This window comes from Deltaproteobacteria bacterium, from assembly GCA_017302835.1.
GTDB lineage: Bacteria > Bdellovibrionota > Bdellovibrionia > Bdellovibrionales > Bdellovibrionaceae > UBA2316.
Window position 1 is genome coordinate 288,357 of record JAFLCC010000001.1, and the last position, 57,671, is coordinate 346,027.

Sequence of the window (57,671 nt, forward strand, 5' to 3'; positions counted from 1 at the left end):
AAAAGAAATTAAAGCGATGGTATTAATTTCTCCAGCCTTTAATATTATGCCATGGGCAACAGAAACCTTAGCTTCTCCATTAGGTAATATAATTAATAAACTGGCCAATGATGAGTACAGAACCTGGGAGCCAAAGAATCCTGATATTAAAAAATATTGGGACACAAAGTATCACAGAGATGCTATCCCAGAACTAATGAGGGCGATCTATTATGTGGATTCTCATAATTTTGTTCAAATAAAAAATCCAACGTTGATGATCTACACAAAAGAGGACAAAATTATTTCACTTAAAGAAGTAGAGAAGAAATTTGCAGAAATTGGATCTCCACGAAAAAAATTAATTTTAATGCCTTCTCCATCCCATGTTTTGGCTGGAGAGTTTACTTCCCCTCAAACAACACAGCTTGTAATAGGGGAAATTAAAGAATGGCTAGAATATCAGGGTGTAAAATGATTGATGCGAAGACAATTAAATACATAGCAAAATTAAGTCGAATTGAGATGGATGATTCTCATGTTGAAAAGTATTCCAAGGATCTTTCGAATATTTTAGATTATTTTGCTCAAATATCAAAAATAGATACACTAGGTGTTGAGCCAATGACAACCCCAGTGGAGTATGAAATCAGATGGCGTGAAGATCATGTTGTTAAAGAGTACTCGCCAGAAGAGATGTTAAAAAATGCTCCCGAAAAATCAGGGAATTTATTCAAAGTTCCCCCGGTGGTGTGAGGAATATATGGAAGCAGTAACTAAATCCCTCAAACAACAAGTCGAAGCCATTAAAAGAAAAGAACTTTCTTGCGAAGAATTGGTAAATAGTTATTTAAAAAGAATTCAAAAAATAAATCCGTTGTTGAATGCTTTCATTACGTTGAACGAAAAAGTATTAGAAGAGGCCAAGGAATTAGACCAACAAATTGCTAAGTCCTATAGTGCAAAAACAAGTAATGATTTAACTGCGAATAAACTTTTAGGAATTCCATTTGGGATAAAAGACATGTTTTGTACCAAAGGAATAAAAACAACCGCAGCTTCAAAAATGCTAGAAGAATTTATTCCGCCCTATGAGTCTACAGTGACAAAAAGAATTAAAGAGCATGGGGGCTTGGTGTTAGGTAAACTTAATTTAGATGAGTATGCCATGGGAAGCTCAAACGAGACTTCGTATTTTGGTGTTTGTAAAAACCCTTGGGATTTATCTCGTGTTCCTGGGGGCTCTAGCGGTGGATCTGCCGCAGCTCAGGCTGCCATGTTGGCTGCAGCTACGATGGGAACAGATACTGGTGGCTCCATTCGCCAACCTGCAAATTTTTGCAATGTGGTAGGAGTCAAACCAACCTATGGCAGGATCAGTCGATATGGAATTGTGGCCTATGCTTCTAGTTTGGATCAGGCTGGACCTATAGTACGTACGGTTGAAGATGCCGCTTTGATTTTAGAAGTAATTTGTGGCCAGGATAGCAACGATTCAACAACTTCTTCTCGTAAGGTAGAGAATTTTTCAGAAAATTTAGCTCAAGATTTAAAGGGAATTAAAATAGGGATCATCAAAGAATTTATTGAAGATAAAATTGACAAAGACGTTCAGCGCATTTTTCAGGAAGCCATTGAAAACGCAAAAAAAATAGGTGCAGAGATTGTTGAGGTCTCAATTCCCATGATTGAACATTCTATTCCTATATATTATTTAATTGCCGCTAGCGAAGCGTCTTCAAATTTAGCCCGGTACGATGGAGTTAAATATGGACACAGAGCTAATTTCAAAAACTTATCAGCAGTTGATTTGGAGCAATTCTATTCACAAACAAGAGCTGAGGGATTTGGTTCTGAGGTACAAAGACGGATCATGTTGGGAACTTATTGTTTGTCATCCGGCTACTTTGATGCCTATTACAATAAAGCTTGCCAAGTGAGACGGTTGCTAAAAAATGAATTTACTGAGCAATTTAAAAAGTGCGATGTCCTTCTTTCTCCGGTGACAACATCTCCGGCATTTAAAATTGGTGAAAGAATTGAAGATCCTTTAACAATGTATTTAAATGATATTTTCACCGTGTCCACTAATTTAGCCGGACTTCCAGGGATGAGTCTCCCCTATGGTTTTTCTAAGGAAAATTTACCCATCGGAATTCAGTTAATGGCAGCGCCCTTTGCAGAACAAAAAATGTTGAGCATTGCCCATGCCCTTGAGCTAACAACAACAGCTTCAAAAAAGAAGCTCATTTTATAAGTGGAGTTATATGGAAGCGCCGATATATCGTGGTTTTTACGCAACGATTGGTATTGAAATTCATGTTCAGTTAAACACGGAAAGTAAAATATTTTGTGGGGATTCTACGGGGTTTAATTCAGGAGACAATGAAAATGTTTCTCCCGTCAGTGCGGGCATGCCAGGAACCCTTCCTGTTTTAAATAAAAAGGTAGTTGAGTTTTCAATCAAAACCGGTTTGGCACTTAACTGTGAGATCAGAAGAAAGTCCATCTTTGCTCGAAAAAATTATTTTTATCCGGATCTTCCAAAGGGTTATCAAATTTCACAGTATGAAGAGCCTATTTGTGAACATGGTCACGTGACGATCAAGCTAGAGGATAAATATAAAAAAATTTCAATCACGAGAGCCCATATGGAAGAAGATGCGGGAAAGTCGATTCATAGTGGAGAGTGGACCCTGCTTAATTACAACAGAGCGGGTGTTCCGTTACTAGAAATAGTTTCTGGACCAGAAATGAGTTCTGCCAAAGAGGCTGTTGAGTACGCAAAAACGATACGTCAAATTGTTCGTTATCTTGATGTTTGTGATGGCAACTTGGAAGAAGGCTCCTTGCGTTGTGATTGCAATGTGAGCGTGAGAAAAGTAGGAGAAGATAAATTAGGTACCAAGGTCGAACTTAAAAACATTAACTCTTTTAGATTTGTTGAAAAAGCGATTGATTATGAAATTGAAAGACAAATTGATTTAATTGAAAGGGGCGACAAAATTATTCAAGAGACGAGACTCTATGATCCGGATAAAAATCGAACTTTTGCCATGAGAACTAAAGAAAATGCTCAAGACTATAGATATTTCCCTGATCCTGATTTGCTTCCTGTTATATTAACCGAAGAGATGATTTCAGAAATTAAAAAAACCTTGCCCGAGTTGCCCCAAGCTAAAGTTCAAAGATGGCAAAACGAACATCATTTGCCCGAATACGATGCCACCGTGCTTACTGCGGAAAAAGAAATTGCAGAGTACTATGAACAAACGGCAAAAATCTGTGGAAATTACAAAGCGGCCTCGAATTGGATCATGACAGAAATTATGGGAGAAATTCACTCAAAGCCAAGCAGTCTTCAGAATTTTCCAGTCACCCCTGCCCGATTGGGAAAGCTTATTTTAATGATAGACAGTCAGGCGATCTCTGGAAAAATTGCGAAGCAAGTTTTTTTCGAAATGCTCACGTCTCGCTTGGATCCTGAGGCCATAGTTAAAGAAAAAGGATGGCAACAAATTTCAGATGTTAATTCCGTTGAAAAAATTATCGACGAAGTCTTGGCAGCCAATGTAAAATCAGTTGAGGAATATAAAAAAGGAAAAATAAAACTATTTGGATTTTTTGTTGGAACAGTTATGAAAATTTCCAAAGGTCAGGCAAATCCAGATTTAGTGAATGAACTATTAAAGAAAAAATTGGATTAACATGAGAATAGCGGCGTTAGACTTAGGGTCAAACTCCTTTCTTTGTTTGCTTTGCGAAGCAAACCAGAACGGAGTGATTGAAATTCATAAAGATTTAATCGAAATAGTTCGCATAGGTCAGGATTTGAATAAGACAAAACGCATTAGTAAGGAGGCCTTGGAAAGAGCGAGGCAGTGCTTGACCCAATTTAAATCTGAAATTGAAATTTATAAACCAGAAAAAATAATTGCCTATGCCACTTCTGCAGCGAGAGACGCAGAAAACAAAGAAGATTTTTTTGCAATTGGAAAATCATTAGGCATTTCCATTGAAGTCATCTCTGGAGAAAAAGAAGCTGCAACCACCTACAAAGGTGTTTTTTGGGGAAATCCAAGTCTTTCTAACAATGACGACGGACATGAAAAACAGAGCGCCATGGAAGATCCAACAAATCTTTTAATTGATATAGGAGGTGGCTCCACAGAAATTATTTGCGGAAAAGGATGTGTGTTCACAGAGTCGATGAGTCTAAACATAGGTGCCGTTCGAATGACTGAAAAATGGATCACACACTACCCTATTTCCGATGGCGAAAAAAAGCAGCTTAAGGAAGACATCGTTTTAAATTTATCAAATAAATTAGACAAGATAAAAGCTCTTAAACCAAGGTTTGTTTATGCTGTTGCGGGAACCCCAACCACATTAGCTGCCGCCCATATGGGAGGAGCTTTCTTAAAAGAAAAAATTGAAGGGTTCAGTTTTACGATAAAAGAACTAGAAGACTGGGAATATAAATTAAGTTCAGCAAGCCTTGTCGAAATAATCAACATATTAAAAATACCCAAGGGGCGTGCTGACATTATTTACTCTGGAGTTGTTATTTTGAAAACAATTCTAGAAACAGTGGGAGCTGCGCAGGTATTAGTTTCCACAAAAGGGGTTAGGTATGGCATTGTCGCAAACGCCTTTCCTTAGAGCTGCTGTTTATTTTTCCATCCATTTTTTGTTTTCTTTTTTCTTGTTCACCACAAGTTATGCAAAAGATAAAGATAAGAATTTGGATGAGGTAAAGATCCTCTTTAATAAAGGAACCTTAAAAATAAACAAAAAAGAATTAAAAATTGAAATTGCTGAAACTCCTTCTCAGCATGCCTATGGATTGATGAATAGATCTTCTTTGCCAGAAAACCAGGGAATGCTTTTTGTTTTTGAAGAAGAAGATTTCAGATCGTTTTGGATGAAGAATACTTTTATTGATTTGTCTATTGCTTACATTGATAAGAATAGAAAAATTATTGAAATTCTAGATATGAAAGCGGTTTCCAGCTCTTTGGATGTGAACTTACCATCCTATCCAAGTAGCGGGAAGGCGAAGTACGCCCTAGAAGTTAGTCAAGGTTGGTTTAAAAAAAATAATATCAAAGTCGGTAATTTCATTTCTGAGTATAAAATTTTGAAGTAAAAAGACATAGTCTTTGGTATGAGAAATCAGGTTTAAGTCTAGAGTTTTAATAGTTTTGCAAGTCTGGGGCTATAAAATAATTGATTGTCCAAGAAGATATGGTCTAATCAAATAGTAAGAATATATGAAACAGAAAGTTTCAGATCTACATCAAGGATGAATGCATGAAAAAACAATTTGTCATTTTTTTAGCAGCAATAACCCTAGTGCTAAGTCATTTAGCATGTACTTCTTCTAATACCGATGATGGCGGAGGTGAGCAAATCGCCGCCGAAGGTGGTGATGCATCACCAGAAGGTGTGAATGAAGGGCTTGGAACTGATGGAACAGAAAAACCTGGAGAGTTGGGTTCTCCACAAACAGTTGCAGAAGGTGGATTGGAAGACCCGAATCTGCAGCCTTCTGGAGATAGTTCTACAGCACAGGTGACGGATCCAAATGCGCCTCCAACAACAGATCCCTCGGCGGAGAACGCGACAAATTCAAATCCACCTCCTGTAGAGACTTTAGCAAATAACCCACAACCTGCTGAGCAGGCAAAACCAACAGAAACGCTTCCTGTAGCAATTACCGAGGCTCCAGCACCAGCTCCTGTAGAGGCCAAACCTGCTGTGGTAGTGGAATACAAGAAAATGGAAACGACTCCGTGGGTTGTCGGCGGAAAAATGATGAACTCAGTTTATTTTGCAAGGCCGAATGACACCCTCGAGTCGGTAGCTGAAAAAATTTATGGAGATAAAACAAAAGTTAAAGAATTAAAAAAAGCAAACAAGTCAGTTGCTAAAAGAAATCTAAGAGCTGGTGATAAAATATATTACAACTCTCCGACAAGGACCGAAGATTCTTCACAGATCATTACCTATTATGCGGATAAGGGAGTGCCTCCGCTTACCTACACAACCAAAGAAGGTGATAATTTAAGAAAAGTAGCAAAGGAACTTTTGGGATTCAAAGACGCCTGGAAGGAAGTTTGGGCATCAAATAGTTTTGAGTCCAATAGAAAATTGGATCCAGGAATTGAAATAAAATATTGGAAAGAAGAAGTCTCTGCTCCGGCTCCAACAACCTTGGCTGAAAACAATCCTGTAACTCCCCCTATGCCCACGAAAGATGTTCCCCCGCCTCCTACGGTAGCAGAAATGCCGCCGCCTCCTCCACCGCCAGCGGATATTCCTCCACCGCCTCCTAATATGGCAAGTAATGATTTTCCACCCCCTCCACCTCCGCCAGTAGATGTTCCACCTCCGCCCCCACCACCAGATATAGCAAATAATGATTTACCTCCTCCTCCACCGCCACAAAACCCAACTCCAGCTATTGGAAACAATAAACCAGCCTCTGCTTCTTCAGAAGGAGGACCTCATTTAGTCGCTGGAATGGATGAAGAAACCCTTTATATGGCCATCGGTGGAGCTGTGGTCTTATTAGCAGTAGCTGTATTTATTGTGAGAAGAAAAAATAAACAGCGTGAACAGTTTGAACAAGCAATGAATGAAACACAAGTGGGTTGATTAGCCCACTTTTTTAAAGATCTTATCAATTACATTTCGACGGTCTGATCGCTGTGATTCTACAAAATAAATGAGGTCATCAATAATCTGGACATCTCTGTTGTTAGTAGGATTGAATTTTAGCCCACAACCGGCAGAGTTTGACCAGATGACAGTTGCAGCTAGCTTTCTTTCGCGGCCAGCGACCTCAAGATAGATAACCACTTTTTCGTGAGGGCGAAAAGCCTCTTGGTCATGTTCTAAAAAAGCGCCCGTAAGGCTGATGTTTCGTAAATTTCCTTTTGAGTCTTCTCGAGAATAATTTTTCTTAAAAGACACGGGAAGCAAGAGTGGGGTTCTTGGTGAAGGGATATTTGAAGAGTCCACTAAATCTCCTTTGTTAAGGGGTCGTTTAATGAACTCGGAGTAAATGCATAAATACTTTACAATAAATTGAGATAAATTTGAGACAAAAATATTTTACCTAAATTTTTCTAGAATAAATGGATCTTTAGTTCTTTCTAAAATTAATTGGTAGTATTGGTGGTTTACTTGGATAGCCATTCATATCAAAATGAGATTTATTTATTCTTAATTAGGGACATAGAATAAAATTATTAATTAAAATGAAAATAGGGGCTAGATTTTAGTATTGACAAGCTAAGTATTTTGTTACAGACTTGATAACAAGTAAATCCAAAAGTCTGAGACAATCAATAAATTATATTACTTTCTTTAAAATCATTTATACCTAAATCATGAATTATAAAGAAAAATAATCGGCTTGTGTCTCGTCTTAATTTTTTCCAAAATCATATCAAGGAGTTTTTGTTTGTCTGATACAAAAAGCCAAGCTAACGAGCAAGCTAACGAGCAAGCTAACGAGTCTAAATCCGTAGAAATTACTAAAAAAAGAGGTCGCCCAAAGGCAGCAGAAGAAGTCAAGAAAGCCAAAACAGAGGCAGCAGAAACGGTCAAGGCGGCGTCGACTCCAGCTCAAGAATCGTCACCTCCACCCACACCGACGGCGGCGCCAGCGCCAGTGTCGGCAGCAGCACCAATGCAGTCATCAGCGCCAACACCAACGTCAGCACCGACGACAGCTCCAAAAGCCACTTCTGCTTCAGAGACATCGGCGCCTTCAGCAGCAGGAACAGGGGTTGAAGCGGCCCCAGCCACAGGGATTGCAACAGGAACAAGCGCAGAGGGATCTGTAGCCCCTTCAGCGCCAACAGCGGAGGCTCCAAAACGATCGGAGCATAAACCGGAAAGACATCATGAGGGTAAACCAAAATATGAAAATAAAGGCGGAGGTCACAACCCCTCTGGCGGTAATCCCAATAATCGAAATAGCTATTATAAAAACAATCATAAGCAACAGTATGACAATCGAAATAACAACAATCGCAATCGAAATGATCGATTTGATAGAAACGATCGCTTTGACCGTGGGGATAGAAATGACCGTGGCGAAAGAAGCGAGCTAAGGGAGCAATATTTACAACGACAACAGCAAAAAGCACAACAAGCCAGTGGAATCTATGATCCCGAGAATCCAGCTGGAATTATTCCACCAATGAATCAAGGAGAAGATTCTTCTTTGAAACAAAATCAAGGAGCTGAACAGCTGGATGTGGATGTATCTGGAATCAATTTAACTGAAGAGGAAAAAAGCTGGTTATCCTCAAAAGATTTGAAGACCAAAAACATTCAAGAGCTAACGGGTTTGGCAGTTAAATTAAAAATTGAAAATGCGGCGGGGCTCAGACGTCAGGACATGATTTTTGAAATCCTAAAAAGATCTGCAAAATTAGGGGTTGATATTTATGGATCAGGGGTATTAGAAATTTTGCCAGATGGTTATGGGTTCTTACGATCACCAGATTACAATTATCTTCCAGGGCCTGATGATATTTATGTTTCCCCCTCACAAATTAGAAGATTTGGTTTAAGGACTGGTGATACCGTAACGGGTACCGTGCGGCCGCCCAAAGAAGGCGAACGTTACTTTGCACTCCTTAAAGTGGATTCACTTAATTTTGAAAATACCGAAACAGGTAAAGACAAAATATTATTCGACAACCTGACTCCGCTTTATCCCAATGAAAGATTAAAGCTTGAACATGGTCCTGCGGAATACACAACCCGTGTTGTGGATCTTATGAGCCCTCTGGGTAAGGGACAAAGGGCCCTGATTGTGGCCCCCCCAAGAACTGGAAAAACAGTATTGTTGCAAAATATTGCGAATGCCATTACGGCCAATCACCCGGAAGTAAAATTAATCGTTTTGTTAATTGATGAGCGTCCTGAAGAAGTGACTGATATGCAAAGAACGGTCAAGGGCGAAGTTGTTTCTTCAACCTTTGATGAGCCACCAACAAGACATGTTCAGGTCGCTGAAATGGTTCTGGAGAAAGCTAAACGGCTTGTCGAACACAAACATGATGTAGTGATATTACTTGATTCGATCACTCGATTGGCCAGAGCCTATAATACTGTGGTGCCGCCATCGGGAAAAATTTTATCTGGTGGTGTGGATTCCAACGCTCTTCATAAACCAAAAAGATTTTTTGGTGCTGCTAGAAATATCGAAGAAGGAGGCTCACTCACAATTATTGCCACCGCCCTTATCGATACCGGATCCAGAATGGATGAAGTAATTTTCGAAGAATTTAAAGGAACTGGTAATTCTGAAATCATCTTAGATAGAAAATTGATGGAAAAACGAATGTTCCCTTGCATGGACATCAACAAATCTGGAACTAGAAAAGAAGATTTGCTTATCGACAAAGGGGATCTCACCAGATTATGGATTTTAAGAAAAGTCCTAGCCCCGATGAATCCCGTCGATGCCATGGAATTTTTGTTAGACAAAATTTCTCAAACCAAATCCAACGCTCAGTTTTTACAAAGCATGAGCGGCGGAGGTTAGACCACGAAGGGTTGAGTCAAGGTCCTGAAATAAAAAAACTATTTTGAAAAACCAATTTGATACCAACAGTATGGGGTTTGTGTTTGAGGTGGATCAAATCTTTGTGAATAAATAAATAAACCTGGTGGATACTTTGAATTATCTAAATAAACAGTGGGAATGATTTGAACTTCTGGGGAGTCAAACTCAGGATTTCGGCTATCAATCGTAAGGATCGACTTCTTTATTATTTTTAAAGAATTCTCATTAATTTCAGCAATTGAAATATTATCTCTTGGAAAATTTCCAATACTGTTTTGTTCAGATATTGGGCCAATCCAATATAATTTACCATTTTGTGCCCTTATTAAATTTGAAGCTGTAGAGGAGCTAAAAAAACAGGATCCATCATCATTGCAAAGAGGCTCTGGTTGACTCCAATTTTTTCCATAATCATTAGAAATAGAAATCCAACGTCTTGACGGCAATTGGTTATCATACTCATTAGATCCGCGACTTACCATAATTAGCGTACCTGGTTTATTTTTTAACTCTTGAACTGCCGGTTCCAAAATACCTCTAGTTGATTTTGATTCCGGCAAGAAAGCTCTATCACTCAAAGTCCATGATAAATCCGTCTGCTCTTTGTTCCAATTGCCGGTGATAATGGCACCTACAGAATAACTAGCTACAGGAAATCTTTGTTTTGTAGGTTCGTTTCTTGAATCTAATGGCCAATAGGAAACAGGGATGACTATTGATTGATTACTTAGTTCTATCAATGAAGAAACCCCGCTAGGCCAAATACCATTCTTTCCTGTTATTATTCCTGGAAATGGATTTTCTTCTGAAAAACCATTTTGAATTATGGGTTTAAATTTAGAAAAAGTTTCCCCTCCATCAGTGGAAATTCTGTACCAGATGCTTTGCGTATTCACACCAATTAAGGTTTCTTCTGAGCCCTTTTTCATAACATTGGCAATCTGAATTAGACGATTAATGTTAGATTTTTTAAATATCCATGCCGGTGAGGTAGAGGTGAATACTTCCATTTCTAAGCCACTAGAATTGGTTATAAATTTAGGATAAATAAAAGCATTTCCTGTTCCGCCTTTACCCGCATCCCAATCCTTTGGAATTGCTAATGGACGGGCTGAGGCAATAGCTGCTGAAGACTCGGAAGGATAATGAATTTCCTTATCAATTACTATTAAATTAGGACCAAGAGAGTTTGCCATAGCGTTATTTGAATCATTATCGAAGGCATTATTTGATTTTAAATTGTTACTTTCGTTAATGTGAAAGGAATTTTGCGAACAATTTTGAAAAAACGAAATAAAAGAAAAAGACAATAAAGATACTAAAAAAAATTTCAAATTTAAGAATTTAGACACCCAATGCTTCCTTCATCTTTAAGAAAAAATAATTAATAAGTCTCACAGCAAAAGTTAATATTAATAAAACGTAAAACCTACTCTTGAAGAAGAGTACTACAGTAATTTTACATCTAAACCTATAATAACTCCAAGAGTTGTCTCATCGGAGGATTTCTATCAATGGCACGCGTCTTGCTATGATAATTTCTTGATTGCGATTTTAAAGCCAACAGTATTAATAGAGAAACCGCGTATTGTTAAATTTATATGTCAAAAATTAATTCAATATGAAATTTTCTAATTTCGTCTATAGTCTCTCGTCTATATAAAATTTAACGAAAACAAGTTGTTTTTCAACGGTTTCGTACCAAAATGCATTGAGCCTAGGGAGTTCCCATGAAGATGAAAATAAATGCAAGTTCAAACCAAAACCCAAATCCAAACCAAAACCCAGAGAAAAAGATAAATCTAATGAGCTTTCTGGCTCTGGGTTTGATGATGATTTTGTTGGGTCCTCATAACGATAAAGCCAAGGCGCAAAATCAGACTGAATCAGAGAAACAAGCTTTGCGAATTAATCTTGTCGAGGCAACGGCGCCAGCCCCCAAAACATCACCGTCCCTGGGCAAGAAAAGTTTCAAGGGGGTTCCGGCGGCTAAGGATGCTAAAGAAACTCAGGATATTCAGGATGAAAATTTAATGGCGGCTATTATAGAGAAAATTTTAAACAATGTAAAAAGAATAGAAATTGAGAATGAATTTCATATAAGTTATCAGTCTAAAATGGTGGCAAATAAGCCTGTGCAGTTTTTAGATATCTATCAGTTAAATTTAGGGGCGATTATTCAATTTGATAAGGATCTAAAGTTCTTTTTATCTATGGAAAAAAATCTAGATGGTAATAGTTTGAAGCTCGTACCCTATCTTAGTTTAAACACTCAAAATTTGTATTTAGTTGGAAAATTAGAAGTAAATCCAAAAGGGAAATTTATAGTTAGAATTTGTAACAACTATAGCGAATCAAATGACTATTGTGATCCCAAAAGACTATCTATCATGCTGAGTAATCAAACGTTTAATACAATTAAAAAGCTAGAACTAGGAAAAATCACTTTGAATTTTAATAATCTTGCGGGAAGTAACGGTTATCAATTTGAGGGAGTTTGCGAATCTTTTGAGGAAAAATATGATAAAGAAACAGCCTCAAAAATCATGGCGGCAAAAGATTGTCGTTTTGGGGGGTATTATAGTTTTAATCCCGAGATTGGTTTCAAAATTGAGTACACGTATAAAAATATTAAAAAACAACAATGAAAATAATGAGTTTAAAACTTTTTGTTGCGACTGCCTTTTTGGGAATTATAGGTTTTGCGGAACCCCCACCAGCGGCTTATTCTAAAGAGCCTTGGTTGTATTCAGTTTTTAAAAATATGGTTGTTGATTTAGATTTAATGTTTAAGGAAATGGGATTGGAAATTTATTCTTGTCAGTTAATTCAAACCAACACAATGAATATCATTTCAAGTTATGCTTCTTTAACCAATTGTTTGGGTGACTCGATCAAAAATACATTTAAGACAAAGGACAGAACAAAAATTAAAGTATGGGTTTTAAATGAAAAAGGCGAATACTTGCCCCCTTTGAACCTGGAATGGAAAAACTCGCAAAAAGGTTGGTGGTCTTTAATTTACGAGTTTGCTTATTTAGCGAATGAAGATTTTTTTAAACATTTTTCTCATGATTCAAGAACGCAGGGTGCTCATGGCTCCCAAAAAGAAGGTCCTTGTAGAATAAATTCTTCAGACTTCTTAGAAAAAGATATGGGAAATATTGTAGGGGAATTGCAGATAACAACGGCAGAGCCATGGGCCCTGAGTGATTATTTTGATTTGTCAGGACTCAAAACAATTCCTGGATTGAAGAATGCCAGCAAGGCTGAAATCAAAGTCACCACCCCCGAATATATTAATGGTAAAAGAATTTATGAAGCTCGAATGACTATTCAGAACACCTACGAGGTGAGTCGCGAAAATAAATTTATTAATTTAAAAATTAGATCAGATTTTAATATCGTCTCGCAACGAGATTCTTGTGTGAACTATTTATTTTATTTTATAAATCAACAAAGGGGTTTGCCATGAATCAGAAAGCGAGATTGATGGATTTCAGGATGGTTAGTTTTATCAGCCTGATCTGCATGATTAGTGCAGTTTCTTTTCAAGCCTTTTCACTGGAGTATGGTTGCACCTTACAGCCCAACGAGCTTAATAATTTTGGAACGAAGTTGGTTCAATCTATTCAAGAGTCAAAACAATCCCTGCCTGATAATATAGAGATCAATACAGAAATTGAAGGAGTTTATAGTACAACTTCAGAAAGCAAAACCACAGCCTCTTTTGAGGGGTTTTTCAGGCCAGCGGAAAGTGATTTTTTATCGATTGTTCCAGAAATTCCTGTGCTGGGTTTTGATATTGATAAGGACCGAATTGTTGTTTATGCTTGCGCCCATATAGATATTGATCCTAAAAAATCTCATTTAACGATCTATTTTCTTCGGGGATATCACCTAGATCCGATTTCTTTTAGTAATTTTATTGGAAATGTATTATTTAGTCCGAGCATGGAAGTAAGACCTATCCCAGCAAGTATATTAGGAATCAGCAAAATCAAGAAATTCTTTTTGCAAATTTTTAGATTTATTCCTTTTTCAAGTTTTCCATTTGATGCACTTGGATTGGTCCAAACTTTTTTTGCAAAAATATTTGGAGATGTCACTGGGTTTGGAGTTGAAAGAGTTGAAGTGACCCAAGACTATGTCAAGGTATCATCGGGTGTCGATTTAAAATCACCAAGAGAGGCTTTGTATCGAAAAACCTTTAACTTGAAAAAACCAAGATTAGGACCTGGGATTGACAATCCATAGAAAAAACTGGAAAACCTTTTGTTATGAATCAAATTAAACACAAAATACTAATGATTTCAAAAGCTCTGCATTCAAGGAATTTACTTGCTGCGGCTGATGGGAACATTAGTTTTCGTCAGAGTGACGAAGAAATTTGGATCACTCCAACAGGACAAACCAAGGCCTTTATTTCTGAAGGCGAACTTGCAAAAATCAATATTAAAAATGAAGTTTTGTTTGGTAAACCATCGAGTGAAAGATTAATGCATCTTGAAATTTATAAAAAATGTCACCAAGCGAAGGCTGTGGTTCATGCTCATCCTCCAACAGCGATTGCCTGGTCATTGGCATTTCCAAAACTGAAAGAACTTCCGTATCATTCTTTGCCAGAGGCTATCTTGGCAGCTGGAATCATTCCGATCGTTGAGTATGCACGTCCAGGAACAGAAGCCATGGGAAAAAATCTAGGGCCCTATTTGCCGGAGCATCGACTTTTAATTCTGGCTCGTCACGGGGCTGTTTGTTGGGGTGAAGATTTGGATGAGGCCTATCGAGGGCTCGAGCGAGTGGAACATGTATGCCAAATATTAAAATCAGCCCACGAGCTAAGATTATCTCGGGAGGCAGAGCTTGATCAGGACACCGATCTTGAGTTGTCCAAAGATGAAATACTAGCCCTTTTTGAATTACGAAAAGAAATTGGACCCAAGATTTTATGAGTCAGTATTCAAATGACAGGCTAGAAACCATAGCTATCAAGTGGAACCCAACAGAAATGTGGGCCTTAGATCAAACTCAGTTGCCAGAAAAGGAAGTTTGGCTTGAGTTAAGGTCCTTAGAGGATTTCATAAAGGCGATAAAAAATTTGAGCATTCGAGGGGCACCTCTTATAGGAGTGACGGCGGCCTTATTTTTAGCTAAATTAGCAAAGGCCAATTTCGACAAAGATAGATTAGTTTCAGAGGCCCTTGAGATTCGCAAAGCACGACCTACCGCAGTTAATCTAATGGTTTGTATAGATCGCATGATTCAGGCCATTCATCATTCTGAAAGCGCTGATGATATTTTGAGAGAAGCTAAGAGTATTTTTTACGAGGACCAAGCCCTTTGTTTGCGAATTTCAGAAAATGGTTCCAAACTGATTCAAGATGGTGACGCCGTTGTCACACATTGTAACACCGGGGCCTTGGCGACGGCTGGTATGGGAACAGCTCTGGGCGTTTTAAAACAGGCATTTAAATCAGAAAACAAAAAGATTCATGTTTATGTTGATGAGACGAGGCCCCTTTTACAGGGTGGTCGCCTCACAGCCTGGGAGCTCGAGAAATTAGAAATTCCCTACACTCTCATTACGGATTCCATGGCCGGCTTTTTAATGAAGAATAAAAAAATTCAAAAAGCCATTGTGGGCTGTGATCGAATTGCTTTGAACGGGGATTTTGCTAATAAAATTGGAACTTATTCCCTAGCGGTCAATTGTTATTATCATCAAATTCCTTTTTATGTGGCGGGTCCTTATACGACCATCGATTTTAATTGTCTTACCGGGGATCAAATACCTATTGAGGAAAGACAGAGGGAAGAAATTTTAGGATTCAAACAAAATGAGCAGCAAATGATTTGGGCTCCCAGAAATGCAAAGGTCTATAATCCTTCATTTGATATCACCTCGGCCAAACTTGTTTCTGCATGGATTTTAGATTCAAATATTTACACACAAGATAATATTCACACCTTGGAGAAAACATGCTAGCGATAATTGGCGGATCTGGTTTTGAAAATTTTGAAGATTTTATTTCCTTAGAAAAACTAGAAAGAGAAACACCCTTCGGATTAGCTTCTTCGGGTCTTAAAAAGGTCAAAATTCAAGATGAAGAATGTCTTTTTCTTTCTCGGCATGGTGAACATCATGAACATTTACCTAGCGAAGTTAATTATGCAGCAAATATTTATGCCTTAAAAAAACAAGGTGCTAAGGCCATCGTTTCATTTTCTGCAGTGGGTAGTCTGAAAAAAGAATTTAAACCTGGCCATTTGGTCGTTCCCAATCAATACATTGACAGAACCAAAGCGCATCGAAGAGCTAGTTTTTTGGGAAACGGTTTGATTGGGCATGTATCACTAGCAAAACCAACTTGTGAAGTGATGAATAGAAAATTACAAGAATTACAAGCGACATTTAAATTTGAATCCCATTTTGGTGCTACTTATGTTTGTATAGAGGGGCCGTATTTTTCAACTCAAGCAGAATCAAAGTCCTATCAGCAAATAGGAGCTGATATTATAGGCATGACAAATTTTCCGGAGTATGCCTTGGCCCGTGAGGCAGGCTTGCCTTATTTACCCTGCTGTTGGGTAACTGATTTTGATTGTTGGGATGACAGCATTCCCCATGTCACGGTTCAAGAAGTAATTAAAGTGATGAAACAGAATAATTTAAAAGCCTTCGAAATTTTAAGAAAATTAGTGACTTTAAAAAGCAAACTGTGGGAAGGATCTAACTGTATCGATTCTGGTCTTAGAACGGGTTTATTTATGCCAGAAAAGCTAATTCCTCTTGATAAAAAAAATTGGCTATCTATCTTGAGAGATTAGAATTACAATCTTTAGTTAAGTTAAAATTGTAGTGTCTAAATATATTGTATCTAAGTTATTAGGAATTATAGGCATTATAGGAACTATAGAAATTATTAGGAATTATAGGAATACAGATGGATCTTAAAAAATACGATTTACCGGTGGCATTGTTTTTAATTTTAAATCCTCTTTTGGGATTTTCTTTATTTTTTGTTTATATTTTTTATTTTGATGTTCCCATGAGCCTTTGGATCTTATTTTTAATTTTTTGCGCGGCTACGAATTTAAGTATCACAGCTGGTTATCATCGATTATTTGCCCACAGAAGTTATGAAATTAATAACTTTGCAAAATTTTTATTATTACTGGTAGGATCTTCTGCGTTTCAAGGGTCAGCGTTAAAATGGTCATCAGACCACCGACGCCATCATCAATTTATCGATACAGAAAAAGATCCGTATTCTATCGAAAAGGGCTTTTGGCATGCTCACATGGGATGGTTATTCTATAAATCAACGGTTGATTTAAAAATTAAAGCTCCTGATTTGGAAAAGGATCTTTTAGTAATGAATCAACATCAGTACTATTTAATTTGGTCTATCTTATCGGGTTTTATTTTTCCTCTTTTTGTGGGAGCTTTATTGGGAGTGCCTTTCGCAGGGCTAATCATTTTGGGCTCTTTAAGGATTTTCTTTACACAGCAGAGCACTTTTTTTGTAAATTCGTTATGCCATACCTTAGGGAAACAAACCTATTCTAAAGAAATTTCGGCTCGGGATAGTTTTATTGTGGCGCTATTAACTCATGGTGAAGGCTATCATAATTTTCATCATCAATTTCAGTATGACTACAGAAATGGGATTCGGTGGTATCATTGGGATCCGACTAAATGGGTGATACTATCATTAAAGTGGACTGGGTTCGCCAAGAAACTTAAAATAATTCCGGCACAAGAAATTTTAAAGGCTAAACTAAATGCGGAAGCAAAATGGCTAGAAACCAAAGGGTTTTCCAGGGATAAAATTGAAAACTTAAAGATAAAAATTCTAGAAGCACAAACTCAGTTTGCACTCTTAAGACAAGAATATAAGAAAATGAAGATGAAATCTTCTGATAAAATCAATGATCTTAAGTTAACCTCCACCGAAAGGCTCAATGAGGTTAAGCTGCAAATTGCAGAACTTAAAATAAATATTCTTCGAGCCAAGGCTGATTTCAAATTTTCTATGAAACAGTGGAATGTCCAAGTTTCACTCTACAGGTAAGATATTGAGATCTTTTTGTCTTATTTTTCTTAGCTCCAGAGGGATGGATTCTAAGATCGATTCCCCTAGGGCTTCGATCAAAGGCATTTTATAGTGTTCTCTTCGATAAACAAGACCAATTTCTCTGGCCGGAATGGGTCTTTCAAAGGGCAAAGAGATCGTTCTGCTTCCTAGATTTTCATTAGCCAGACTTGGAATCAAGGTGTAGCCACCATAAGAATATATGAGGTTTTTGATTGTTTCTAAGCTGCCACTTTCAAATTTATATTTTCGATTTAATGAAGGATCTTTTTTAAGTGAGCAGATATCAAGAACTTGATTTCTAAGGCAATGGCCCTCTTCTAAAAGCCAAATGTCATTAAATTTTAAGGAAGAATATTTGATCTTTTTCAGCTCCGCAAGCTCGTGATCCTTTCGGCACAAAACATAAAAAGGCTCAAAAAATAAGGGATACTCAAAAATTCTTGAAATCTTTAAAGGTGTTGCTAACAGCCCAACATCAATGTCATCGGAATCAAGAGATTCAATAATTTTATGAGTTTGTAGTTCAAATATTTTTAAAGCCAGCTCGGGATATTTTTTTTCAAGAACGGGTAAAAGGCGAGGTAAAACATAAGGGGCAATCGTTGGAATAACTCCAATAACCAGCTCTCCTTGAATTTTATCAGAGATCGCAGTGTTAATAAGAGAATCTATTTTTTTTACCTCGGAAAGGATCAATTTAATTTGTTCAATTATTTTTTTTCCCGTCTCGGTAAGTAAAACAGGTTTTTTTGACCGATCAAAAATAATAATGCCTAGCGTATCTTCAAGCTTGTGAATTTGCATACTCAAGGTTGGTTGAGTCACATGACAGGATTCGGCAGCCTTGCCAAAATGACCAAGCTTATGAACAGCAAGGACATATTCTAATTGGGTTAAAGAAAAATTTAGATTTACTAACATAGCAGCCTATATATCATTTAAACCAAATAATAGATAAAATCTATCAAATAAAATATATTATCGATTTTACAAACTTGATCATCAGATCTATTATGGGCTTAGATGTGCGCTGTGGCGCAAAGCCTCAATAAACCATCAGGGGTTACGTGTGTATCTCCTGATTAAACCAAAGTAAAAAAGGAGACGTTTATGCAAACGCTAATAAATACAAAGGTGACTGACTTTAAAGTTCAGGCCTATCATAATGATAGTTTTAAGACGGTAACTCAAAATGAGTTGAATGGGAAATGGTCTATTTTCTTTTTCTATCCAGCAGATTTTACATTTGTATGCCCTACAGAATTAGGGGATATGGCTGATAAATATCCTGAATTTCAAAAAATGGGAGTTGAAGTTTATTCCGTAAGCACAGACACTCATTTCGTTCATAAAGCTTGGCATGATGCCTCTGAAACAATTAAGAAAATAAAGTATCCAATGCTTGCAGATCCTACGGGGCATTTGTCTAGAGCTTTTGGAGTTCATATTGAAGAAGCAGGGATGGCATATCGTGGGACATTCTTAGTTAATCCAGAAGGTCAGATTAAGTTAGCCGAAGTGAATGACAACGGTATAGGAAGAAATGCTGATGAATTATTAAGAAAAGTGCAAGCGGCTCAATTTATTGCCAAACATCCAAACGAAGTATGTCCGGCAAAATGGAAGCCAGGTGGCGAGACCCTAAAGCCCGGCTTGAATCTTGTTGGTAAAATTTAAGAAAAATAAATTATTTTGTGAAATGAAAAACTCAGCTGGGGGTTGCGATTTAAACCCCTACTGAGTTTTTCAAAAAAATTAAAGCAATTTATAGAAATTCAAGTAATTAATAGAAAATTAAGTAATAAAAAGAAATTGGAATTCCCAAAGGACAGGAGGATTGTATGCTTGATCAAGAAATAAAAGAGCAGCTAAAAAATGCTTTCGCTCAACTAGAAAATAATATTGATTTAGTCTATACTCCATCGTTGAACTCAGATCAAAGCACACTTTTAGAACTACTGAATGAAGTGGCAACAACAAGTAAAAAAATAAAAGTCATTAGCAGTTTACAGCCACTGACGGATGTTCCTCCTCAATTTAAAATTTATTATCAGGGGAAGGCTACGGGTGTTTCATTCAAGGGAATTCCGACAGGACATGAATTTACTTCTTTAATCGTGGCTATCTTGAACGCAGATGGTAAAGGTAAAATGCCAGATGCATCGATGATTCAAAGAATTAAGAACTTAAAAGGGCCGATTCATCTTCGAACCTATATCTCTCTAACGTGTGAGAATTGTCCCGACGTGGTTCAAGCCTTGAATCTAATGTCATTTTTGCATGTCGATTTTAAACATGAAATGATTGATGGCGCTTTTGTGCAAAGTGAAATAGAGCAATTGGGCATTCAAGGAGTCCCAAGCGTTTTTGTAGACTCTCAGTTTATTCATTCAGGGAAAATTCAATTTTTAGATTTACTTAAAAAATTAGAAGAAACTTTTGGTAGCGAAGTAAAGCAAAATATAAATCAAATTCAAGATTTGGGCTTATATGATGTTGTCGTCATTGGCGGAGGACCCGCAGGTGCTTCGGCTGCGATATACAGCGTGAGAAAGGGACTCAAGACGGCTTTAATTGCAGAAAAAATTGGTGGCCAAGTTCAAGATACCAAAGGAATTGAAAATTTAATTTCAGTTGTTTACACGGAAGGACCCCAGCTGGCCGCGCAGCTTCAACAGCATCTAAATCATTATCCGGTTCAAGTGTTAGAACATCGACGTGTTGAAAAACTAGATAAAGATACAAAGACGATTTATTTAGAGGGCGGAGAAAAAATAAAAGCTCAATCGATAATTATTACTACGGGGGCTAAGTGGCGTGAATTAGGTATTCCTGGAGAAAAAGAATATCTTGGAAGGGGTGTAGCCTATTGCCCTCATTGCGATGGTCCTTTTTACAAAGGAAAGAAAGTCGCTGTTATCGGGGGTGGAAACTCGGGGGTTGAGGCGGCAATAGATTTAGCTGGAATTGTGAAAGAAGTCGTATTGTTTGAATTTAATGATGTATTAAAATCAGATCAAATTTTAGTTGATAAGTTAAAATCGCTATCTAATGTTTCGATTGTTACCTCGGCTAAAACACAAAAGATTCACGGAGATGGGCAAAAAGTCCTAAGACTTGAGTACCAAGACCGGCTTACAGAAAAAGAGATTCAATGTGAGCTTGATGGGATCTTTGTTCAAATAGGATTATTACCCAACAGTCAATTTTTGAAAGATTCCGTCGAGCTAACAAAATTTGGGGAAATTATTGTGGATAACAAAGGAAGAACTTCAATACCCGGAATCTATGCGGCTGGGGATGTCACAACAGCGCCGTATAAACAAATCATTATTGCCATGGGTGATGGAGCCAAAGCGGCATTAGCAGCCTTTGAAGATCGAATGTTCCATTAAGGCCCTTGATCTCATCCCTTGAGACATGATAGCCTTTCTCAGAAAATTAAGAGGAGAGAATATGAAAAAAATTATTTTAATTGCAACAGGCTTGCTGTTTGTTCAATTGGCAGCTGCTGAAGATTTAAATTGTCAGATTTCTTTAAACACTAAACTTGTAGTCAATAAAAATATTAATTTGCCCATGACGAGATCTGTTTCCTTTGGAGAGGTAGAAGCTTTTCGTTTTAAAATCAATAATTTTGGAAATTCAAAATTTCAAATCGAAGTATTTGATGGAAATAATCCTTCTCGAGGCTACGCAGATGGAGTTTTAAGAAGCCCTTCAGACCAGATTAAGTGGTCTTTTTGGAGCAGAGAAATTCTATTAGAATCAGTTTGTACTTTATTAAAAAGGTAATTAAAGAAATTGCAAGATCCTATTTTAGATATAGCTCAAAATTTTTCCTTTGATTGGTACATTCTTATTCCAAGTATTTTATTTGGAATAATTGGAATGTATGTTTTTAAAAAAGGCCGAAGAATTGATAATAGAACGCAAATTATTATTGGCATAATTTTAATGATTTATCCTTATTTCGTTTCGGGATTGTGGCAAAATTGGCTCGTGGGATTTGCTTTTTGTGGAATTGCTTATCTAGAAAATAAAGGATTTTAGAAGATCCAAAAGGCCAAATGCCAAATGCCAAAGGATAGAAAATGAATAACTCATTTGGAGAGAACTTATGAATTCAATGGAAACACTCTTATCGGTACCTGTAGAGAAAAGGGACACTCCTTGGGAAATTGATTTTTTTAATATTTTTGTTAATTCTAAGTTAAATGTCCTTTCACCAGACCCTCAAGTTGGCCCTGATAATTGGCCTTATTTGATGACCGAGTGGACAACTGAATCAACGGAATCAGTTCAAAAAATAATTCATTGGCTGCACGATAAAGGAATCGGCTTGGTTGTCAATCCGACAAAGGATTATCCAGATTATGTTTTTTCCTACGGAATGATTTGGTCGTTTAAAGAAAGTGGATTTTTCTATAAAACAACAGATAATATTAAGAATGGGGTTCTGGAAATTAAGGAAAATTCAAATTGTTTTTATGGGGCCCCCAATGAGGAATATTTACCAAAGTATGCACGGCAAATTTTAAAGGATTTTTTTCGAGATCAAGGTTTATTGAATGTTAAAATACTCATGATTTCAACGGACAGTAAATTTTTTGATTTTGCTATTTCAATAGAAAGCCTAGGGAATCCACCCATCTCAGAACATGAAGGAATTGCCGAGGCCATCAGTTGGTTCTTGCCCCCTCACTATAGCATCTTACTCATCAGCCAAAACAACTTGCCACCATTTGTTGATTTATAAAAAGCAACCTATACTCTGCCGGTCTAAGGTTGAGTGTTCATATCTTCAAGGTCTACTTCGACTTCAAGTTCTTTCACAATTGGTTTCCAAATATAAACCTCTTTCACTTGCCCATGGTAACCCTTGTTCATGTAATCTATTAGCGTTGGATCTCCAGAAATAATAAAATTTCCATTTTTAAGTACGGTCAAATATCGATTCATCCCAATCATTTTATCTTGCAGTTTATGCGGAGTGAAGTCTCCAGTTCCATCTTTGGAGAGGATGTAAACTTTGGCCTGATTGTTATTTACAACTAAGTTTCCATTCGGAAGTTCACGCGCATTCCATACAAAGCCCCCTAGAAATATATTTTGTTGGTTGAGGTATTGATTTGTTTTTGGATCGAGTTCCCAAATACGAACATGACCATCATAGCCGGCGGTAGCTATGCGTCCATCTTTTAGAAGCTCAACGCTAGAAATCTTGCCGCTTCCAGGCGGGTTCTGAAATTTGTATTGGTACACATGAGTTTGCCGTTGCTGATCCCAGCGATAGTATTCGAGCCGGCCAGAGTAGTCCCCCGTCACGAAATCGTTGTTAGGAAAAACCGCAATGTCCATGATGCCAGCCGTACCTGGTTGAATGGCACCTTTGTGCTGTGTTGAGATGTAGGTGTATGTTCCTCCCTGGTTAGGTACCGACGATTCTGTAAATATAAGTAATTCCCCGTCATTGTCACCCAATATCGCGCGACCATTTGGTAACGCTTTTAGTGGCCCAACAAGAGTTCCTGGGAATACCACGGCTGTAGGCCGCACACTCGGATTCATTGGGATGAACATCATGGCATTTTTATTGTTGGTGGTTGTGTAGTATACAATTGTCCCACTGGTTAGTTCAGCGAAAGGCCCCTGAACAGAACCAGGAGTTTTTGATAAGTGACTGTAGTATTCGAATGAACCATTGGGTTTAGGTTTCAAGAATTCACTTTTACCATATCGAGTTTCTGCTAACAACCGTCCACTTTGCAATTCAAAAATTTGATCGGGATTTTGTTCAAAGAGATCTCCGATGTCGTGTACTGGTTCGTATAGCTCGGATTCGACTACTATTTTTTCAATGCGCTTTAGGGGAATTCTAGGTTTCGGTTTTTCTTCTTTCTCAATTTTAGGTTCTGGGCGATTTTGAATTTCTTTGATTTTTGCTTTTAAAATTCCATCAAATCCAGGGACTAGCTTTTTCAAGCTGCGCATTTCCACTTGAATGGATGGGTTCATAAAAATAGCAGTGATCGGCGTGCTGGTCGATTTCGCCATTTCGGCGATGCGTTCTGCTAAATTTTGGATCGCAGCTTCATTGGTTTGAGTCGCACCGAAGCGGTAGTAAGAGCGACAGCTATTCGCATGCACGACGTTTCCATTCCACAATAAGGTTGCGACAAGGATTATCGCTAGAGGCTTCATGGGTTCTCCTCGTCTAAAATTCCTACTTCTAATTTGCTTTTAGACCACTCAGTCGAAATAAAATTACTACTAGCGTATTGGGCGTTTACAATCACACGCGTGCCGTTTGAAAAACCATAGTATTTTGCAAAATGTTGGGCTCTAGTCGATGATGTGCTTTTATACTGGAGCTTGCCGTTGAAATCTTTATCTAAAAAGATAACACCTTGCTCGAAAGTGGAAATAGCGAAACCGGCATCTGGCGTAGGTGTTAGTTTAGATGCGGACCTAATTGTCTGCGCATGATGGCAAGAATCTATTTCAATGAATTCAAATAAATCAGGGGGTGTGAGGGGAGCTGGCGGTTTCTTTTTTAGGAACGAAAAAAGTCCACCACCATGGGACTCCTGAGGCTTCGGAGGAATTGGTTTGATTACAAATGTTTTTACTTCGCCTGTTCGATAAAGTGCGTAGATCATTCCGTGTCCATCTCTGTGCACATCGACTATTTCAGTGGTCGCAGAATCAGTAATATGACCGGCCTGCTCATACTGGTGAGTCTTTGTGTCGAAATGCCAATATTGAATAACGTTATCGTTATACATATTCAGCTTTTGTTTTTCATAGTTAGTTATTGTATGATGAGCGATAAAATCGCCATTGGGAATCGGATGAATGGAATTCAGATTTTCACGAGCATATGGGCTCCATTCACGTCGTTGAAAATTTTCAGTAATGGAATCTGTCAATGGTGAATAAATTCGAATTTTTCCATGCACCATCGATACAGCTACTAAACCATTAGCAAGGGCAGTTAGCTTAGATATATGGCTTTGACCCCTCATCGATTCTACCAAAGTATCGATATAAACTTTAGACTTAACAAATCGATTCCCACTTTGTACTACAATATACTGCTCATTTCCAGTTTCTACTTGCAGTATCACTCCGCCGTTGAATCCTGGTCTGACATCGGCAATTTCTTTTTCTTGAAATGGAAAGGGATTATATGCAGGGATTAGTCGACCATTGATATCGAAAGTAAAGAAAGCGGCCACGCGGTCTGGCATCCTAGAAAATACAAGGGATGGATTTACTTCAACAAAATCCGGATTCAAACGAGTCAGGTTCGAAATGTCATTTTCGACCTCAGCTCCCTCAACGAGGACTTTTCTTGGTTTAGGTTTGATTGGCGGATTAATTTGATCTTTCTTGACTTGTGTTTCATGGGGTGCTGGTCTATCAGCGGTTTTATTTATCGTGACAACAAAAGGTTTCTTGGCTTGTTCTATTCGCGTATTGATTAAGGATTTTACTTGGGCCGTGCTGATACCTTGCGAGTTCGCAGAAGATATAAGTTTTATGATTTTTACGTCACTCAAAATCTGCGATGTCGTTAATTTAACATTTGGATCAATTATTTCGATCTGCGCCGCAATGGCCTTTAGCATGGATTTGCCGCCACCATACACCTGGATGCATTCATTGGCATTGGCCATTAACGTCGATGAAGAAAGGTAAATGGAGCCAGCGGTTAAGAAAATTATAAATATTCGATTTTTCATGGCTTCACAATCCTTATTATTTTAGTCAGCTGACTGAATTCGACGACAGAAAGTTCACTGAGGTCATTGCCGCCAAGCTGTAGAAAGTTTTTTAGTAATTCAGTTACAAAACCTATTTTTATATCATCACCAATTGTTGAGTTTAATAGTACAGACTCAACTTCTAGTAACTCACTGATCAACATTGGATTGTTGGGGCTATCTTGTTTACGCTTCATCAAAGAAACTAAATGTGCTAAATCATTACCTGGAACGGACTCTTCCTTATCAGGAATACGCAGATTGTTGATTCGACTAATTATGCCGTGACCGAGGCTGCCTATACTTGGGTCAAAAACAAAAGCCTCAGGATCGAAATCGACTTTCTTTGCATCTTTCGCAAAGTTCTCCATCATCTCTGCCGTGATTTCCGTAACCATTGATTTTGAGTTTTTGGTGTTAGTATATTGAACAATTTCCTCTAGCGTTGAATTTCGTCCGCCAAGGGCTACCAAATTAAACATAGTTTTTACATAGCTAGGAAGAGCATTGATTTCGTTGATAGTTTCTTGTTTATTTACGGAAGCGCCCCCATCGGTGAGCAAAATCATATTGGCGCGATTTAGTTTTAAGCGTTGGCTAAAGTCAGTGCTGGATGGATTGGATGCTTTGATGCTATCTTTGATCATTTTAAAATGGGTATCGAAACAAGCCTGAATATTTGTGCCGTCATTAGCTACTGTAGGGCGGGATAAATAATTTAGGACTTCTCGTTTTGCTTCCGCGGCTGTGGTTACTTGAATACCAGCATGGACCTCATTACCAAACGGAAATATAATAACTTTGTGGGTGTGATTTCCAAAGGGATCTTTTTCAGACAATGCTTTGTCGACAATAGCAGCAATGGCACTGGCTTGAACTTCTGCCGGTCGACCGTGCATAGATCCGCTGATGTCGAAAAAGATGTTGGTATGTTTGCGTTCAATTGTACTTTGTGAGCCCGCCGTCGGATATTGCTGACGATATCCCATCATATATTGCTGATCTTTCAAAAGATTATCGAGCAACATCAAAACCGGGTCCGGATTATACTGAATATCCAGGATCCAGCGTTCAAATTTCGCGACATCTTCAGGACGCGCTAAAACGATATCTTCATTACGATTCTTCAGTGTGTACGCACGCAAAATAGATTTAGCATAACGTAGTTTATGCTCGCGTTCGGCATTTAATAAGAAATTGAAGTGTTTGCCCACCAGGGAAGCTTGCATAATATTATTTAAACCACCATTTCTTAACGCCGTTACGAAGGCTTTTTGATCGACAGATCCTGCTTCTTCAACTTTAGGAAATTGATCGCGGATAATTTCTTTGATGATTTCGCCAGGCAGACCCTTCAGTACGGACTGAGTCAGCGCTTGTTCTTTTGCGCTTGGGTGATTTAGTTTTGAAAAATCATGCATAATAGATACGAGTTCGTCGTGAAGGCGCTGCTCATTAACGGTTAATTCGCGCAAATTACCGATTTCAGAAATAAAATCTTTTACCGCCTTTAAATAGCGATAGGAAATTGTAGGATCTGAGTGAATTTGAGCTTTTGCTTCTGTCAGTAACTCAACTAAAGTTCCTTCTTTCATTCCGTACATTCGCGACGTTAATGTTTGTAAGTCTGATTTGGCTTTCTTGTTTTGCATCGTCAGGGCGTGGTGATTGATAAGGTAGCCGTCAAGAAGAGCCTCTAGCCCGTTCCATTTAATAAGTCGAACTACGGGCCCTAAAGTGTTTAGCAACATTTGACGCACAAGCAGTCCCAATGGTGTTTTATATCCTGGAGGGACTTTACTATATTTTGGTTTCGGCGGTGGTTTAGCCAGGTCTTTCGGTTTTTCTTTTTCTGGCATTTCTAGAAGATTTTGTGCTGCTTTCTTTTGGTCTTTTGGTGGCAGCGGCGGTTTCTGTTCTTTAGTTTGTTGTGTCTGCTGTTCTGGCGTTTCTTCGACTTCATTTTCTTCTTCAAGTTCTTCTTTGTTGTTTTTCTCTAGCTCAGGATTTTTTCGTGTGGGGGTAAAATCGTAAGAAACCCATTCGTCACCGATAAATACTTCGACCCAAGCATGGCGAGGTAGTGAGTAGTCTGCAACGTTATAATTCTGGCCATCGATATCTTTTTTGCCGGAGGTTCTTCGACCATCTACTATGCGCGTGGGAATTCCAAAAAAGTCTCGTAGCAACGTCGCACCGATTTGGGCGCCACCATCACAGTTGAACTCTTTCATAACTGCCATCTCTAGGATCGTGTCTGCTGGTTTTTGGCCGTTCTCTGAAAAGTATTTATAGGGGCCGTCGGTTGTGATCCAGCTTGATAATATTTCAGATATTGCAGCAATGTCGCCGCCACTATTGTCTTGCGCTTTTTTGACACCATCTAGAATGTGCGCGGGCCATTGATTTTGGCGTATTTTACTTTTCTTAGTTAGAATTGTTTTTTGAATCTCAGATAGGTGTTTACCCTTGCTTGTTTCAAGTTCTAAGATCATTTTTTCTGGCAGTGGTTTGCCGTTTAGGCTTTCGACCAGATACTCGCCCATCGCCGGCTGAAAGACGCGAAAATCCGTATAGGTTTTTACAACGGGCATGCTCCCATAAGCGACAGGAACGACCGCCGTACTAGCGGCCAGGGGGTTCACCAAGACACTTTGATGGCGCTTTCCTGGTAGGGGGGGGCTGGATGTCGTGTTAACTTCAGTCGTTCTTGCGGAAGGATCTTTTCTCCAACCATCATCATCGAAGGTATCAAAGATTTCTTCACGAACACGTTTTTCAGGAACTGGGGCCGTTGTTCCGAATAAATAACTGGAATGTGGTTTTTTCATTGCTTCGCTGATATCTTTGTTTTTTGCTTTGTACTCTTCATTACGCTTTTCCTTAAGGCCGTCTTGTTTTTCTTCAGGTGGCGGTGGTGATTTTTTCACAGAGCTCTGCTCTTGCAAGCTTTGCTTGCTTTCACCTTGTGGACGCTGAACTGTATTTTGCGGGCGATGGGGCGTTGCTTGCACAGGCTTTTGCTTTTTTCGAAATAAACCTTTGATGTAGTTTACGACTTTTTCGACTGCACTCATTGGTGGTGGTGGAGGAGGTGGTGGCGAGGCTTGGTAAAACAGTGGGCAAGACTCATCGGCCATAGCCGGCGTCAGGCTAGCTGTGCCGAAAATGAAAACAGATATCAATAGAAGTAGATTTTTAATCATGGTTTTCGTGTCCATAACCAGTAGTTTTTAATTCCGGCGGTGTAGAAGCCGCCGTGTTGCAAAGGTAAAATAAAAGCACCTGGTCCTTCGCCCCGTGCTACTGTCGGTATTCTTGTTGTTGCAGAGATTTTTCCGGAACTGTCAATTCGATATAGAGGAAGTGTTTCGTCGCCACGCATTGTGTTTACCAATATCTGTCCGTCAGCTAAAACTTCCAGACTTTTAATCCAAACATTACCTGCATTTTTAACATTTTCAGTAGCGATAAGTGATAAATTTCCGTTATCCCATTTCCAGGTTTTAACTAATCCTCGATATTCCGCGGTGACCAAAATCCCACCAGGCAGCATTTTCATACCGTTAATTCTGGGCACGAATGATCCAGTCATATAGCTCATTCGGTCAGGGTAAGTATACGTCCCAGTATCAAAAACTCGTCCAGGTTGGTAGGTACCATCAGATTGGCGTACCCAATGTTGAATCACTGAAAGCTGTATGTATGGATCTTGTGCTCCTTCCAGCAGCCGTGGACCTAATTCAAATGCGACTAGCAAGTCTCTATCAGGAAGAACAAGGAGTTCACTGACAGAAGATGTTATGTTTGGAGCTGGAGTACTTGGCGCATAATCATATTCTTTACTGATTGCGCCTGTAGTTCGGTCTAAAATAATAAATGGGCCTCCACTTTTATCTATCACAACAAAATGTTGAGTGGATATGGGAACAACTTCCGTTTGGTTACGATATTTGCGCAAATCGATATGGGTAAACGTATTGGGATCTAAATTATTTGGATTTAAAATTGTAAGCTGTTTATGTCCGCTGGAATCCAAAGTCATCACGGCCACCAAATCAGAATTCACTAGTTTTGGTTTTGAGACTGAGATAAATGTGGCGGATATTTTATCGATCTCGTTATATCGGATATCTCCCATGCCATCAAGAATGGGAGCCAGTCGTTTAATTTCTTGAGGTATATTGGGATTTCCTTCCGGCAGTGACAAAATATCGCCATCGGCAAGCTCCACCATATAATATCCAAGACTTTCGGAAAGTTCTTTTTTAGAAAACTCTCCCCTACGAAGTGGAATTTTTTGAGCGATATTGGATCGAGCTTCAAACTGATTTCCATAATCAACGGGGGGTTTGTTCTGCAAACTTAGGCGCTGAAAAGTTTCTTCCATACTTTCAGTACCAGGAATCGATTTCGCATTGCCATTAAGAAGATCTTTCAGCTTCTTCATAAAATTGGGATCCGCTCTCTTTCCAGCTATAATCATATTCGCAAAAAGCGGAGATTGGATCAGGGCAATCGCAGCGGCACGTGATCCGTTGGCTCCAGCTAAAATTGCTGCTGCGACACCGTGAACTGTAGAGAACTTACTGGTGTAGATTGCACCACAGGTATCGTTCGCTAAAACGGAAAGGTTTAGGCTCAAACTTAAAATTAAAATGTGTTTTAGATTCATAAATGCGCCTCGTTCATAGCGGGAGAAGCATGACTTGTACCAATCCAAATCTTATATATGCATAGATAAGAACTGTTTTGAAGGTATTGTATGTATCAAAAATATACAGTGTATTAACTTGTATCAAAATAAAACGCATGTGAAGAGCTGTATTGAAGTATATCTGAGTTGAGTGAGCATAGAACTTGCTTTAATCGTCTTCCGTGGTCTTTTTACCGGAGGATATGTGCGTCTTTTAAATATATTATTTTCGACGGTTCTTGCAATTCCGCTGGTTCAAGGTGGCGAGTATAAGTGCTATAAAGTCTATTCCAGAAAAAAAGTTACTATTATTAAGACAAAAATGCGCGTTGAAAAAAATGTGTTAGCAACGAAAACAAACGCTGCGTGGGAGATTTCACGTGCGGGAATCGCTGAACTAAACACAAAACTTTATTCTATGGAGAACCTACTTTATTATCTAGGTACTGGTTTGATCGCCAAAGAAAATATTTTGTCTGATGGTGGTGGCGGTGGCGGTAAGACATTCGCCATGCGAGAATTTTTTGAATCACAACTACGAGCTGTGAAAGGAGAAACTCAAGATGCCAGAAATCGTTGGAACGTTGATTTGGTTAAATTCATCGATGAAATGAATAGGATTATTGACGAAGAGAAAAGATACATAAAAGATGCCGACAAACGATTGTTTACGATCCAATTCCATCAGTTATTAAGTGAAACGTCTTTGCTGGGTGGACCCAATCCAATCAAGTTTGTAAAAGAAGGTATTTACGAAGTCGATTACAGTCGCGCCTTGATTGCCGAGAAAAATATGTTTGCGATCCTCGATGAAATCGAAAAAGCCCCACCCAGTTTGCAAATGACATTACTTTCAATCCTGAATGAGCGTCAGGCATTAGCTGGAAACAAAGTTGTTCAAACAATGTTAGAATCCATTGCCGGAACAACTAATAAAACATTAGGTCAAATGGTTTCACAAGCGGATCCTCATGAAATCGGTGGACGAATGGCCTACCTAGATCGCTTTGCGCTAAAGTTCCATTTGGTATACACGGGACATAGTGCAACTGATAATTATCTATTCGTCGAAAACTTAGAAGCCAATAGCAGCGAAAAACGATACACGATTATCGATTTGCGCGGCATTCGCCCGCTGGCCGACAATGTTGAAATTTCGAAAGAATTAATTTCTTCAGCGGTCGATGTTGTGACCGAAATGGATCTTGCGTACAGTCAGCATTTAAAAGAGTTGCAGTCGGCGATAGAAGATCCAGCCAAACAACCTTCTTTTTATCCTCCCTACTCGGGATCGAATCGTGCCAATTCTAAAGTTATTAAGATGTGGCAAGCCGCATTTATTATGCGCCAGTTAATTAACGGTGTTGCTTATGAATCGGTAAATTTAAAAATGTCAGCTAAAGATTTAGTAGATTTAGCTCCGGTTGTTTTACAAGGCGGACCCGATACTTTTCAGTCGGCCCATAGTATTAAGTTAGGATTTTTACAATATAAATATATTGGAGAATCTGAAGAGGGCTTACCGATACCAAAAAGTGAAAAGATCGTTGTAGCCAAATCTAACGTTGATGTAACTACGGCGGCCTTCAGGAATAAAGACATCTATGCAGAGAATTCAATTTCGACGGGTTACTATGACCCTTCGACAGAAATGTTTACTTATAAATCATTAAATCACGGGCAGATTCGAAAGGTTCATTTCGATGTCAAAAAAGGAAAACTAAATATACCAAATGAAGTCATCGCAGATGAGCTGGGTGTAGGGCTAGATCTAGATAATGTTTTTTTTGACGGAAATGAATCCCTTGCAAGACGATTAGCTGATCTAAATAGTCGACTTTCAAAGATTCATGTGAACGCGGTTCGCGGGGGCAAAGATAAGAATGAAACTGGATTTGTTCTTTCAGGAATCATCGAGGAATACTTAAAGCCAAATAGTCAGGCCGCGATTATAAAAGAAGCCAAAGAACAATTGGCAGAAATTAAAAAGTTCCATGAACGATTTCGCTCGATTATTAATCCTAAAATTAAAGAGCTAAGTACGGTTTCAATGTCTGAAGTTGATGTTTCTGTAGATATTAAGCAGGATAAAGAATTCTTTGATAGAGCCACCAAGTTATCGAGCGAATTAGAAGATGCTTTAGATCAGAAAAATTCAGATAAGGTTTTGGATATTGCGATTCAATCAGTTCGATTGGGTTTTGAAGAGATGACATTCTGGTTTAAAAACTCGGGCAGCACTGTCGCAGGGATGTTCAAAGGGATTTCCTCACGAAGAAACGTTATGCTTTTTGGTCCTCATGGATCAGCAAAAACAATGATGTCGCGAATGATATTAGAACGCGAACTCGAAGGCATTTCCGAGATGCAGATTGCAAAAGCCAATGCACTACTGGCTCATGTGTTACCTCATGGAGTTAAAGGCAAGGGTTCGGTATGGATTAAACAATTCCATCCCATGTCGACCGAAGGTGATATCGTAGGTCGTCTTGATTTGAAGGCCATGGAAGAAGGCCGTGGATATACATATAATCGAACGGGCAGCTTGGCCGCGAAAGACGTTTTTTTTGCCTTATTGGATGAATTTGAAAAAGCCCCCCCAGGAGTAAAAACGGCATTGTTGTCCTTGATGAATGAGCGCGAAGTTTTAGGTGGAGAGGAAAAAGAGGTATCAAATATTATTTCGATGGTGATCACGACGAATTCGACCCCGAGCGAATTCTTGATTAGCCAGGGTGATTTTTCGACGGGAGCACCGATCTTTGACCGTATTCAACAGAAAGCGTATGTTTTCAACAAAATGGACAAAGCGGATTTGAATTCATTTCTATCCCGATTGTATGCGGGTATCATGCCTCGCTTACACAGTCCTTTGATGTTGTCGCAGATTGGACTGTTGGAGAAATATTTCCGCATCGGTGATGCCGATAAAATGCTTCTTCATGAAATCAATGTCGAGTTTTTGAAGATCGTAAAAGATCGTTCAGAGGCAGAACGTGAACTCCATAACGGCCAGCGCGACCTGTACCCCACTTATTTTATGAATACGCATGGGGAAAGTCGTCGTACCTTAGGATCCACATTTTTGAAAGAATTGGGAATTACGGTGCAAATGAATCGAGTACTCAAGGGCGAGTCGACTCAAAGTTTTAAAGAACAATACGTGTTTGATCTTAAAGACATCGAATCATTTGCAGAAATGTATATGACAGCAAACTTCGCATTCGCAGTTAAAGCGCGCTACAATTCAGACGGTGTCCTTTATTTCGTGGTCGAGAAAAAAAGCACTTCTGGGATCGAAGATCGCATCAGCAACCGCGAAAAAGAAACTCTCTCTCACATGGAATGGGAAGCTACTCAAATGGCAAATATCATCAATGTCAAACTCAAAGCCTTGATGGCCAACAAAGAACGCATAGAAATCATGAAACAATTCCCAAAACGCTACCGAACCCTATTCCAAACCGAAGACCAAAGAAAAGCCTGGCTGGACAAACACTAGGAGGTGTTCAGCTTATCCAGCCAAAACCCCTACTGTGTGTCCTTTTCAAACTCTCCAGGGCCAGGAAGTAAGTCCATTAAACATTCACGCCAGTATTCAGGGGCATCATCAGAATAATCGAGGGCAATGTGAAAGCCCTTTTTTCCAATAAACTTTGTTCTTTTAATTTCGCCGCTAATTTCAATATTCATCGGTTCTAATTTAATATAGACGCGGTTCCCGACAAGGCAGTCGAGGTTCAAATTACTTCGAAGGGACTGGGGGATAAGATCTGTCCTTTGAACGATCAGGAGTAGACCTGTCGCAGAAGCCTCTACGATATCGCAATTTTTTGCGAGTTTTGCGAGATTATTTAAGGAAGCTAAGTAGGCCACTTTTATTGGCTCAACTTCTTTTCTTGGGGAAACCCGTTTGTTTTTCATTGCCAGTGAACTTTTATCTTTCTTCAGTTTTTTTGCTTTTTCCATCGCATCCTTTTCCTTTTTTTTCGCAGAGATTGATTTTCAAGCTTTCGGTGCAGGTATGCCTATCTTCTCGGAGGGTGACGGACGAAAGTTAAGTCGATTCTTAGTTTGAAAAAAAATATATAAGAGTAGACGATCTTGATTTGAAACCACTGTATAAAACTTAGTCGAATTAAAAACGTTTAAAAATTAGGAGTGATTCATTGGCGTTTCAAAATAGTAGCCAGGGACAGCTGGGTGAATTCCAACTTTACAGCTATTCCCGATAATGACATTTCATCTTGGGATAAAAAGCTCCATATGAAATTGAATTTGATAATGTTGAGAAAAATAATACGAAATTATTTAATAACAGAGATTTATTTATCATTTTGGATTCAGTTGCTATTGGGCCAGATTATTGATTTTCCCGAAGCCACATCCATCATTCTTTGGAGGGCAAGGCGTGCTTTTTTTTGCAGGCTCGGTTCTAATATGATTTCTGGCTTCAAAGTCTCCAATGCGGCTTTGATTTTTTCGAGGCTATTTAGTTTCATGTAAGGGCAATCATTGCAGGCACAGGAAGCATCTTCGACTGGCGCTTGAATGAGTTCGACATCGGTTCGGAGTTTTTTCATTTGATGAAAGATACCCGTTTCGGTGGCGACAATAAATTTTTTTGCTGGGTTTTTTTGAACCTCTTCAAGCAACCTCGAAGTGGAGCCAATGACAGAGGCAAATTGAAGAACATTCTCTTCGCACTCGGGATGAGCAATCACTACGGCATCAGGATGATTAAAGATCATTTCGTTTAAGCGTTTAGCATTAAACAAAACATGAACTTCACAGGAACCTGGCCATAATTCAAAACGACGATTTAATTTTTTCATTAAGTAACGTCCAAGATGTTGATCTGGACCAAATAAAATTTGGCGATCCTTGGGAATGGAAGAAATTATTTTCTCAGCATTTGAAGAAGTAATGATAACATCGGAAATAGATTTTACTTCTGCAGAAGAATTAATATAAGTGACGACAAGGGCTTTAGGGTGTTGCTGTTTCCACGCCAAATATTTTTCATAAGGCGAAGAGCTTACTAAAGAGCATCCTGCTTCTAAATCAGGAACTAAAACTCTTTTGTCGGGATTTAGGATCTTCACACTTTCTGCCATAAAGACGACGCCAGCGAGTAAAATCACTTCAGAATTAAGCTCCTGGCCTTTTTGAGCTAGAAAGTAACTATCACCAACAAAGTCAGCAATATCTTGAATATCACCATCTTCATAGTAGTGGGCCAAGATGGTAGCCTTTTTTATTTTTTTTAATTCAAGAATTTCAGAAGTGAGCGTGTGAACCTTATCGTAGATCATAAAACAAAATCCTTTTGTCCTTTTGGGGACAGGCTCTTTATAAGGAGGAGCCCCCTTTTAATACATTTATGATCGACTTAGAAGCACTTTTTAGAGATTCAAAGACTCCCCGGCCCTCATTGGCCGTGGCTTCAAATTCAGGAGCATTAAATGGATTGAGCGTGGCCCTAAGCTCTGGCAAAGAGGCGGCATTTGGAAGGTCCCTTTTGTTATATTGCATAATTAAAGGAATTTCTCTGATATTATAGCCTTGTTGTTCTAGATTAGTTTGCAAATTTTTAAGAGATTCTAAGTTCTCTTCCATGCGTTCGATCTGTGAGTCAGCCACAAAAACAACACCATCTAAGCCTTTCAGAATTAATTTTCGAGAGGCATCATATACCACTTGTCCTGGAACAGTGTACAAATGAAATCTGGTTTTAAATCCACGAATTTCGCCAATGTTCAAGGGCAGAAAATCAAAAAACAAAGTTCTTTCAATATCTGTACTCAAGGTGATGAGTTTGGATTTTTCATCCTCACTTGTTTGCCGATAGACCCATTGTAAATTCGTAGTTTTTCCACCCAAAGAAGGTCCATAGTAGACGACTTTACAATGAATTTCTTTAGCGTTGTAATTTATAAAAGACATTACAGCTCCACACGGTTTTCTAAGGCTCGATTCATAGTTCTATCATCTACGAAATCGATGTCTCCCCCGATTGGAACACCATGGGCGATTCGACTCAAGCGAATTCCACGATTCTGCAGTAATTTTGTAATGTATAGCACAGTAGTGTCACCCTCAAGATCGGCATCCAATGCCAGGATAATTTCTTTGATTGGAGTGCCGTTGAGCTCTGCTTTGTTGAGCCTTTGAACTAATTCTTTAATTTTTAAATGGTCTGGAGTGATTCCATCCAAAGGGGAAAGGGCTCCATGTAATACATGATAGCGACCACGAAAGCCCCCGGAGGACTCAATTCTCATGACGTCAGAGGGATCTTCAACCAAGCAAAACACATCATTTTGCCGGTGAACATCCGAACAAAATTTACAAATAGTTGAATCAGTGAAATTAAAGCATTCAGGGCAGTCATGGACCTCTGCACTGACTCGCCTTAAAGCTTCAGAAAGGGATTCTGAGTAATCTGCTTTAGACTTTAAAATATAGTAGGCCAAACGCTGGGCCGTTTTCGGCCCAATACCTGGGAGCTTAGTGAGCTCATGAACTAGTTTTTCTAAAGCGGGTATGCGTAACATTTAGAACAAACCTGGAATTCCCATACCACCGGTAATCTTTTCCATTTCCTTGGCCATTGTGTCTTTGGCCATCTTGAGGGCATCATTGGTTGCTGAGACAATCATGTCTTGTAACATTTCTGCATCCCCGGCCTTAAAAACATCGGGATTAATAGTCACAGCCAACATTTTGTGATCCCCATTGATTTTGATGGTCACGGCGCCACCACCAGAGGTTCCTGAGAACTCTTGTTTACCAATTTCTTCTTGGGTTTTCTTCATTTTTAATTGCATTTGATTGGCCTGTTTCATTAACTGAGCCATTCCTCCAGCCATACCTTTCATAAAAAATCCTTTCTTTTAAGAGATCTCTCGCTATGTACTTTTTAGGTACTTTAATAGGAAAGAGATCTAATTTTTCTCTGGTTTTAGATCCGTCACTGATTTGATGGACCCATTGAAAGCTTTTTGCGCAGCCATCACCTTTGGGTCATTCATAATTTTTTGTTTGATCTCTTCCTCGGCGAGTAATGATTTCTTAGTCATGATTGCCTGGGCTGTTTCTCCTTGAGGGGAGGACTGCAAGACCACTTCAAAAGCATATCCATTGCCCCAGTAGGAATCAATATATCCTTGTAATTTTTTTTTCGTAGCATTGTCGTTTAGCTGATCTTTCAAAAAAACTAAACTTTTAGGAATGCTCAATGATAATTTTTTGCCGACTTCAGAGTTGAAAATAACATTTTCTAACTTAGCGGAAAAAAGAGCGTCTTCAATGCGCAAGAGCTCAATAAAATGGGTCCATTTTTCCGCCGGAGTTTCTCCTGTAACTTTTCTGAGGACAGGTTTTGGAGGCTCTATTTTTAGAGGCTCTATTTTTGGAGCTGAAGTAGTCAAGGATGGAAAGGATGGAGGGGGTTCCGTGGTGGTATTTTTAACTTGTGTCTGAAAATGTTGAGAAGAGTGGGAATGGCTAGGTGTCTTTGAAGGAGGGACTTGCGGTGAATTTAAATGGGAAAGCAAAACCTGCAAGTCTTGAATCCTTGGCCCTGAAGACAAGCGCAACAGCAACATCTCGACAATCAACATAGGATCTTGAGTGTAGTTTAAATCCTGGCTGGCTTTTAAAAGCATATCGAATAATAAATGAATATCTTCTTGGCTGCATTTTTGTGTTAAAAAAGCCAAGCGTTCGAACTCACTTTCTGGAATTTCAATGATAGTCGTCGCTTCAGCTCCAGAGACTTTGATTACCAACAGATGGCGGGTGAGCTCAATCAACTCTTGAAAAAATAAATCAGGCTCTAGACCAGCCAACTTCAAAGAACGAAAAAGAATCACCATTTCTTTAGCTGCGCGATCAAGAATTAACTCTAGAGTTTTAAATAAAAGCTCGCGATCAGTGAGACCTAAGATTTCTTGGACTAGTTTTTTGCTAAGGGGGCCATTGGCAAAGGTAATCACCTGATCTAATAGACTTTGGCTGTCTCGCATCGAACCATCAGCTTGTTTGGCGATTAGCCATAAAGCATCGTCATCAGTCGTTATTTTATCTTGGGAACAAATAAACTTAAGATGTTCGGCAATTTGTTTGATGGAAATACGGCGAAAATCAAAACGCTGACAACGGGAAAGAATTGTTTGGGGAATTTTGTGAACTTCCGTTGTTGCCATGATAAAAACAATATGAGGGGGAGGCTCTTCCAAGGTTTTTAAGAGCGCATTGAAAGCCGAAGTTGAAAGCATATGAACTTCATCAATGATATAAACTTTGTAGGAACCAGAGGACGGCATGTAGCCCACGGTCTCGCGCAGGTCTCTGATAGAATCAACGCCATTATTTGAAGCCCCGTCAATTTCGATAACATCAACACTGCTAGAGTCGGCGATTTCAAGACAACTTGAACAGTGATTGCAGGGAATAAAATCCTGAGCCTGGGGGCAGCGAAGAGCTTTTGCTAAAATCCGAGCCGAGGTGGTTTTGCCTGTACCTCGAGGACCAGTGAACAGGATGGCGTGGGGAATGCGACCATTTTTTAAAGCATTGATCAGGGTCTGAGTGATATGACTTTGGCCAACAACTTCTTGGAAAGATTGAGGTCGCCATTTTCTGGCTATAACTTGATAACTCATGTGCCATCACTCCCCAAAAAGCATTACGACTAAAAAAGTGCCGAGCACCCCATATCACATAGTCCTCTGGGTACCGTTGCTTCCTTCCGGATCTAGCGGGATTCATCAAAGACGCTATTGTATGGGACTCGGCCTATTGGGTTTAACCTACATAGAACTTCTTAGCACTACTTAACGCCTTGCGCGCTTAGTAAGGATTGGATTTCACCTTTTGAACCAACGCTACAGCCAAAAATTCGTTTGTTCTCACTATCAAATAAGAGCAAGGTTTTATTCATATCACCAATTACGGCAACAAATTTTTGAGCTTCTATGTTGTAAATAGCCAAAGAGACATAACCACTATTTGCCTGGCTACTAATTTGGTAGAATAAATTCTTCTCGTTGAAGAAACTCAGTGAAGTTTCTTTGGCTTGAGTCCAAGAAAAATTTCCTTGATGAATCAGTTGATCGTATTTTGTTCCATCAGCATTGGCACCCAATATCATACAAGAATACAGAACTGATGAATCAGACGATGAATCTGCGTAGGCAAAATGACTCAAGGTCAGAGCTAGACAGACGATCGCTGTCGCCTTTTGAAAAATATTTTTCATAGAAACTCCTTTTTGTTTGGTTTGTTAATTTTATTAAAAAATGGAACTTATTAAAATTTGATGTCTCTTATGTAATGGCAAGTGTACCCACCAGGATTTTTTTTCAAATAGGCCTGATGATAGGTTTCGGCGGAATAAAAAGTGCTTGCTTTGATAATTTCAGTAACAACAGGTTTTTTCCAAGCACCAGAAAACTCAACTAGTTCTTTGATTTTTAAAGCTGTTTTTTGCTGCTCTTCATTTTGAAAGAAAATGGCTGATCGATATTGAGAACCCACATCATTACCCTGTTGATTTTTAGTTGTCGGATCATGAATCTTAAAAAAGAATTTTAAAAGATCCTCATAGGTTAGCAAAGTTGGGTCAAATTCAATCTTAATAGATTCGGCATGACCTGAAGTCCCCTTTTTTACAATGTCATAAGTAGGATTAGGAATAGTGCCACCGGTATAACCAACTTCAGTAGAGAGAACACCCTTAAGATTTCTGAAGAGCTCTTCGACTCCCCAAAAACAGCCTCCAGCCAGTATAGCAACTTCAGAATGCATTGACATTTTTTTAATCTCCTTCGCGAAAGAGATATTCGCAAACAACATTAAGAGACTCAGGATCACTTTCATTAGGGAAGCATCTCTAGGCAAAGGGATCCCTGTCAAGCAAGATAATTTGCTTAGTTAGCTTTAGTATACTTATTTATTCTTCTTCGGAATCTTCCTCTTCCTCGTCGTCATCCTCATCGAGGTCTTCGTCATCTTCATCTTCAGATTCCTCTGAAGCTTCGATACGGATAAGCCAACCCTCTTCGTAGGGATCTTCTTGGATGATCGACGGGTCTTCTAAAACTTGCCCATTTACTTCTAACACTGTGCCATTTACAGGCGAGTAAATGTCTAGGGGGCCATCATCGGTTTCAATCGTGCCCAAGGCGACATCGGCTTCCACTTTTTCATTTTCCGGAGGAAGTTCAATGGAAGTGATTTCTTCGAAATCTTCAAGACCATCTTCATTGATACCGATAGTAATGATACCATCTTCTTCTTGTGTCCACATATAGCCCATAAAATTTCTAATATTGTCACTCATACGATCTCTTCCTTGTTATTCAATAAACAAGTATAATAAACATTATTTCAATCAAGCTAAGGAATATTTGGTTTAACGCAAAACGATAATTTGTCAGAGAATCCTCGTGCTCCATGACAACTTCAGTCAAGGAGCATAGAGATAATTTCTATGTTTAATGTTGTTTTAGTTGAGCCAGAAATTCCAAATAATACAGGAAATGTGGGGCGTACCTGTGTTGCTTTGTCGAGTCATTTACATCTTGTTGAGCCTTTTGGTTTTGAGTTGAATGACAAGCAGTTAAAAAGGGCTGGTTTGGACTATTGGGTTAACTTAAACTGGACCACCTACCAGGGGATCTCTCGATTTAAGGAAATTCACACAAATAAACGAAAAATTTATTTTTCAGCTCATGGTAAAAAAACCTATTTTGAGCACCAATTCAAAGAGGGAGATTTTTTAATTTTTGGGAAAGAGAGTAAAGGCTTAGATCCAGAAATTTTAATTCAAAATCAGGAGAATACGTATTGTATTCCGACCCCAGGTCAGGTGCGAAGTTTAAATTTAGCAACGGCAGTAGCTATTGTTATGTATGAAGGTTACCGGCAGTTAACTCAAAATAAAAAATAATAAAAGATAGATCAGTCTAGGGTTGCTGTTTTCAGCTATCAAAGCTATCCTCTTAATCTATGATTATAAATTTATTAAAAACAATATTTGGCACCAAACATCAACGGGAAATGAAAGTGATTCAACCGATTATCGATAAGATAAATCAATTTGAATCAACAATGAAATCGTTAACTGATGATCAATTAAAACATAAAACAGTGGAATTCAAAGAGCGATTGTCTAAAGGGGAAACTCTGAATGATATTTTGCCAGAGGCATTTGCTGTTTGCAGAGAGGCATCCTTCAGAGTTTTAGGAATGCGACACTACGATGTGCAACTAATCGGTGGCTATGTCCTGCATAAAGGACGAATTGCAGAAATGAGAACTGGGGAAGGTAAGACCCTGGTGGCGACCCTCCCGGTATATTTGAATGCTCTTAGCGGTAAAGGTGTTCATGTAGTTACCGTGAATGATTACCTGGCAAAAAGAGATGCCGAATGGATGGGGCGTTTGTACACTTGGCTAGGGTTGACCATTGGAATTATTGTTCATGGATTAACCGATGAAGAGAGAAAAGAATCCTATGGAAGCGATATTACCTATGCGACTAATAATGAATTGGGTTTTGATTATTTAAGAGACAATATGAAATTTGATTTGAACGAATATGTTCAAAGAGGCCATAACTATGCGATTGTGGACGAGTGCGATTCCATCCTAGTGGATGAGGCCAGAACGCCGTTAATTATTTCTGGACCGGCAGAAGCTTCAACCGACAAATATGTTATTATTAATAAAATTATTCCAAAGTTAAAAGAGAAGGAACACTTTACTATTGAGGAAAAGTCAAAATCTGTTTCTTTGACAGATGAGGGGAATAGAAAAGCAGAAGAGCTGCTGAATTTAGATAATTTATATGATGCTCAAAATATTGAAATCCTACACCATGTGATTCAGGCCTTAAAAGCTCATCACCTCTATCGAAGAGATGTCGAGTATATGATCCAAAACGATGAGATCGTTATTGTAGATGAATTCACTGGCAGATTGATGCCGGGACGAAGATGGAGCGACGGTTTACATCAGGCAATCGAAGCCAAAGAAAATGTAGATATTAAAAATGAAAATCAAACCCTAGCGAGCATTACCTTTCAAAATTATTTTAAAATGTATTCGAATTTGTCTGGAATGACGGGAACTGCCGATACCGAAGCGGTTGAGTTTAAAAAAATCTATGATTTAGATGTGAATGTGATCCCTACTCACAGACCGATTGATAGAAAAGACCATAATGATGTGATTTATAAAACTGAAAAAGCAAAGTTTAGGGCGATTGTCAGAGACGTTAAAGCGCGAGCCGAAAAAGGCCAGCCTATTCTCGTTGGAACAATAAGCATTGAGAAATCAGAATTATTAAGCCAGTTTTTAAAAAAAGAAGGTGTGACTCACCAAGTGTTAAATGCAAAACACCATGAAAGAGAAGCAGAGATCGTCGCACTTGCTGGCAGAAAAGGCGCCATCACTATTGCTACCAACATGGCAGGTCGGGGAACCGATATCATGTTGGGTGGAAATCCAGAAGTGATGGCCAGAAAAGAAACCAAAGTTGAAGAGGGTCCTGAATTTGAAGTTGCAAAGTTAAAGTTTAAAAAACAATGCGAAGAGGAACGTCTTGAAGTGGTTGCCGCCGGCGGTTTGTGCATTGTCGGCACAGAAAGGCATGAATCCAGAAGGATCGACAATCAGCTGCGAGGAAGATCAGGAAGACAAGGCGATCCTGGTGAATCGAAGTTTTATCTTTCTTTAGAAGATAGTTTATTACGAATTTTTAATGGTGAGAAGATTCAAAAAGCAATGACCTTACTAAATATTGATGAAAATGAGCCTATCGAAGCCAGAATGGTGACCAAACAAATTGAAAGTGCACAAAGAAAAGTTGAAGGACATCACTTCGATATTCGAAAAAATTTATTTGATTATGACAATGTGATGAATATTCAACGTAATGCCATTTATAAAATGAGAAGAAATGTTCTTGAAGGCCATGATATTAATAATTTTTTCTTAGAGATGTTAGCAGATGTAACGACATTAATTTTAGATTCTTTTTTGCCAGAGGGAGCGCCCAAGGCCCAATGGAATATTGAAGGTTTAAATAACTCCTTACAAGAAACCTTTGGTTTTAAAATGGACTTTCATGAAACTGAAGCAAGTGCTGATAAAATCACCCATGAAATTCAGCTAAGAATTAAAGAAATTTATGAAAAACAAAAATCTGTTATGGGTTCCTTCTTTGAACAGGTTCAAAAAATGATCTTGTTGCAAAGTATTGATCAAAAATGGAAAGAACACTTATTGGTCATTGATAAATTAAAAGAAGGAATTGGATTGAGAGGCTATGCTCAAAAAGATCCACTTATTGAATACAAAAAAGAGGCCTTTGCCGCCTTTGAAAGTTTGAATCATTCAATTAAGCAAGAGGTGTGTGAAAAATTAATGAAAGTTCAACTTGTTGCCCAGCAAGCAGAGCAGGTTTTACAATCTTTTATGCCTGAAGAAACAGACTTGGATGAATTAAACTACCAAGCCCCCCAAGAACAAGACATTGGGCGACCACTGTCGGACCTTGGTCTGGAAAATGAGCCTAAAAAAAACAAAATTACGTTCAATCAGGGGCCTGGTGACGAACCAAAAATGAACAGAGAACAGAGACGTCGTTTACAAAAGGACCAAAAGAGAAGATAATCTAAGGGATGGCAGCCTGTCCTCATTGTCTTAAACAAATTGAAATTCATGAAGAAAACTTTGGAACATTATTTCAGTGCCCATATTGTCATACTGAGTTTTTCGTGGATTTCAATGGCCTTCCTGAGCACTCAAAAGAACCTTCATTAGAGGCAACAGCGCCTCCACCAATGGAGATTCCCGAGCATGAAGAAATTCCAGGGCATGAAGAAATTCTCAATCCTATAGAGCTGACACAAGAGCTGACACAAGATTTGGCACAAGAACCATCAATAGATATTGTTGGAGGTCAGGAACAAAAGAATCTTTTTTTTGAGGAGATTTTGGCTTTTGGGAATGATTCTAAAAATCATGAAACTGTGCTTTCATTTGACGTAACCATTGAAGATATTGATTTGCCAGAGCAGAAAAGAGACCTGATCGAATTGCTTGAGGATAAGAGATTGGGATTAGATATAGATGAAATTAAATCCAAGTTAAATTCGGGTAAACTGAAAATTGAAAATTTTCCGGCAGCCAAAGCGATTGTTTTGATACAAAGAATCCAGGGGCTTTCGTTGACGGTGTATTGGAGTCAAAATGTTGCAATTCATTAAAAGTTTATTTTGGATAAAACTCATGGGCTGCCTCATTTTTTTTCAAAATGTAGGTTTTGCTAATGAATCTAAAAATGAACCAGAGGTTGCGGCAGAATCCAGCGAAGATAAGGAACAACAAGAACGAACAAAGGAATGGCTTGATTTAACGACTCAAATTGGCGCTTTGAAAACAAAAATGAGCACCCAAGAGGAAAACATCAAAGAATTAATCAAGAAAAAAAATCACTCTAAAAACAAAGAAGAAATTCAAAATGCAGTCAACAATTTATTAAAAGAACATGCGGAATTAAAAAAGATCGAAGAACAGTATTTTGAAAAAACACAATTATTGAAATACAGATATCCGGATGTAGGCATTACTAAGCAGAGAAAATATGAAAGAGTTAAAACCAAATCTCTTGAGGACTACGAACAGATGATCAGTCTTGAATCAGAAATTAAAAAGACCGTAATTAAAATGAAAGAACACTACGGGGTTAAAGAAATTGAAGAGCCAAAAACTAAAGAAATAAAAAACATTGATGATATGGAAGAAAAAAATAATCTCTCTCAACCGGTGACTATAAGGAAGTAAGGGTCTGCAACCAAGTTCTATATCTTATTATGTTATAGGTCCTAACTATTGAATTGGTTCAAAATCGGGTAAATACTCAACCCTGTCTTGACGTTTCACTTTTTGTTCAAATTTCAAATAGTCCAAATACGCGTTCTTTGAGGCCTCTTCTTTGGCTTTCGTTTTTAAATCAATTTCAGTGTTGATTTGATCATTTTTAGCATCGATGGCTTCGGGAATGAGAGTGGGTTGAGGTAATTTTTTATCACCAAAATAGACGACCAGACCATCCTTAAAATGAACTTCTTTTTGAATTCTTTGCTCTTGATTATAAAATAAATAATACCAACGATCTTCTCCGCCCATTCTCGTCATATTCCGTGGAGAGCCTAATTTGTCTATAACTTGGTGTTTATCATAGCCTACCTTGAGAGAATCGAATTCCTTTACCATATTTGTTTGGCAAGAAATGATAAGAAAACTTCCAAAAAGAAATACCAATCTTAAAAGCTTCATAATCCACCCTCCGTTAATGGTATCGGAATATGTAAAAAAAGTAGAAGGATATTAGTAAAACGTATTATATTGAGACATCTTTTGATTTTACAAATAATTCAAAACCGACTAGATTCATTTCCTATGAAAAAGAAATCTCTCATCGAGATTCAAAACGAAATCCAAACAAGCATAGAGACGCCGAATTCCGCAGGTTCACGGGTCAAAATACTTGCCGTTTCAAAAAAACAGAGTGTTGAAGCGATCACTCAACTGTATCAACAAGGGCAAAACCTTTTTGGGGAAAATTATGTTCAAGAAGCCCTAGAGAAAATGGATCAAATAAAATTTCCGGTAGCTTGGCACTTTATAGGCCATCTTCAAAGTAATAAAGTGAAAGACGTTGTTGGGAAGTTCGAGCTGATTCATTCTGTGGACTCATTAAAACTGGCTCAGAAAATTGATAAAAGAGCCAAAGAATTAAAATTAACACAAAAAATTTTAGTTGAAGTGAATGTAGGTCAAGAAAATTCTAAATCTGGTTTTTCTATAGAAAGACTAAAGACAGAATGGCCACAGCTTATTCAATTAGAGAATATTGCTTTACATGGTCTAATGTGTCTACCTCCCCAAGAAGAAGACCCGAAAAAAACAGAAATTCATTTTCAAAAAACAGCAAATCTTTTAGATGAATTAAAAGAGATCATGAAACAGCATCAAATCGATCGAAGAGAACGCCATCTTATGAACGAGTTATCTATGGGTACCAGCAGTGATTTTATTCTGGCTTTAAAACACAAAGCGACTATTATTAGACTAGGAACAATCCTTTTTGGGGAAAGAAAATAAGATGTTGTATAATAAAGCTACCACTGTGGGTTTTATAGGTTGTGGAAATATGGCCCAAGCTATCATTAAGGGATTAGTGGATAATAAAGTCATGTCTCCGTCCAAGATTTATGCCAGCAATCGATCTGCTGGAAAACTGCAAAAATTAAAAGAAACCTATCTTATTCAAGTATGTAACACTAATGAAGAGCTCATTGAAAAAGCTGAAATAGTTATTTTAGCAATGAAACCACAGGACATGTTATTGGCCGTTGAATCTATTGCTAGTATTTTTAGCGAAAAACAAATTGTCATGAGTTTAGCTGCTGGGGTGACGATGAACACGTTAAAAAAACAATTACCCCAATGTCGGATAGTTCGACTCATGCCGAATACGCCAACCCTTATTGGTAAAGGATTAATTGGCTATTTAGCTGAAGAAAATTCAAATAATTATTTAGAAACGTTAGTTGATGATTTGTTTAGTTCCCTTGGGAAGATTGTTCAGTTGAAAGATGAATCACAGTTAGAGTCCTTTATGGTGGCTTGTTCTAGTGGAACGGGATTTGTTTACGAATTTATGATGTATTGGCAGGATTGGTTGCAAGAACACGATTTTGATGAAGATCTTGCCAAGGTATTAACGTTAGAAACCTTTCTAGGGGCCGCTCAATTAGCCGAAAAAAATCTAAATATCTCTATTGAAGAGTTACAAAATCGAGTGACTTCGAAAAAAGGAGTCACCTTTGCGGGTCTTGAATCTATCAGAGAACAAGAGATAGAAAGATCTTTGCGTGTTGCCTTCGAAAAGGCCGCACTTAAAAATCAAGAAATGGCTAGAACACTCAAATGATTCCTAATAAGATAAAAACTGGACTTAGAGTTATTATAAGGATTTTTTATTTCCTCAGTATTGTTACCGTCTACTTATCAAGCGCTTATATAATCCATTATACGACGAAGGATCCCAAGTTGAGAAAAAAGAAATTTTCTCAAAACGCAGGAATATACACAACCTTGGTTTGTAAACTTTTTAATATCAAAATTGAAGTTATTCAACCTTTGTCATTCCATGATGCTGGCTTGATTGTTGGTAATCACATGGGCTTTATTGATATTTTAGTCATGCATTCTTTGACGAAGGCGCTATTTGTAACTTCCTATGAAATGAGAGAAACTCCGGTATTGGGTTTAATTACAGAGATGTCAGGTTGCTTGTTTGTTGAAAGAAGAAATAAATCAAACATTTTAAGTGAATTAAAAAATATCATTGATGCTCTGAATGATGATTTCAATGTGACACTTTATCCAGAAGCGACGTCTCATAATGGCGAAGAAATTTTACCATTTAAGCGAACCCTAATGACATCAGCTGCGGCTGCAGGAAAACCCATATTGCCCTATTGTTTTAATTTTAAATCAATTAATGGAGAGCCATTTAGTTTAAAATACCGTGACCATGTTTGCTGGTATGGAGATATGGGATTTTTTTCATCTTTTTTGAAATCAATTAGTTTAGAAGAAATTGTAACCGAGGTCACTTTTCTAGAGCCTTATTATCCAAAAATGGAACAAGAACGAGCCGAAGTCGCCAATGAAGTTCGCAGAAGAATCGTTAAGCATTTTAGACCAGCTACTGCGCTCTGATTTCATCCATGAGTGCCTTGTGTAAAAGCATTAAGTCGTTGCTGGTTTGAGCAAGTCTTTTAATTAATGATTGCGCAATTTTTTTAAATAGAGGCAAACCAATATGAGGGTTTATTATACAAAGAGCATCAAAGTTTTCTTTGTTCAAGACAAGACAATCTGAATTCATTTCACAAAGGATAGAAGCACTCCTCACTTCATTTTCTATGAGACCGCCTTCGCCAAATGAAGGGTAAGAACTGGAATCTAAATAAGCTACATTAAAATCTTCACCATCAATCGTCGTTTTATGGACACTAAGCTTGCCACTAAGCAAAACAAAGAATTCACTTCCGGGACTTCCTTGTTTGGTGATGGCCTCTCCTTTAAGAAAGGTTTTTTTTTCCATAATTAAAGAAACTTTTTCAATTGCTCCTTCAATGGTCACGATATCACTAAAAAAAGAAACTTTCTTTAGAATTTCTGAATAATCATTTTTCGAGGACATAATCACCTCTTTTTTTGATCACAATAGCCATGGAATCTTCACCAATAACATAATTTGGATCAGGATTAAATAATGGGAAATTAAAACGAATATTCTTAACACTTTGTAAGTTTTTAACTAACTCTTGTACATTGGGAGTAAACTGAGCTTTCTTTAAGGCATTTTCTTTTGCTTTATGGCTGTTTCCGGAGTTTTCCAGAATTCCAAGTAAATTCATTTTTGGGTTTAGAGCTTCAAATTTGACTCGAAAATCGCTGTAATTTAATTTTACCATCTCTGCGGGAATGATTTCAGTTGAAAGCATTGAGTTTGAGTGGGGATCTAACAAGTCATGAAAAATATTAGTGACCCCCAGTCCGGTAGAAGCCATGGCAAGAAGCAGCCTTGAATAATCTCGGCTATAAATAATTTCATGTACTTGAGCTAATTTAAGATATTGATCCATTTGACTATCCAGGATCTCTGCCACCACAGGGATTCCCTTGGCAATATTATTGAGTGTCATCGCTGTCATTATGGTTCTGGCATCAGCTTCCGTGCGCGTGGGCACGACTCCTTTAGGCCCGACGGTGGCGTCCGCTAAGATTAAAATTTTAAATGCCTTTTCGGGAGCACTCCGTTTTAAGACCTCTGCCGAAAAGAAATCACCTCGAATATGCTTAATTTTATTTAATTTTGGATACTCATGTAAATTTTCAATCTCTTCATCAGACACATTGTTAACCAAGACGATCTTATCGCTTTTTACCTGTGGATTTGATTCCAAAATATGTAAAAGCAAGGTATGCATTTCATTTTTCCATCCACAGATAACAAAATGTTGATTTAAAGCTGCTGTTTCCACAAGGCCCTTCCTATCTCTGATTGCTTTTTCTAAAAATACAGAAGAAATTTTTGCAGTCACCACGCCAATACCGGCAACTCCGCCAATCATCATCAATCCAGCCCAAAAACGACCTTCTGGAGTTACGGGGTAACGATCACCATAACCAATAGTTAAAATGGTGACGATGCCCCACCAAAGTCCATCCACATAACTGGTGATATTGGAGCCTTGTGTGCCCACTTCGTAATGAGAAACAACGGCAGGAATGATAAGCCACATACATACGACAAAGCTAAGGCTCGCGATAAAAGGGCTATTACTTAGAGTGGATATTATTTTTTTGTACACGATAAAGATATTGGAAGATATTCAATGTCGTTAATCAAATCTTTTTTTGTACGGTCTGGAAAATGGTGCCAAAAATATTTTCATTTTGATGATTATACATTGAAATTTCAATGGTATCACCGAGTTTCATAAATGGAGTCGTGATTTTTCCAACTTCTATTTGTTCGATCATTCTTTTTTCAGCAAGACAGCTTGAGCCTTTGTCATGATTTTCATTTGAAACGGTTCCACTACCTATGACAGATCCAGCCGCCAGATTTCTTGTTCTTGCAGCGTGGGAGATTAACTCACCAAAATGAAAGTGCATTTCTCCAGCATTGGCACAACCAAACTTTTTTTGATTGTAGGTGACAGTTAAAGGTAGATGAACACGGCCATCACGCCAAGCGGGCCCCAGTTCTTCTGGGGTGACAGCCACTGGGGAAAGTGCCGAGGCAGGTTTACTTTGGAAGAATCCAAAGCCTTGGGCCAGTTCTTCAGGGATCAATCCACGCAAAGAAACATCATTTATTAGTAAGATGAGCTTAATATGTTTTAGTGCTCCTTGAGGATCAATTCCCATAGGAACATCATCAACGATGACACCCACTTCGCCCTCAAAATCAGTACCATGGGAAAAATCGATTTGATCAATCATTCCTTTAGGTTTTAAAAATTCACCACATTCCCCTTGGTACATTAATGGAACCGTGGAAAGAGTTTCAGGTAAGGGGGCATTTCTGGCCTTACGAACTAATTTGACATGATAAATAAATGAAGAACCATCAGCAAACAACCACGTTCTGGGCAAGGCAGAAAGAAAATCAGTTGTTGCATAATCAAAGGTATCGTTAAGTTTATTTTCATTCAAAGCAGCATACTTTTTTTCCAATAGAGGAGAATAAGCATTCCAATTCTCTAGTGCCACTCGTAAACAAGGAGCAATTTCAGTTGCTAAAACGACTTTAGTTAAATAACGGGAAACCAATACCAACAACCCGTCTTTAGCATTTGGATCTTGAAAATTTGGATTTTTAATTGATCCTAGTTTCAAAGGCTACTCCATGGTAAACAAAAGATTTACACCCACGGAACGATAGGATTTCAAATCTTTTGCAACATCACCAAACTGTTCAAAATAAAGATTCAATCCAACGTCAGGCATGAACTTAAAAGTCACTCCTAATTGTAGCGGCGTCACAAAAGATTTTACATCGACAATATCCATGACAGATTTCTGACTTGAAGATTTATCTAAATTTAATGAGATAGCCGTTCCTAAATAGATTCCCATCGAATCTTCAAATTTAAGCATAAACCCAATAGGAATATCAAAATAAGTAAATGCCATGCTTGTCGAACTTAAGCTGGTATCATTTGTGATTTTAAGTGGTCTTTGTGTGTAAAACAAACCAGATCGGATGGCTACCTTTTCGGTTAGATCAAAAAAACCGACGGCTCCTAATTGATAACCTACTTGAGAAGAAGTAGAATAGCCCGCAGTCGTATCTCCAGACTGTTGTCTGAATCCACCCTCAATACCAAAACCAAGGGCCTGGGAATTTGATTGAAAAAATAAACAACATGTGAAAATTGGAAGAATCAAAGAAGTGTAAAAATTGAGTTTCATACTTTTATCCTTTTTCCTTGTTAGAGTCTCCGTATCCTATCGTGATATTTAGCGCTCATCAACTCAAGCCCTTAGTCCTGACTCAACTGCTCTTTGGATTTATTAAGTGCCCAAATCGGGTTTAAGGAAAGTTCATTAATTAATGGAGTTATTGAAAACCTAGAATCTTCAAATCGAATATGATGTTCACCCAATTTCCCTCGGGCTATCAGGGCAATAAATAGGAAGGAAACAAACAAAAAAGGAAGGGTTTTAAATCGATGCCACGAGGGAGAGGGAAGAAGAGAAAAACTGAGGAGGCTAGTAAACACAGTGACTAAAATAAGGTGAAAGGATTGAAATTCTGAAAGATAGTGATAATGCCAATAGCTCGGATAAATATTTAAATCCCACAGAGATTGATAATCTTCCCATCTCATCCAATAGGGAATCCCAAAGCCACTGTTTGTGATGATGAAAGGAAGGTTGAAATAATAAACGGCAAAAGTGAGCAAATATAAAATAGCGATATAAAAGTATCCCATCGAAAAAAATAAATCAATTAGTCGCGATCTATTTAAAAACAAGCTTAAAATGAGAATAACATAAATAGGCATTACAAAAAAACCCAGCACACACAGATCAAAACGTATCCCCCAAATAAACATTTGAAACACTTCATAATATGAAAAACTAATATTGGTGAAAACAAGGTTCAAAAATAAATAAACCCGAAAAAAGAAAAACAACAACAAGAGTCCAAGAAGTAATACGATAGACTTCGAGAAAAAATTAAAAGCCAATTTTTTTCTCTGTCCTGACTCGTTGAGCATAATATTTTCTTCTTTCTTTTTTCATAAATTCAGAGATTTAATTCCATTGTGGGAAAGATCATTTTACATAATTATTTCAGAAGTTCTACCTCTTACAGGGTGCGCCTGGTTCTACACTTAAAAAATTTGGAATTTGTTTATAAACCAGTACATTTATTAAATAATGGTGGCGAACAAAATCAAGAGTCCTATAAAAAGATAAATCCCATGGGTGAGGTTCCAACTTTGGAATACAAAGGTCTTGTCCTTGGTCAGTCAATGGCGATAATTGAATTTCTTGAGGAAGAATTCCCTAGTCCGGCCTTACTGCCAAAGAGCTTGCAGCAAAAAGCAAAGATAAGACAATTTTGCGAAAATATTAATTCATTTTTGCATCCTATATCGAACTTAAAAATGCTTCAATATCTAGAAAGCAAACATCAGTACAATCAAGCTCAAAAAGAAGAGTGGATTTCCTATTGGTATCCAAAGGGTCTTTCTGCTTTAGAATTATCGATTAAACAAAATGCCAAACAATATTGTTTTGGTGACCAGCTAACTTTTGCAGACTGTTTTTTGGTGCCTTTGGTTTTTACAGCCTTAAGATTTAATGTCGACTTAAATAATTATCCTGGTATTTTAAAAATAAACGAAAATTGTTTGCAATTAGAGGCTTTTAAAAAAGCCCACCCTTCAAATCAAATCGATACACATTAATGAAAAGTGTGGTTGCCCCTAAGGGGAGTTCACGTTACTAGATCTCTTTCTTGAGAATAGTTTTTACCAAGGAATTAGAATTTTTAATTCGACGAGTAAGTGTATGCATTAGGGCTTTGGCCCAAGCTGGTTTGGAAAACAACACGGTGTCTAGTTTTCCAATGGGAATCTCAATAAGTTCACAATCAGTAACTGCTTGAACTGAAGCCGAACGTTTCTCGTGATTAAAATAGGCCATTTCACCAACAAACTCACCTGAAGTAATTTGGGCAATGTCTTTTCTTTTAGATTCTGAGTCTAAAAAAACATCCAGAGTACCAGATTTTAAAATAAAGACACTTTGAGCAATGTCGCCTTCATTGAATAAAATATCTTTAGGCCCTAAAAAATGAAGTTTGTATTCTGAGTTATCTGACTGAGCCACAAAGTTGAGGGCGCGAGTGAGATTCGAAACAATTTGATCCTCCGAGTTTGGATTTCTCAAAAACTGGACTTGGCCAGTGACAACCTGATCAACAAAAAGCTCGTTGTCAGGAATTTCGCTTACGATAATAAAAGCAATATTTTTTCCGAACTCTTTAGAAAGCAGAAACTCAACAAGCTCAAACCCAGTTTTCTTTGGCAAAAGACCTTCAAGAATACAAATATGAGGAGGAAAGCTCTCTATTTTAAATAAGGCTTCTGAGCCGTCTTCAGCAAAGAAGAGAGTTGTCTTTTTTATATGGTTTTCAATAGCACTTGCAATTGACGATTTAATAGCCGGGTTTGCAAAGGCTAAAGTAAAGGTGCGTCTTTCATCAAGAGAAATCATCCAAACTCCTTCTATGGTTCAACGTACAGTTCAACCAATTACTCAAATAAAACTCAAATAAGAGTTCAACTTAGATCTTAACCTTGATCCTAATTTAGAGTTCAACAATCATATTAAAAACCATTTGGTGAATCTTACTATCTTTTGAGTCTAAACAAAAATAACCCGTTCTTTCAAATTGATAACGAGTTTCTTGATTAGCCAATTTCAAACTAGACTCAAGTTTAGCTTTGTGAATTATTTGTAATGAGTTTTGTGCTAGGTTGGATTTAAAATCAGAGCCCTCCTCTGTAACCTCTGGATTTGAAGTTCTGAAAAGGCGGCCGTAGAGACGGATCTCTGCTTCTATACAATCAGTTGCTGAAACCCAATGGATGATGCCCTTAATTTTTTTACCTTCCGCAGTTGGTTTACCGCCCAAGGTAACTGGATCGTACTCACATTTTAATTCAATCACTTCCCCAAGATTATTTTTTATGACTTCGTTGCATTTAATTACATAAGCATTTCTTAATCGAACTTGATTTCCAGGGGCGAGTCTAAAAAAATCAGCAGAAGGATTTTCCATAAAATCTGATTTTTCAATAAAAAGCTCTTTAGTAAAAACGAGGTTTCTTTTACCTAGCTCTTCTTTTTTTGGATGAATGGAGGCTTTGATTTCTTCATTTTTTCCTTCGGGATAGTTGGTGATTGTCACTTTCAGCGGGTGAAGAACAGCCATAGCTCTATGTGAAACAGAGTCTAAATCTTCTTTCACACAGGCTTCTAAGATTTCAAAATCGATTAAACTTTCCGCTTTCGCAACGCCAATTCTTTTTGCAAAGGATCGTATAGATTCAGGCGTGTATCCACGGCGACGCATTCCCGAGATTGTTGGCATGCGAGGGTCATCCCATCCAGAGACAAGGCCTTCTTTAACAAGTTGTAATAGTTTTCTTTTGCTCATCACAAGATAGGTCATGTTAAGTCTTGCAAATTCATACTGACGTGGCTTTGCTGGAACAGGAATATTGTCGATACACCAATCATAAAACGGGCGATGATCTTGAAATTCTAAGGTACAAATAGAATGGGTAATGTGTTCAATAGCATCACTCAAAGGATGAGCAAAGTCGTACATTGGATAAATACACCATTTTGTTCCCGTTCGATGGTGAGCTACCTTTTTAATTCTATAAAGTAACGGATCACGCATATTCATATTAGGAGATTTCATATCGATCTTAGCTCTTAAAGTGCATGCGCCCTCCTCAAACTCGCCATTTTTCATTCGACGAAAGAGATTCAGGTTTTCATCCACAGACCTATTTCGAAAGGGTGAGTCCTTTCCTGGAGTATTAAAGTCGCCACGATAGGCTCGGAGTTCTGACTCGTTTAAATCGCAGACATAAGCTTTATGATCTTTGATTAATTGTTCCGCCCATAAATAAATAGTTTCGAAATAATCAGAAGCAAAATATTCGTGTTTCCCCCATTCGAAACCGAGCCATCTCGCATCTGCTTTTATTGATTCTATGTATTCTGTATCTTCTGTTTCAGGATTTGTATCATCAAAACGTAAGTGACAACGGCCTTTGTATTCTTGAGCTAAGCCAAAATTTAAACAAATTGATTTCGCATGGCCTACATGCAAATATCCATTTGGTTCAGGAGGAAAACGAGTAACAACCTGGCCTTGATGAGTGCTGTTGGCAATGTCTTTTTCAATTATTTGTTTTAAAAAATTAGGGGCCTCTGGGGTAGGCGAATGACTCATAATTATCCTTAATCCACTAAAAAGTGTTACACTTTGAGACGTGGGCTTAAATTAATAATAAAAAAAAGGTAGACTGTTCTTAAATAACTTATATGAGAAGTGTTTCAAAATCACTCATAAAGTTATAAAACGATGCCAGGATATAGAGGAAACATTGAGATATAAGCCTATTATTTTGATTACTGGTTCCAGCTCAGGTCTAGGTTTTGCTTTGTCAGAACTTCTTTATAATTGCGATCAATACCGTGTTGCCATCACCGCAAGAAAATTTTCACAAGTAAAACTGCGAGATCGATTTATTGAAAAAGACAATTTCAAAATTTTTGATTTAGATATAGTTCAGGAAAAATCCAGGAAAAAGTGTTTAAAGGAAATTCGAGAGCTTTGGGGAGATGTGGATATCTTAATCAATAATGCCGGAATTTGTTTCAGGTCTGTTGTTGAACATATGACTGAAGAAGACGAGCAACTTCAAATGAAAACAAATTATTTTGGTCCTCTTGCTTTGATCAGAGATATTGTTCCAAGCATGAGAGAGAAAGGCCGAGGAAAAATCATTAATGTTTCAAGCGTTAGTGGAATGATAGCCATGCCAACGATGTCAAGCTACTCAGCCTCAAAGCATGCGCTTGAAGGAGCTAGCGAGGCCTTGTGGTATGAAATGAAGCCTTATGGAATCAATGTCTCTTTGATTCAGCCGGGATTCATTAAATCCAATTCTTTCCAGAATGTTTATTATACTTCAAATTCCAATCCTGATAATTTAGATCCTGAATCTCCATATAGTGACTACTATCTTTCTATGGGGCCTTTTGTTGAAAAATTAATGAATATGTCGCTTACAAAGCCAGAAGCTATTGCCCAGAAAATTTTAGGTGTTATTCAAAAAGAACGTCCACCACTGTGGGTTCCCGTTACCTTAGATGCGGTTATCTTTTATTATTTAAGAAAGATAATCCCCAGAAGATGGTTGATGCCCTTGTTGTTTTTATTTTTGCCAAAATCAAATATTTGGGCCCTTCGACACACGCTCAGGCGTGATAAGATCGGACACACAAATCGAAAAAACAAAGCCTCTTAGTGGTAGGCAGGGGCTCACAGCATATCATTAAATTTTCTTCCCCAAATTAGCGTTAAAGAGGACTCTCTGGAGATGGAGATTTGCTAATCTTTACAGCCTGAGTGGTGCCAATGAGTTGGTCTTTGATACACACCTGAGGATTCTGCACGACTCGCTGTTGTAGCTTGGTAAAAATTGGCTCACGTATGGCAAGAGTATTATCTTGCAAAACGCACTGTCGAGCAATTTTCAGCGTGAGATTAATTACAATTGGAGCCTTCATATTTGCAGACATCTGCGTTGGGTCATCAGGGATCGTAATGATACAAAAAAATCTAACTTTATCAGAGGGTGTCAACCTAATGGATTCATTATCTGTTTTGGTCATTCCTGGCTGGTATTTCTGAATGAAAAGTTCCGGTTCCAACAAAGGAAAGGCGATATCTGTGGACTCGCAGCTCTGCAACCAAATAAAAATTTCATCACTAGGGTCGTCGACTAATACGAACTCCCTTAGATCTGCAAACCCCAAAAGCCCTTCTGGAAATGTCAGAATATCTTCAGCTTCATACAAAACCTGTCCAAATCGCGAAGTTTGGATAAGCATAATCCCTCCTCATTACTAACTAAGAGCGCTAACCCACCTGAAACGGTTAATAGCTCCAACGATACCACCCCTATTAAAAATTTGGACTTAAATGAGCAGAAACTCAAGACTTTTACTTTCTTGTGCGGCGTTTAACAAATCATGTGAGCTACAGAATCATAGAATTAAAATAGAATTTAAAAAACTATTTATCTTCTTTTAAAGAATCAATTGCCGACAAAGGCTTCAACAAACTAGCCACTGATTTAGATTTGTCAGAAGATACTTGTGATGATTCTTTATTTTGATCTTGAATAGCTAAGTAGACTTCTTCTCTATGAATTTTAGTATCTTTTGGAGCTTCGATGCCCAGTCTAACTTGTTTTCCTTTGATTTGAACCACCCTAATCTTTATGTGGTCATCAATCGCTATGCTTTCACCCAACTTCCGTGTGAGAACGAGCATGGTAGTCTCCTTACAGTATGTTTTCAGTTCATTCGGTATAATTTTTCGGAACTGTAGGTATAATTTATAAAATAGAAAGTCAAGCCTTTGGTCGCATATTCTAAATTTGTAAAATTAAATTCATAACTCGAAATATGACTTAAGAGAGCGTTAAGGTTATTTGGTGCTTTGTCGTTTTAATTCTGCGAGCAGAACGTAGTCCAAAGCGGCTAATTTATGAGCAAGAGACTCTTCCTTAAAAACAATGGCTAAATCAATGTCCCCACCC

57 protein-coding genes and 1 other RNA gene (2 of these 58 cut by a window edge) are annotated in these 57,671 nt (G+C 38.2%); 30 read left to right on the forward strand and 28 right to left on the reverse strand.

Translation table 11 applies throughout. The annotated features are described in order from the left end of the window. The 7 genes from J0M15_01380 to J0M15_01410 all read left to right on the forward strand — a co-directional run. On the forward strand, window positions 1-457 hold the final stretch of the coding sequence (locus J0M15_01380; protein MBN8535679.1) for an alpha/beta hydrolase. The gene continues 506 nt to the left of window position 1, outside the view; only the last 457 of its 963 coding nucleotides appear in the window; the start codon falls outside the window, past its left edge; it ends in the stop codon at window positions 455-457. Beyond that, window positions 454-735, forward strand: a complete 282-nt coding sequence (gene gatC, locus J0M15_01385) for an Asp-tRNA(Asn)/Glu-tRNA(Gln) amidotransferase subunit GatC (GenBank protein ID MBN8535680.1) — start codon at window positions 454-456, stop codon at window positions 733-735. The genes J0M15_01380 and gatC overlap by 4 nt, the downstream gene beginning before the upstream one ends. 7 nt (window positions 736-742) lie before the next feature. Beyond that, window positions 743-2,236 carry an Asp-tRNA(Asn)/Glu-tRNA(Gln) amidotransferase subunit GatA gene (gene gatA / locus J0M15_01390; protein MBN8535681.1) on the forward strand — a complete coding sequence of 498 codons (1,494 nt, stop codon included), beginning with the start codon at window positions 743-745 and terminating at the stop codon, window positions 2,234-2,236. Between the two features lie 10 nt (window positions 2,237-2,246). Then, window positions 2,247-3,686 (forward strand): Asp-tRNA(Asn)/Glu-tRNA(Gln) amidotransferase subunit GatB, encoded by a 1,440-nt coding sequence (gene gatB, locus J0M15_01395; protein MBN8535682.1) that lies wholly within the window; start codon window positions 2,247-2,249, stop codon window positions 3,684-3,686. A 1-nt stretch (window position 3,687) separates the two neighbouring features. Then, window positions 3,688-4,641, forward strand: a complete 954-nt coding sequence (locus J0M15_01400; protein ID MBN8535683.1) for a Ppx/GppA family phosphatase — start codon at window positions 3,688-3,690, stop codon at window positions 4,639-4,641. Further along, the gene (locus J0M15_01405) at window positions 4,613-5,128 is read left to right on the forward strand and encodes a DUF192 domain-containing protein (GenBank protein MBN8535684.1); all 516 of its coding nucleotides are present in this window, start codon (window positions 4,613-4,615) and stop codon (window positions 5,126-5,128) included. The genes J0M15_01400 and J0M15_01405 overlap by 29 nt, the downstream gene beginning before the upstream one ends. 164 nt (window positions 5,129-5,292) lie before the next feature. Beyond that, window positions 5,293-6,639 carry a LysM peptidoglycan-binding domain-containing protein gene (locus J0M15_01410; protein MBN8535685.1) on the forward strand — a complete coding sequence of 449 codons (1,347 nt, stop codon included), beginning with the start codon at window positions 5,293-5,295 and terminating at the stop codon, window positions 6,637-6,639. Here the strand turns inward: J0M15_01410 and J0M15_01415 are convergent, their stop codons facing one another. Next, a complete protein-coding gene (locus tag J0M15_01415; protein ID MBN8535686.1) occupies window positions 6,640-7,005 on the reverse strand; it encodes a PilZ domain-containing protein in 366 nt (121 codons plus the stop codon). A 1,189-nt stretch (window positions 7,006-8,194) separates the two neighbouring features. On the opposite strand from J0M15_01415, the gene rho reads away from it, so the two are divergent. Beyond that, on the forward strand, window positions 8,195-9,550 hold the full coding sequence (gene rho / locus J0M15_01420; GenBank protein ID MBN8535687.1) for a transcription termination factor Rho: 1,356 nt from the start codon (window positions 8,195-8,197) through the stop codon (window positions 9,548-9,550). Window positions 9,551-9,588: 38 nt separating this feature from the next. Here the strand turns inward: rho and J0M15_01425 are convergent, their stop codons facing one another. After that, complete coding sequence (locus J0M15_01425; GenBank protein ID MBN8535688.1) at window positions 9,589-10,923, reverse strand: exo-alpha-sialidase; 1,335 nt, start codon at window positions 10,921-10,923, stop codon at window positions 9,589-9,591. Window positions 10,924-11,301: 378 nt separating this feature from the next. Between J0M15_01425 and J0M15_01430 the strand changes: the two genes are divergently transcribed. From J0M15_01430 to J0M15_01460, 7 genes are all read left to right on the forward strand, one after another. Then, window positions 11,302-12,219, forward strand: a complete 918-nt coding sequence (locus tag J0M15_01430; protein MBN8535689.1) for a hypothetical protein — start codon at window positions 11,302-11,304, stop codon at window positions 12,217-12,219. Then, window positions 12,216-13,046 carry a hypothetical protein gene (locus J0M15_01435; GenBank protein ID MBN8535690.1) on the forward strand — a complete coding sequence of 277 codons (831 nt, stop codon included), beginning with the start codon at window positions 12,216-12,218 and terminating at the stop codon, window positions 13,044-13,046. Before J0M15_01430 ends, J0M15_01435 begins: the two co-directional genes overlap by 4 nt. Next, complete coding sequence (locus tag J0M15_01440) at window positions 13,043-13,828, forward strand: hypothetical protein (protein MBN8535691.1); 786 nt, start codon at window positions 13,043-13,045, stop codon at window positions 13,826-13,828. The genes J0M15_01435 and J0M15_01440 overlap by 4 nt, the downstream gene beginning before the upstream one ends. Before the next feature lie 23 nt (window positions 13,829-13,851). After that, window positions 13,852-14,526, forward strand: a complete 675-nt coding sequence (locus tag J0M15_01445; protein MBN8535692.1) for a class II aldolase/adducin family protein — start codon at window positions 13,852-13,854, stop codon at window positions 14,524-14,526. After that, window positions 14,523-15,560 (forward strand): S-methyl-5-thioribose-1-phosphate isomerase, encoded by a 1,038-nt coding sequence (mtnA, locus tag J0M15_01450; GenBank protein MBN8535693.1) that lies wholly within the window; start codon window positions 14,523-14,525, stop codon window positions 15,558-15,560. Before J0M15_01445 ends, mtnA begins: the two co-directional genes overlap by 4 nt. After that, entirely contained in the window at window positions 15,554-16,402 is an 849-nt protein-coding gene (locus J0M15_01455; protein ID MBN8535694.1) for an MTAP family purine nucleoside phosphorylase, read from the forward strand. Before mtnA ends, J0M15_01455 begins: the two co-directional genes overlap by 7 nt. 116 nt (window positions 16,403-16,518) lie before the next feature. Beyond that, window positions 16,519-17,649 (forward strand): acyl-CoA desaturase, encoded by a 1,131-nt coding sequence (locus J0M15_01460; GenBank protein MBN8535695.1) that lies wholly within the window; start codon window positions 16,519-16,521, stop codon window positions 17,647-17,649. Here the strand turns inward: J0M15_01460 and J0M15_01465 are convergent. Next, on the reverse strand, window positions 17,635-18,594 hold the full coding sequence (locus tag J0M15_01465; GenBank protein ID MBN8535696.1) for a LysR family transcriptional regulator: 960 nt from the start codon (window positions 18,592-18,594) through the stop codon (window positions 17,635-17,637). The genes J0M15_01460 and J0M15_01465 overlap by 15 nt on opposite strands. A 189-nt stretch (window positions 18,595-18,783) precedes the next feature. Between J0M15_01465 and ahpC the strand changes: the two genes are divergently transcribed. From ahpC to J0M15_01490, 5 genes are all read left to right on the forward strand, one after another. Continuing rightward, complete coding sequence (ahpC, locus tag J0M15_01470) at window positions 18,784-19,350, forward strand: peroxiredoxin (GenBank protein MBN8535697.1); 567 nt, start codon at window positions 18,784-18,786, stop codon at window positions 19,348-19,350. Window positions 19,351-19,514: 164 nt separating this feature from the next. Next, the gene (ahpF, locus tag J0M15_01475) at window positions 19,515-21,068 is read left to right on the forward strand and encodes an alkyl hydroperoxide reductase subunit F (GenBank protein MBN8535698.1); all 1,554 of its coding nucleotides are present in this window, start codon (window positions 19,515-19,517) and stop codon (window positions 21,066-21,068) included. Between the two features lie 61 nt (window positions 21,069-21,129). Then, window positions 21,130-21,468, forward strand: a complete 339-nt coding sequence (locus tag J0M15_01480; GenBank protein ID MBN8535699.1) for a hypothetical protein — start codon at window positions 21,130-21,132, stop codon at window positions 21,466-21,468. A gap of 9 nt (window positions 21,469-21,477) precedes the next feature. Continuing rightward, window positions 21,478-21,726, forward strand: a complete 249-nt coding sequence (locus J0M15_01485; GenBank protein ID MBN8535700.1) for a hypothetical protein — start codon at window positions 21,478-21,480, stop codon at window positions 21,724-21,726. 67 nt (window positions 21,727-21,793) lie between these two features. Further along, window positions 21,794-22,432, forward strand: coding sequence for a hypothetical protein (locus tag J0M15_01490; protein MBN8535701.1), 639 nt, complete (start codon window positions 21,794-21,796; stop codon window positions 22,430-22,432). 23 nt (window positions 22,433-22,455) lie between these two features. On the opposite strand, the gene J0M15_01495 is transcribed toward J0M15_01490, so the two are convergent. From J0M15_01495 to J0M15_01510, 4 genes are read right to left on the reverse strand one after another with little or no spacing between them, the layout of a single operon-like run. Beyond that, on the reverse strand, window positions 22,456-23,877 hold the full coding sequence (locus tag J0M15_01495; protein MBN8535702.1) for a hypothetical protein: 1,422 nt from the start codon (window positions 23,875-23,877) through the stop codon (window positions 22,456-22,458). Beyond that, window positions 23,874-25,421: a hypothetical protein gene (locus J0M15_01500; GenBank protein MBN8535703.1), complete on the reverse strand. Its 1,548-nt coding sequence runs from the start codon at window positions 25,419-25,421 to the stop codon at window positions 23,874-23,876. The genes J0M15_01495 and J0M15_01500 overlap by 4 nt, the downstream gene beginning before the upstream one ends. Beyond that, a complete protein-coding gene (locus J0M15_01505; GenBank protein MBN8535704.1) occupies window positions 25,418-28,648 on the reverse strand; it encodes a hypothetical protein in 3,231 nt (1,076 codons plus the stop codon). The genes J0M15_01500 and J0M15_01505 overlap by 4 nt, the downstream gene beginning before the upstream one ends. Then, window positions 28,645-30,117 (reverse strand): hypothetical protein, encoded by a 1,473-nt coding sequence (locus tag J0M15_01510; protein ID MBN8535705.1) that lies wholly within the window; start codon window positions 30,115-30,117, stop codon window positions 28,645-28,647. Before J0M15_01510 ends, J0M15_01505 begins: the two co-directional genes overlap by 4 nt. A gap of 226 nt (window positions 30,118-30,343) precedes the next feature. On the opposite strand from J0M15_01510, the gene J0M15_01515 reads away from it, so the two are divergent. Next, window positions 30,344-33,640 (forward strand): AAA family ATPase, encoded by a 3,297-nt coding sequence (locus tag J0M15_01515; protein ID MBN8535706.1) that lies wholly within the window; start codon window positions 30,344-30,346, stop codon window positions 33,638-33,640. Between the two features lie 29 nt (window positions 33,641-33,669). Here the strand turns inward: J0M15_01515 and J0M15_01520 are convergent, their stop codons facing one another. The 10 genes from J0M15_01520 to J0M15_01565 form a co-directional block, all read right to left on the reverse strand. Further along, window positions 33,670-34,062 carry a hypothetical protein gene (locus J0M15_01520; protein MBN8535707.1) on the reverse strand — a complete coding sequence of 131 codons (393 nt, stop codon included), beginning with the start codon at window positions 34,060-34,062 and terminating at the stop codon, window positions 33,670-33,672. A gap of 419 nt (window positions 34,063-34,481) precedes the next feature. Then, window positions 34,482-35,453 (reverse strand): quinolinate synthase NadA, encoded by a 972-nt coding sequence (gene nadA / locus J0M15_01525; GenBank protein MBN8535708.1) that lies wholly within the window; start codon window positions 35,451-35,453, stop codon window positions 34,482-34,484. 37 nt (window positions 35,454-35,490) lie between these two features. Then, complete coding sequence (locus J0M15_01530; GenBank protein MBN8535709.1) at window positions 35,491-36,084, reverse strand: gliding-motility protein MglA; 594 nt, start codon at window positions 36,082-36,084, stop codon at window positions 35,491-35,493. After that, window positions 36,084-36,695, reverse strand: coding sequence for a recombination protein RecR (gene recR, locus J0M15_01535; protein ID MBN8535710.1), 612 nt, complete (start codon window positions 36,693-36,695; stop codon window positions 36,084-36,086). The genes J0M15_01530 and recR overlap by 1 nt, the downstream gene beginning before the upstream one ends. After that, on the reverse strand, window positions 36,696-37,019 hold the full coding sequence (locus J0M15_01540) for a YbaB/EbfC family nucleoid-associated protein (GenBank protein MBN8535711.1): 324 nt from the start codon (window positions 37,017-37,019) through the stop codon (window positions 36,696-36,698). Between the two features lie 66 nt (window positions 37,020-37,085). Next, the gene (gene dnaX / locus J0M15_01545) at window positions 37,086-38,807 is read right to left on the reverse strand and encodes a DNA polymerase III subunit gamma/tau (protein ID MBN8535712.1); all 1,722 of its coding nucleotides are present in this window, start codon (window positions 38,805-38,807) and stop codon (window positions 37,086-37,088) included. A gap of 35 nt (window positions 38,808-38,842) precedes the next feature. After that, an RNA gene (ffs, locus tag J0M15_01550) (signal recognition particle sRNA small type) lies at window positions 38,843-38,941 on the reverse strand. Window positions 38,942-38,974: 33 nt separating this feature from the next. Beyond that, window positions 38,975-39,403 (reverse strand): hypothetical protein, encoded by a 429-nt coding sequence (locus J0M15_01555; protein MBN8535713.1) that lies wholly within the window; start codon window positions 39,401-39,403, stop codon window positions 38,975-38,977. Between the two features lie 50 nt (window positions 39,404-39,453). Next, a complete protein-coding gene (gene msrA / locus J0M15_01560; protein ID MBN8535714.1) occupies window positions 39,454-39,951 on the reverse strand; it encodes a peptide-methionine (S)-S-oxide reductase MsrA in 498 nt (165 codons plus the stop codon). A 145-nt stretch (window positions 39,952-40,096) separates the two neighbouring features. After that, entirely contained in the window at window positions 40,097-40,486 is a 390-nt protein-coding gene (locus J0M15_01565) for a glycine cleavage system protein H (protein ID MBN8535715.1), read from the reverse strand. A 150-nt stretch (window positions 40,487-40,636) separates the two neighbouring features. Here J0M15_01565 and J0M15_01570 point away from each other — a divergent pair, with 150 nt between their 5' ends. The 4 genes from J0M15_01570 to J0M15_01585 are packed head-to-tail and all read left to right on the forward strand — an operon-like array spanning window position 40,637 to window position 44,997. Next, the gene (locus tag J0M15_01570; protein ID MBN8535716.1) at window positions 40,637-41,095 is read left to right on the forward strand and encodes a tRNA (cytidine(34)-2'-O)-methyltransferase; all 459 of its coding nucleotides are present in this window, start codon (window positions 40,637-40,639) and stop codon (window positions 41,093-41,095) included. Between the two features lie 59 nt (window positions 41,096-41,154). Then, a complete protein-coding gene (gene secA / locus J0M15_01575) occupies window positions 41,155-43,824 on the forward strand; it encodes a preprotein translocase subunit SecA (GenBank protein MBN8535717.1) in 2,670 nt (889 codons plus the stop codon). An 8-nt stretch (window positions 43,825-43,832) separates the two neighbouring features. Next, on the forward strand, window positions 43,833-44,420 hold the full coding sequence (locus J0M15_01580; GenBank protein ID MBN8535718.1) for a hypothetical protein: 588 nt from the start codon (window positions 43,833-43,835) through the stop codon (window positions 44,418-44,420). Next, on the forward strand, window positions 44,404-44,997 hold the full coding sequence (locus J0M15_01585) for a hypothetical protein (GenBank protein MBN8535719.1): 594 nt from the start codon (window positions 44,404-44,406) through the stop codon (window positions 44,995-44,997). Before J0M15_01580 ends, J0M15_01585 begins: the two co-directional genes overlap by 17 nt. Before the next feature lie 45 nt (window positions 44,998-45,042). On the opposite strand, the gene bamE is transcribed toward J0M15_01585, so the two are convergent. Continuing rightward, complete coding sequence (gene bamE / locus J0M15_01590; protein ID MBN8535720.1) at window positions 45,043-45,492, reverse strand: outer membrane protein assembly factor BamE; 450 nt, start codon at window positions 45,490-45,492, stop codon at window positions 45,043-45,045. 123 nt (window positions 45,493-45,615) lie between these two features. Between bamE and J0M15_01595 the strand changes: the two genes are divergently transcribed. From J0M15_01595 to J0M15_01605, 3 genes are all read left to right on the forward strand, one after another. Then, a complete protein-coding gene (locus J0M15_01595; protein MBN8535721.1) occupies window positions 45,616-46,320 on the forward strand; it encodes a YggS family pyridoxal phosphate-dependent enzyme in 705 nt (234 codons plus the stop codon). Between the two features lies 1 nt (window position 46,321). Continuing rightward, window positions 46,322-47,152, forward strand: coding sequence for a pyrroline-5-carboxylate reductase (locus J0M15_01600; GenBank protein ID MBN8535722.1), 831 nt, complete (start codon window positions 46,322-46,324; stop codon window positions 47,150-47,152). A 119-nt stretch (window positions 47,153-47,271) separates the two neighbouring features. Further along, the gene (locus tag J0M15_01605) at window positions 47,272-47,946 is read left to right on the forward strand and encodes a 1-acyl-sn-glycerol-3-phosphate acyltransferase (GenBank protein MBN8535723.1); all 675 of its coding nucleotides are present in this window, start codon (window positions 47,272-47,274) and stop codon (window positions 47,944-47,946) included. Here J0M15_01605 and J0M15_01610 read toward each other — a convergent pair. The 5 genes from J0M15_01610 to J0M15_01630 form a co-directional block, all read right to left on the reverse strand. Further along, entirely contained in the window at window positions 47,933-48,433 is a 501-nt protein-coding gene (locus tag J0M15_01610; GenBank protein MBN8535724.1) for a cyclic nucleotide-binding domain-containing protein, read from the reverse strand. The two genes, J0M15_01605 and J0M15_01610, sit on opposite strands and share 14 nt — an antisense overlap. After that, entirely contained in the window at window positions 48,417-49,538 is a 1,122-nt protein-coding gene (locus J0M15_01615) for an NAD-binding protein (protein ID MBN8535725.1), read from the reverse strand. Before J0M15_01615 ends, J0M15_01610 begins: the two co-directional genes overlap by 17 nt. Before the next feature lie 103 nt (window positions 49,539-49,641). Next, the gene (locus tag J0M15_01620; protein MBN8535726.1) at window positions 49,642-50,640 is read right to left on the reverse strand and encodes a fumarylacetoacetate hydrolase family protein; all 999 of its coding nucleotides are present in this window, start codon (window positions 50,638-50,640) and stop codon (window positions 49,642-49,644) included. Window positions 50,641-50,643: 3 nt separating this feature from the next. Continuing rightward, window positions 50,644-51,216 carry a PorT family protein gene (locus J0M15_01625; GenBank protein MBN8535727.1) on the reverse strand — a complete coding sequence of 191 codons (573 nt, stop codon included), beginning with the start codon at window positions 51,214-51,216 and terminating at the stop codon, window positions 50,644-50,646. Between the two features lie 71 nt (window positions 51,217-51,287). Further along, window positions 51,288-51,863: a hypothetical protein gene (locus J0M15_01630; protein MBN8535728.1), complete on the reverse strand. Its 576-nt coding sequence runs from the start codon at window positions 51,861-51,863 to the stop codon at window positions 51,288-51,290. Between the two features lie 222 nt (window positions 51,864-52,085). Here J0M15_01630 and maiA point away from each other — a divergent pair, with 222 nt between their 5' ends. After that, window positions 52,086-52,724 (forward strand): maleylacetoacetate isomerase, encoded by a 639-nt coding sequence (gene maiA, locus J0M15_01635; GenBank protein MBN8535729.1) that lies wholly within the window; start codon window positions 52,086-52,088, stop codon window positions 52,722-52,724. Window positions 52,725-52,761: 37 nt separating this feature from the next. On the opposite strand, the gene J0M15_01640 is transcribed toward maiA, so the two are convergent. After that, a complete protein-coding gene (locus J0M15_01640; GenBank protein MBN8535730.1) occupies window positions 52,762-53,535 on the reverse strand; it encodes a cyclic nucleotide-binding domain-containing protein in 774 nt (257 codons plus the stop codon). 94 nt (window positions 53,536-53,629) lie between these two features. Further along, window positions 53,630-55,291 carry a glutamine--tRNA ligase/YqeY domain fusion protein gene (locus tag J0M15_01645; protein ID MBN8535731.1) on the reverse strand — a complete coding sequence of 554 codons (1,662 nt, stop codon included), beginning with the start codon at window positions 55,289-55,291 and terminating at the stop codon, window positions 53,630-53,632. 124 nt (window positions 55,292-55,415) lie between these two features. Between J0M15_01645 and J0M15_01650 the strand changes: the two genes are divergently transcribed. After that, a complete protein-coding gene (locus J0M15_01650) occupies window positions 55,416-56,372 on the forward strand; it encodes an SDR family oxidoreductase (GenBank protein MBN8535732.1) in 957 nt (318 codons plus the stop codon). A 52-nt stretch (window positions 56,373-56,424) separates the two neighbouring features. Here J0M15_01650 and fliW read toward each other — a convergent pair whose 3' ends face one another. The 3 genes from fliW to J0M15_01665 all read right to left on the reverse strand — a co-directional run. Continuing rightward, the gene (fliW, locus tag J0M15_01655; GenBank protein ID MBN8535733.1) at window positions 56,425-56,958 is read right to left on the reverse strand and encodes a flagellar assembly protein FliW; all 534 of its coding nucleotides are present in this window, start codon (window positions 56,956-56,958) and stop codon (window positions 56,425-56,427) included. A gap of 184 nt (window positions 56,959-57,142) precedes the next feature. Continuing rightward, the gene (csrA, locus tag J0M15_01660; GenBank protein ID MBN8535734.1) at window positions 57,143-57,403 is read right to left on the reverse strand and encodes a carbon storage regulator CsrA; all 261 of its coding nucleotides are present in this window, start codon (window positions 57,401-57,403) and stop codon (window positions 57,143-57,145) included. A gap of 156 nt (window positions 57,404-57,559) precedes the next feature. Continuing rightward, on the reverse strand, window positions 57,560-57,671 hold the 3' portion of the coding sequence (locus tag J0M15_01665) for a nucleotidyltransferase domain-containing protein (GenBank protein MBN8535735.1). The gene runs 86 nt beyond the window's last position; the window shows 112 of its 198 coding nt (coding positions 87-198); the start codon falls outside the window, past its right edge; its stop codon occupies window positions 57,560-57,562.

Bases quoted from the DNA above. Each gene is read 5' to 3' on its own strand.
- nadA (MBN8535708.1), bottom strand. From the start codon at position 35,453: ATGATCTACGATAAGGTTCACACGCTCACTTCTGAAATTCTTGAATTA.
- J0M15_01495 (MBN8535702.1), bottom strand. From the start codon at position 23,877: ATGAAGCCTCTAGCGATAATCCTTGTCGCAACCTTATTGTGGAATGGA.
- J0M15_01540 (MBN8535711.1), bottom strand. From the start codon at position 37,019: ATGAAAGGTATGGCTGGAGGAATGGCTCAGTTAATGAAACAGGCCAAT.
- J0M15_01570 (MBN8535716.1), top strand. From the start codon at position 40,637: ATGTTTAATGTTGTTTTAGTTGAGCCAGAAATTCCAAATAATACAGGA.
- J0M15_01645 (MBN8535731.1), bottom strand. From the start codon at position 55,291: ATGAGTCATTCGCCTACCCCAGAGGCCCCTAATTTTTTAAAACAAATA.
- J0M15_01630 (MBN8535728.1), bottom strand. From the start codon at position 51,863: ATGTTTATTTGGGGGATACGTTTTGATCTGTGTGTGCTGGGTTTTTTT.
- csrA (MBN8535734.1), bottom strand. From the start codon at position 57,403: ATGCTCGTTCTCACACGGAAGTTGGGTGAAAGCATAGCGATTGATGAC.
- J0M15_01430 (MBN8535689.1), top strand. From the start codon at position 11,302: ATGAAGATGAAAATAAATGCAAGTTCAAACCAAAACCCAAATCCAAAC.
- J0M15_01480 (MBN8535699.1), top strand. From the start codon at position 21,130: ATGAAAAAAATTATTTTAATTGCAACAGGCTTGCTGTTTGTTCAATTG.
- J0M15_01530 (MBN8535709.1), bottom strand. From the start codon at position 36,084: ATGTCTTTTATAAATTACAACGCTAAAGAAATTCATTGTAAAGTCGTC.
- msrA (MBN8535714.1), bottom strand. From the start codon at position 39,951: ATGCATTCTGAAGTTGCTATACTGGCTGGAGGCTGTTTTTGGGGAGTC.
- J0M15_01500 (MBN8535703.1), bottom strand. From the start codon at position 25,421: ATGAAAAATCGAATATTTATAATTTTCTTAACCGCTGGCTCCATTTAC.
- J0M15_01405 (MBN8535684.1), top strand. From the start codon at position 4,613: ATGGCATTGTCGCAAACGCCTTTCCTTAGAGCTGCTGTTTATTTTTCC.
- J0M15_01505 (MBN8535704.1), bottom strand. From the start codon at position 28,648: ATGATTAAAAATCTACTTCTATTGATATCTGTTTTCATTTTCGGCACA.
- J0M15_01555 (MBN8535713.1), bottom strand. From the start codon at position 39,403: ATGAAAAATATTTTTCAAAAGGCGACAGCGATCGTCTGTCTAGCTCTG.
- J0M15_01615 (MBN8535725.1), bottom strand. From the start codon at position 49,538: ATGTGGCTTATCATTCCTGCCGTTGTTTCTCATTACGAAGTGGGCACA.
- J0M15_01465 (MBN8535696.1), bottom strand. From the start codon at position 18,594: ATGTTAGTAAATCTAAATTTTTCTTTAACCCAATTAGAATATGTCCTT.
- J0M15_01410 (MBN8535685.1), top strand. From the start codon at position 5,293: ATGAAAAAACAATTTGTCATTTTTTTAGCAGCAATAACCCTAGTGCTA.
- ahpF (MBN8535698.1), top strand. From the start codon at position 19,515: ATGCTTGATCAAGAAATAAAAGAGCAGCTAAAAAATGCTTTCGCTCAA.
- J0M15_01440 (MBN8535691.1), top strand. From the start codon at position 13,043: ATGAATCAGAAAGCGAGATTGATGGATTTCAGGATGGTTAGTTTTATC.
- gatC (MBN8535680.1), top strand. From the start codon at position 454: ATGATTGATGCGAAGACAATTAAATACATAGCAAAATTAAGTCGAATT.
- gatA (MBN8535681.1), top strand. From the start codon at position 743: ATGGAAGCAGTAACTAAATCCCTCAAACAACAAGTCGAAGCCATTAAA.
- recR (MBN8535710.1), bottom strand. From the start codon at position 36,695: ATGTTACGCATACCCGCTTTAGAAAAACTAGTTCATGAGCTCACTAAG.
- bamE (MBN8535720.1), bottom strand. From the start codon at position 45,492: ATGAAGCTTTTAAGATTGGTATTTCTTTTTGGAAGTTTTCTTATCATT.
- J0M15_01400 (MBN8535683.1), top strand. From the start codon at position 3,688: ATGAGAATAGCGGCGTTAGACTTAGGGTCAAACTCCTTTCTTTGTTTG.
- J0M15_01640 (MBN8535730.1), bottom strand. From the start codon at position 53,535: ATGATTTCTCTTGATGAAAGACGCACCTTTACTTTAGCCTTTGCAAAC.
- J0M15_01580 (MBN8535718.1), top strand. From the start codon at position 43,833: ATGGCAGCCTGTCCTCATTGTCTTAAACAAATTGAAATTCATGAAGAA.
- J0M15_01455 (MBN8535694.1), top strand. From the start codon at position 15,554: ATGCTAGCGATAATTGGCGGATCTGGTTTTGAAAATTTTGAAGATTTT.
- J0M15_01565 (MBN8535715.1), bottom strand. From the start codon at position 40,486: ATGAGTGACAATATTAGAAATTTTATGGGCTATATGTGGACACAAGAA.
- ahpC (MBN8535697.1), top strand. From the start codon at position 18,784: ATGCAAACGCTAATAAATACAAAGGTGACTGACTTTAAAGTTCAGGCC.
- J0M15_01585 (MBN8535719.1), top strand. From the start codon at position 44,404: ATGTTGCAATTCATTAAAAGTTTATTTTGGATAAAACTCATGGGCTGC.
- dnaX (MBN8535712.1), bottom strand. From the start codon at position 38,807: ATGAGTTATCAAGTTATAGCCAGAAAATGGCGACCTCAATCTTTCCAA.
- J0M15_01460 (MBN8535695.1), top strand. From the start codon at position 16,519: ATGGATCTTAAAAAATACGATTTACCGGTGGCATTGTTTTTAATTTTA.
- fliW (MBN8535733.1), bottom strand. From the start codon at position 56,958: ATGCTTATCCAAACTTCGCGATTTGGACAGGTTTTGTATGAAGCTGAA.
- rho (MBN8535687.1), top strand. From the start codon at position 8,195: ATGAATCAAGGAGAAGATTCTTCTTTGAAACAAAATCAAGGAGCTGAA.
- J0M15_01610 (MBN8535724.1), bottom strand. From the start codon at position 48,433: ATGTCCTCGAAAAATGATTATTCAGAAATTCTAAAGAAAGTTTCTTTT.
- J0M15_01445 (MBN8535692.1), top strand. From the start codon at position 13,852: ATGAATCAAATTAAACACAAAATACTAATGATTTCAAAAGCTCTGCAT.
- secA (MBN8535717.1), top strand. From the start codon at position 41,155: ATGATTATAAATTTATTAAAAACAATATTTGGCACCAAACATCAACGG.
- gatB (MBN8535682.1), top strand. From the start codon at position 2,247: ATGGAAGCGCCGATATATCGTGGTTTTTACGCAACGATTGGTATTGAA.
- mtnA (MBN8535693.1), top strand. From the start codon at position 14,523: ATGAGTCAGTATTCAAATGACAGGCTAGAAACCATAGCTATCAAGTGG.
- J0M15_01625 (MBN8535727.1), bottom strand. From the start codon at position 51,216: ATGAAACTCAATTTTTACACTTCTTTGATTCTTCCAATTTTCACATGT.
- J0M15_01510 (MBN8535705.1), bottom strand. From the start codon at position 30,117: ATGAATCTAAAACACATTTTAATTTTAAGTTTGAGCCTAAACCTTTCC.
- J0M15_01600 (MBN8535722.1), top strand. From the start codon at position 46,322: ATGTTGTATAATAAAGCTACCACTGTGGGTTTTATAGGTTGTGGAAAT.
- J0M15_01490 (MBN8535701.1), top strand. From the start codon at position 21,794: ATGAATTCAATGGAAACACTCTTATCGGTACCTGTAGAGAAAAGGGAC.
- J0M15_01435 (MBN8535690.1), top strand. From the start codon at position 12,216: ATGAAAATAATGAGTTTAAAACTTTTTGTTGCGACTGCCTTTTTGGGA.
- J0M15_01520 (MBN8535707.1), bottom strand. From the start codon at position 34,062: ATGAAAAACAAACGGGTTTCCCCAAGAAAAGAAGTTGAGCCAATAAAA.
- J0M15_01595 (MBN8535721.1), top strand. From the start codon at position 45,616: ATGAAAAAGAAATCTCTCATCGAGATTCAAAACGAAATCCAAACAAGC.